This is a genomic window from Vibrio halioticoli NBRC 102217 (assembly GCF_000496695.1).
GTDB lineage: Bacteria > Pseudomonadota > Gammaproteobacteria > Enterobacterales > Vibrionaceae > Vibrio > Vibrio halioticoli.
This window is the reverse complement of record NZ_BAUJ01000021.1, coordinates 1-57671: the sequence shown is the minus strand read 5'-3', so window position 1 is coordinate 57671 and position 57671 is coordinate 1. Positions and strand designations below refer to the sequence as shown.

The following is a 57671-nucleotide window of genomic DNA, read 5'->3' as shown; positions in this document are numbered from 1 at the left end:
AGCTACCGCGCCAATGCCCATACGTTCGAAATTAGATAAGTCGCCTGCTGTTTTTGGAGAGAAACCTGCATCATTACGGTCTCGGAAGTCACCATGCCCTGAGGTTTGTGAGATAAATGCGCCTGACGGATAAAGGCGCGGCCCTTCCACATTCCCTGCTTCAATTTCGCGAGCCAAACCAAACGCTGGGCCACCCATATCACGCACTGTGGTAAAGCCATCTTGCAGATAACGCTCAGCTACCGTAACCGAGTTAATTGAGATATCTGTAAGGTCTTTGTTCTTCTCAATTTGGTCAAAGTGGTAGTTAATCATGATGTGCGCGTGGCCATCAATCAAACCTGGCATTAGCGTTTTACCCTCACCATCAATCACCGTCGCATCTTCTGCTGTGATTTCTTTAGCTGAAATCTGTTCAATTTTATTATCAACAACCATTACATAATGGTCTTCATACAGCTTGTCTTCTGTACCGTTGAAAACATCGACGTTCTTAAAAATAGTCGTTGCTGCCGAAGCTGAAAATGCGAAAGAACATGAAATTGCAACTGCTGAAAGTTTTAAAACGTTTTTCATTTGTGGTTTCCTAGAAAGCGTCTAACTTAATATCCATCGTGATTCGTCAGGTCTAATGACGGTATATCCATCTATCAATGAAGCTATTGTGCAGGTCTGTGTTTATTCCCTACTGTTACATCACCTTAATGATTAGAATTTGTTAATTAACTTCTGTAACACTCAACAACTTAAAATGGATATTAAGGACTTTGCGCTTTCAATAATTGCCATTTGATGACACAGGAAAATGAGCACTTTATTCTCGCCCTTTAGTAAGAGACTTTCTAAACGCGCTAGGCGTTAGGTTATAGCGACGCTTAAAGGCGCGCGTAAAGTGAGCGGCATCGGAGTAACCAAACTTATTGGCAATAGTGGTTAAGGATTCTTGGGGCTCTGTTATTGCATCGACAATGAGTTCAAAAGTCATATCTTCAATCAGTTCTTTGTATACCAAGCCTTCTTTTGCTAATCGGCGCTGCAAGGTTCTAACGTTCATCCTTAATATCTCTGCCGCCACCTTGACGGGTAGTTTTCCCATAGACAAGTAAGGTGAAATTGCTAAGCGAAAGGTATCCATAAAAGTTGGCTTATTGAACAAGATAGGCTTAATAGGATTTGGGTTAGATGACTCCCCATAAAAGTGCGGCCGGCGCTCCATTATAGATTCAGGGATCTTAATAGCGGTGGCTGTGCGCTGATAGATAAAGGTAACATTATGCAAAGTGGGCAAACTATTATAGAGATCACTATGCTCACTCACCAAAGCAATCTGCTCCGGGTTCCACGTTGTCTGAGTGATTGAACGAATGAACTCCACCATAAATAAAACGGAAAACACTTCAGCATCTTGATACCAAGACTCTTTGTGCCCCAGCTTTTCTCTAACTAACCACCAGGAACCAGCAACAAACGTTGGATATACCTTTGCATTTGGAGAAGATAGTTGAACAAGTTCAGTCAATTCGTGGCAGGCGTCTAAAACAGATTCATGTTCAGAAAGTTGCGACACAAAGGTAGGCATATAACTATTGCGGATCCCTTCCCAAAAGATGATTCCCAACTCATCCTTTGTGTAGTGTGAACCTAAGACTTCAAGCGCATTGAGCACTGCACTTTCTGGTAAGCAATCGTAGTTGTTGGCGCTATTAATGTCATTGGGGATGGTTGCTTGACGAAGAAGCTGATAAGCATCTGCATCGATTTGCATTAAAAGATCGACGAAAAACTTAACGTCATCTAGTCGAACAAGGTTGATATGCTGCTCTGCCGAAGTCATTCCCTTTCCTAAGTAAATCCAATCACTAGTATGAGGATGGCAAATTCAACTAAGAATTCAAATACCTAAGTGGCGATTCTTTGAATGATCCCATTAATTAAGCTTGTCGAGATCTCGACAATATTGATCGCTTTTTATTCAAAAAATGCTCTAGCCGATTACAAAAACGGCAAACAGTTCACAAAGCGAGGATTTGTGCTTGAACCCAACCGCGCTTATCGCTAACATCAGTCTGGTTCAAGAAGATGGGTCCGTAGCTCAGTTGGTTAGAGTACTACCTTGACATGGTAGGGGTCGGCGATTCGAATTCGCCCGGACCCACCATCCTCTTGCGTTGACATGCAAATTGAACAACAAAATTTGGGTCCGTAGCTCAGTTGGTTAGAGTACCGCCTTGACATGGCGGGGGTCGGCGATTCGAGTTCGCCCGGACCCACCATCTACTGTTGCATATTAATGCACTATTGAACAATTTGGATCCGTAGCTCAGTTGGTTAGAGTACTGCCTTGACATGGCAGGGGTCGGCGATTCGAGTTCGCCCGGATCCACCAAATTCAACAATAAAGCCAAGCACTTAGCTTGGCTTTATTGTTTTCATAAAAAATAACCTGACTGAAAGTATTGATTTAATCATTCAGTTGATGATTTTTAATCTATGTATATTTATGCGTATCTACTTTTTTTTCGAAAAACGATAATTTGTTAAATATATGATTGTGTCCATCTTGTGTCCAAAATTGTGACCATTTTCCTTTATTTTTATCACTCGTTTATCACTCGCCTACCTACTACTCAAGTCTTTACAATGTAACTATAGATTCCTTGCTTACTGAAAAATCCCCCAGAACTATTTTCATTTTTTTTAACTTGTGATTAAACAAATCTCAGCCATCAAAATTTGAACTATCATCCTCACTCCAATCACTTTGATTAACAAACTCAATACAACGAGATGAATATCAAAGTACAAAAAACACATAGATACTCAAAAAAATACCGCACTCAAACCAGTCAAAGTGCGGTACGCCATTATTTGATAATGTCTATATACAGTTCACATTCATAACTCTCTTTGATTAAGATAACAGAGCCGTTTATATGTTGAACTTATCCTAGATTGCATCGCCCACAATAGCCAAGTAGGACTCCCTGATTTATGGTTATCTTTGCAAATATGTAGGGCTTTTAGAATCCCGAGAGCAACTGATTTAATAAACTCATGCTCCTTCGGATAAGTGTCAGGCCAAAGCTCCATTCGTTCTTGAATTAATTCATAAACCTCATCATAAAGCCAATTTATCTCATCATGCGTCAGAAAAACAAAGTCTTCCGTTTGCAATATGTCACAACAAAGGCTAGTACAATGTACGGCTAGCGAAGAGTACTTCATAGCTCACCTCCCTCGTCGCTATTGGTTTTTAATAGTTTCTCAAAAGCACTACCATCTTGACGGGTAAGGTTAGGTACGAACCGACTGTATATTTCAAATAACATTTTTGTCGTAGAGTGCCCCATCTGACGAGCAATCCACTCAGGAGCTTCACCCGCAGCTAGCCATAAAGTCGCCGTTGTATGACGAGTTTCATATGGACGACGATAGTCAATGTCCATAGCTTTCAGTGCCGGTTTCCAAATTCGCTCGCGTACATTCTTTTTATCCAGAGGGTTTCCCACTGTATTACAAAAAACAAACTGACACTCACCAGTAACATTTTGCTGAGAACATAAAGCTTCAAATACGATTGAAGACATTTGAATATCTCTATTAGAGCCAATCGTTTTGGTCGTATCCATCCTCCCATGAACAAATGTTTCACGGATTGAGATTATGCGTCTATCAAAATCGACATACTTCCATTTCAAGCCATCTATCTCTGAAGTTCTCATCCCAGTAAAAAATCTGACTTTGTAGTAATCAACAAACTCTGGTCTTACTACACTAAGAAACCTACCTACTTCATCTAAGCTAAATGGATGAACATCGCGCTTTTCAACCCGTAACTGTTTAATATTCTGAAATTGAGCTTTAAATTCATAACGGTCGGCTGCTTCATTCAATATCATTCTTAATGGCGTCATAACATGGTTAATAAAGTCTGCAGATAGTCTTTTGCCATTAGCTCGTGGTTTTACTAATGAGGCTCGATATTTCAAAATATCGGGTCTGGTTATTTTATCTACCGATACATCACCAAAATATGGGATTAAATAAGATCCGAGGTATAAGCGTATACTTTCTTTGTAACTCTCTTTCCAGCGTACCTCGTTTTCTTCGTACCATTCTTTTGCAAAGTCATCAAAGCGGATTGTAGCAATACCCTGCAATTCATTCGAAGCAAGTTCATACTTACCAAGAATTTCAGCTTTATGCTGTTTTGCAATAGCATCTATTTTCACAAACTTATTCACTTTTTGTGAGCAAGGGAAGCATTCACTATAAACAAAACAACCTAAACGAATATCTGCGTCAATTTGATTAAGTAATTTTTGAAGTTTGCGACGATTTGCTTGAGTGTCAGATAGCATTGTTTGCTCTCTACACCTAATCCCTTGATAACGAAAATCGATGAATAGCTTACCACTTCGTACATTAACACTACCCATTACACACTCTCCCACCCGCCATTGGGATGTAAGAAGCATTTCTACAAGCTGATTGATATAAATCGAGCTCGATCTCTTCCCAAATGTATAAAATTTTCCTACCATTAAAAGGTCGGATGTAATGCTTACCTTCGATAAAAATGGAATCTCGTAGAGAAGAGTTAATGTAGTTGGCGCTAAATTTTATTCTCTCTGCGAGTTCTTTGCTTGTTAATAAAGTTTGATCCATATGACCTCCTTTTTTGTCTTCACAAGACAAATAATAGGAGTCAAAATAGTTCTTATCAAGACGGTTTTTATATCAGTAAAGAATAATAATTTGATTAGATATAAGATAAAGGAATTAATAGAGGCAAAACCTCTATACAACGGAAGAAAAGTCACTTTGAGCTTTCTTGCTGAGCATGTCGGAGTTCAAAGTTCTGCTATGTCTAAAATTGCCAATAATAAAGGGTACAATACAAGCATGACTACAATTGAAGCCATTTGTAAATTCTTCGATTGTAAAATTGAGGATGTGGTTGAGTATATTCCTAATTGATAACCTTCTGACGTCAAGTCATAAAAAAATGACTTCTTTTGGTTGTTCTATCATTAATAATGCTGTTGCATTTCTTACTCTTTTGCCCAACAGATGTAGCTTGTCTAATGCATCTCCCCTAAGGAAACTATGAAATGAGTATGTACTTGTATCAAACGGATAGAACTAAAATATTAAGACAAGGTAATACCATCACAATAAAAATGGACGTCACTCGAAATGCTATAAGTAGCTCCACTTTTTGCACCATCAGAGTGAATACAGATTTTGTCATAAAGCTCAGTAACTAAAGCGCCCTTTATCTTGCTATGAAAGTTACTCCGAGAAGTTTGGATTACATCTTTACCAACCCCTTTATTTACAAGTTGTCCCTGCTTCCAACATCCTTCATCCTCTAAGCCTAAGCTCTGGTAAGTACGAACATCAGCTTTAAGCACCTGCAGTATGTCTAGATATTGCGCTGCATATTCAAGGTTTTCTTCAAAGTACCTATCTGTTGTCAATTTGCGCCCACTTTGAGCAAGTATGAACAGATAAACTGCAAGCTGTTTAGCCGTCAACTTAATGGTTACACCAGCAACTTCAATCGAGCGCTCCTTGGTAAATATGGATACCTTGGTTTCTGTGCTGGCTGCGCTGTTCAGCGCTGATACAGTTTTAGAAAAAGAGTAGTTTTCAAACTGATTGAAGATGCACGGATCTACTTGTTTTCGCATCCTTACAAAAGGGATCTCAGCCAAAGTTACTTTCGCATCTCTCGTGTTAATGACCTTTTTCTTGTCCCGGCCAACAATATGTTTGTCATAAGGTGTTGGATAGAAAAAATCTTCAACAAATTCAAAATCATCATCAACAAACACATGGCTAAGTACATCCTGCTCGCGACCATACAACGACATGGCATAGCCCATATAGAAAGCCATTGTTTTTCGTCCACCAGCGATAGAAGCATGGATAGATACAGAATCATCAGACGTTAAGTCTGCCATTTTCTGGGTGATGAAATCCGCCATAATAGATTGTTCATCCTCCCCTTTTGCGTCCGATAACGCATTACCTTGCTCATCTGTGATTAACCAAATATTTTGTTCATCAAACTTTATGTTCGGTAAGGAGTAATCTTTTAGCAGTGATTGCCAATACCCTTGCTCAAACAAACCTTCAACTAATACTTGCTTTGAGTTTTCTGTTGTTATTACGAATACCTCCTCAGGCATCGTTTTTCCCTGATAGTATAAAGCGTATATGGTTTCAGTCAGTACTTGTGGGCTTGCACCAGTAACAGCAACTAGAATATTTTTCACTATTTTCTCTTATAAATTAGTTAATTGCGTAGCTATGATCTCACATATCTGGTTGGCTAAAAGTAACGATCAGCTCTTGAGTAAGGGATACTGCCAGACTGGGATCTGGTCATTATCTATCTCACCCAGTAGTTGATGACCTCCCAGTATGACGTGGTTCAATCCTAGGTAGTTCCATCCCGCATAGTAAAGCTTAGGGTATTTATGTGATTGGTAGCAAACTCCTAAGCGTTCGTTACAGAGCAATAGCTCCATGACATGCGACTCCTGTACAAACGGGCTTTTTCCGGTAATTAGCAGCAGAGTTGCGGACTCATACTTGTACAGTTTACCTTGTTGACATTCAGGACTAGGGTCACTCAACACAACTACTATCTGTGTGTACTCAACTAAAAAAACTTGGTTTACTCATCACTTACTCCCGTAATACTTATAGTATTCGCTCCAAAATCACCTGTTAGGTACATCCGCAATGCATATAACAGATCAGGTGTGTTGAGGAACATTTCCGGCTTTTCAATTTGAAGGCTGATTCGGGACTTTAGCTCAATGTCACTATCAAATACTATTCTAGAAATATCATCTACCAAGGTCACATATTTTTTGGTCAAATCATTATCTGGAGCGAAAACCATTTTGAACTCTTCATCCTCAATCCCTCGGCTTCTAAGGAGAGCAAGAAGAAGCTCCAAATGCTTACAGAGAGTCGCTACCTGATATCCTTTTCCATCATTAACAACCTTCTGAAAGTCGAACTCAAGGCAACCATATAAGTTATCGGATAAAGCTTCGAGATCCTCTTTAGTCAATTTGTTGATCAATGTTTTGGAACGCCAAAGGGCTATCGACAAAACCTCCATGGTAATGGATCTGGTTAGGCCCTCATTATCAATGGGGTTGATAGCATTCTCCAATAGCTCTTGTTGGTATGGCAGTTCGGCATTACCGATGGCGAAAGCAATGTTCTTGTGGTACCTCCGCAAAAGATTTTTATCATTCACAGCTTCAAGAAGTCGGGAACCAACAACCTCTGGGGCATCCTTATGTTGGCAACACAGAAAGAAGAACAGCTCCTCTTTTAAAGAGTCCGGCATATTTTCTGACTCAATTATTGATATAATTTTTTGAGTACCTTCGAATATCGTGTCTCTAAAACTATCAGGCACATCTGACTCTGAAAGGGAGTGGTCATGATTCCAGATGGTTAATGCTGGAAATCGGAGACTTTTAGATAAGAAGCAGCTCTTTGGACTATCTGTACCGATTGTCACATCTTCTGCTGATGATTTTCCTTTCGTATCTTTTACTTTATAAAATGAGAGTAATTCACCACGTTGTGGCAAATCTTGATCCTTTCTCAGATGCAACGAGGTCTTGTGAACAAACACATCATCAATAAAGCAGAAAACATTACCTTTTCCTTTGTCTATCCACTTAGGTATCAATCCGGAAACACGGCCATTGTGTGAGATATCAGAGATTTTTTCGATGTCTCTTTTGACCCAGTCCAAAAGGTCAGAGAAGTTTTTGCCATCCTCTTTAGGAAACTCCTGAAAATCTAACCAGCTTTTACGGGCTGGAAAATCTGGAACCGGCAAGTTATCAAGATCGGCTGCCCCACACTCTGATACTGAGCGCCATTCAACCCGAATGGATTTAAAACCGGGTTCCGCTGAATCTAACGGAATGAATTTTAATTCGTATGGATCATCTGCTCCATAGGTGTAGGTCATCTTCAGCTTGCAGGCCGTGGCCGCTTTCAAAGGGAATGCTGGCGACTTCAGGTATGCAATAAACTGCATTTCTTTATTACCTTCTCCCTGTTGCAGAGGAAAACTGTAATGCGTTTGTCCGGCTGGAAGAGTAAATGACTCTTCTACTGGTATATTCACAGTTCTGCCACGTTGCGGTGTTACTGTCGCATCTTTTACCAAATAGAAATTTTCAAAATGGCCATCACGTACAACTCTGATCGACAGCTTTGGAAGATGATCACGCCAAAGGGCAATGTCATCAACTTCCTCTTGCCATCTGTTTAAATTCTGGCAGCCTTTAATTGTCGACCATGCAGACCCCAGCCACTTGTAATCCATTCGCACATCAGGTTTCCTGATTGTATCCTCAAGAGGCAGGATAAAAACACCAACTCCCCGACAATCCCTGTTTGTAGAATTCAAGTAGTCACTGATAGCGTCGTTTGAAAATAGATTGAGATCTAAATCCTGAGTCAAAACATCCCGAATAGAACCCGATAAGTGATACCAGTGCTCATTGGTCACAAAGGATACATTCCCGGAGTCATTGGTTAAACCATCAAAGCCGAACAAATGGAGGAGCTCTTCAGATGTCTGGCAGGTATTACGATCAAGATTGCGAGCCATAGCAATATGAATGCTTCTGTTTGGCACATTAATCGTAGGATGTCTTTCCCAGCTGATGCCTTGTGTCTCAGGCAATTTTTCGTCCAGCTCTTTTTGGTATATTGCCTGAACTGGGGTTATTGAAATGCCGCCGTCAAATGAATCAACTACCAGCACAAAATCATTCTCTCGGACTTTGTCCTGTAGAAATTGCTTCGATGATTGCCATGCAAAGATAGCAGCTATGCTGTGGGGAATAGGTGTAGACTCATTAAAGTAAAAATTGACGCTTTTTCTTATTCCCTCCAGAGCGAAGTCATTGCCCCAATCAGGGACAAGATAGGTCAACTTGTCTACCTTAATATAATCACTCAACTTTTTTGTAAAAAACATCGATGCACTAATTTTGAAGGCATCGGACAGTGTTGAGCTATATGAAAATAGACTCAGCATGCTTATAGTTTGAATGTCGGATCGCAGAACTATTGCCGTTGCACTGCCACAATCAATAATTTGTTTCGTGCCGTCCTCATGTATCCAAACTTGCTGAAGCAACCTGAACGGTAGATGTACCTGAGAACCAGTATTATTCGTGAATGCGGGACGGATAGAACACAGATCCACCACAGAGCTATCCATCCGTATTGAGCCACTTTGATTATTAGTCGGTGCAGAGTATTCAAACGGGGCATCTTCGATTAATGACAGTATCGCCTTCGGTATCCCTTTGAGAGATGCTACCTCTATTTTTATTTTCTTTTGTGCGCCCTGAGTTTGCTCAATAACAAGATTCCCAGAAACGATCTGTAATAAGTACTTATCCTCACAGACTTGTATCTTCCATTTATCACCCGTCAAATTGAAATCGACAGGGATGATTTCTGCTGGAAGAGTTATGTCGTCAGCACATTCGCCCTGTCGGTTACTGCCGATAGTAAAAGAAAGTTCATCTCCAATAGATAATGAATCGAACGCTAATTTTTTTGAAAAATTGCTTTTATGAAAAAATAAATCGCCGCCACTTTCTCGTGTTACAAAGCCAAATTTTTTTTCCAGGTTTATGGTTTTTATCTTGCCTTTAAGCTTGGAGTCGCACGCAGAAAACAAAAATCCTCGGACAGGTAATTCTGGAGCTATAGAAAAACTGTCATAATCAAGACTGACCGGTTGCTGAACTATCCGGAAGCGACCACTATGGCTAAGCATGGAAAGGGTACTCCAATAAAGAACGCTGAGGACATCCCTATTGACTCTTTTGCTATCCTCTATGATCTGCTCATCGATAGCTTGAAGCCAGAGCCATCCATCCCAGACCTTCCGATAACGCTTATTCTGTAGAAGCGTGTTGTTGGGCGGAAGATTGCCCCAATTGCCAATTTCAGTGGCATCTTCAGTTCTAAGCCAGCGTTGAAGGGAAACAAGCAGTTCCTCGCAGGTCTCTTCTGTCGTTGCAGACAAAGCAATCTGTCTTTCAATCAGAATACGCTCCAGCCGAGATAGAAAAGCTCTTAATAGTCGGTTTTCTGCTGTATCAACACTCGATCTCCTTCTGACAGCCTTCATATAAGGTTTACCGGAAAGCTTCTCTCGGAGTGTTCTTCCCGGCCGACGGCTGAGCCATTGAACACTGTTGCTGTCAACCTCTCTTGCTGCATATATAGGCAGCATTGCATGCTCTCGTAATATTTTATCCTGAGTATGCTCCATGATTGCCAGTACAGCTTCTTTTGTGTGCGACACAATACGATATAAGCGCTCCTTAACCTCTCTATCTGGCTGTGTATCCTGCATCAACGTCGCCTCTGCCCCTAAAAATTCCATGATGCTCGTATGCTGAGCATAGCCAGAGATAGGATCAAAGTTCGTCATATCAGTAAGCCAGTTGCGTGCTAGTAGCATCAAAGCGGCCTTGGATTTAGTTTCATCATGACTCTTCAATGCTTTGTAAAAAGACTCGATAGAGTCAATCTTTAAGGACCCCCCCATAACCTATGATTCCTTCGTGTTGTTGCACAACTCTTTCAGGGATTTGGCTTCTTTTCCTGAACACCCAATGACCTTTTTAATCTCTGCTATTGTCAGTTGACACAGGTCCTTTGATTGATTTCTAGCATGGTTAATAAGCTCATCAGGTATCTGGTTTGATGTATTTACATTGGTGCTAGGTTCCACTTGCATAGAAACGACTGTATCAAGACTTTCAGAGTATTGTGTCTTGAGTTCTTCTACAGGAACATCATCCTTTAAATAATTAGCACTACTCCAGATGAACTGGCCATAATTAATATCACTACACGCCCAATCAAAATCCGCTACAATTGAGTAGTCTCCACTAACTAGCTGAGCTCGGATTTTTTCAAGGCACTCCGTTTTGGATTTTCCTCGTGTTTCAATACCACGTAATTTGGGCATAACCTTCTGGACAAGCTGATCTTCAAAAGCGATTTTCATCGCTTTAGCTAAGTTTACATCATCATTATTCCTCTGAGCTTCCTGCACGTCTGGATAATTTGCCATGTAGTATTCGATAGATTGCCATACTCGATGTCCTAGTGCTCTACCAACCATGGATAGTGATATATTCATCTCTTCAATAAAGCTTTTGAATGGCAAAATTTGATCATCTGTGAACTTACTTTCTCTACACCACCAACTTTCCCACAATTTACGAGATAGTAGAGCTTCTCGTTCACCCAATGGTTTTAGTTTACTCCGTCTTTCAAGAGTTGTTGGGCGAGGAAAGTTAATAACTGTTCCGCGATCTAATACTTTATCTGAGAGGGATTTGGTTGTTTCATCCTGGTTCATAGTACCAGCCCAAAGTACATTCCTTCCCAGTGGTAAGTCATAATGTTGAATACCCGCACCGAGTTTAACTTCAAGATTGGGAACCTCGTTACCTTTACAGCCACGTCTTTGTTCAAGCTTACTTAAGAATTCGGCAAAATAGAGCTCAACATGAGCAAGGTTCATCTCATCCATCAACACAAGGTTCATAGCATCTTTGAGACCAAGAGGGTATTCTTCTGATTTTCTTTTTTGGGTTTGAGTCAACAAATTGAGAACAGGTTGAGAATCAAATTTATTGTCAATTGAGTTAAAGAAGCCAAGCATGGATTCTTGGCTATCCCAGTTTGGCTGAACAGAAAGGCTTAGAAAGTTCACACCTCCAAAATGAGAATATAACCGAGGGAGTTCAGATTTGCCTGTACCACTAACACCAGCTAGAACCGTCACAGGAGACCACTCGGAGGTTTTTAATGCAGTATGGAACGCATGGAGTATCCGGCGCGGGAACCTTAAACCGTAGTCAATGCAAGACTCTCTGATATGATCGAGCCATTCTAGCTCACCTTTCGTTATATCTTTCTCAAGTTTTACCAATAATTCAGATTGTTCGGAAGTTAGTTGTTTGCCATTTTCTTTAGCAGCCGTTAATGGGCGATACTGTTCAACTTCTTTTATCAATTTAGTTGATCTTGGTAACACTTTCTGAACATAAGGCTCTTCAATATCCCGAATCCTTGCCTCACGGTCCTGTTCACGTTCGTACGAGGATTGTAAACGTTTAAGTTCCTCCATTAATCGATTATTTTCGGCATCCATTGATTCAAACCGCCTCAGCAAAGATTTATTTTTATCGGTCAGCTCTGATACCTGCATTTCAAGATCCGATTGTGCGCGCGCTGAACTTCTGAGAACCTGATTTTCTTCAGCGAGTCGCTCGTAGGTCTGCTGCAGTTCTCTCTGTTCTGATTTCAAGCGATCAAAAGTTTCTTGCATTTCCTGTGTGGGTCGTGTGGCAAGGTCATCGCGCAGCTTTTTAATTTCCTCTTCATACGTTTTTAGTTTGAGTAAAACAGCGGCTGGGTCTTCATCATCCAGTTTATGCCTCAGTTCTTCGAAATTTGAAATGAGAGCACAGCTTGTTTTGAGGGAGTCTCTCAAACGGGCAATTTCATCATTAAGTACAGACTTCTCATTCTCGAAAGATTGTTTCCGTTCAACAATCTTGGTATCAACCTCAAGATTCAAAGTCACTTCTCTTTCTTCAAGAGTTTCTTTACGAGATTGAAGGCGCTGCTTTTGGTACTCAAGCTCATCCTTGAGCTCATCAAGCTCAGCTTGATCCTTCAGGAGAGTTTTCCTTTTTTGTTCGAGCTCATCCTTTTCCTGTTGAATCGCCACCTCATGAGCTTTAAATCTATCAGCGACCTCTTTCTCCAAGGCTGCTATTCTCGATGCCCTCTCCTGCGAAAGTTCCTTTTCAATCGCAGTCAGAGTGTATGCTCGTTTTGACTCCAACTCTTTTTTTTGTTCTTTCCGAAGATTGAATAGCTCGTCATCAAGCTTTGCCCGAGCATCTGCATACCCATTGTCCCTTTGAAGTTCAGCTTTTTGTACCGCCACCTCTCTCTGCCGCAATTTTTCTTTTTCTCCTTCAAGAGATTCCAACTCTTTTTCCTGTTCTTTCCGGAGATTGAAGAGCTCGTCATCAAGCTTTGCCCGAGCATCTGCATACCCATTGTCCCTTTGGACTTCAGCTTTTTGTACCGCCACCTCTCTCTGCCGCAATTTTTCTTTTTCTCCTTCAAGAGATTCCAACTCGTCCATACACTTGGCTTCCCGCTGCTCCAATTGTTTTCTTAAACCAGCAAACTTTTCCTCAAAGAGCTTCGGGAAACCATTTTTTGCCTGAAGCTCCATCTCTTCTAGATGAACACGTTTGTCATTCATCTCAGCTTCTTTTTTGGCTATCACGTCTTTAGCAGCCTTTAGCGCCTGTTCCTTTTGAGCGATAGAGGTCTTTTTTTGGCTCAGAGAATATTCTAATTCCTTCAGTTCCTGCTGTTTTTTCAGGAGGTCTTCCTCTTTGCAGTATATAGTTCTGTCAGCCTGACCTCCCTTTCCATTATTTACAGTTACCTGGGTGCTATTATTTCTTTTAGAGTTCATTAAAATACTTCCATAATTATTTTGACTAGTGTGAATACATTTATTTTTAATGACTCCAAGTTTTCCCTTGTAAAGTCAAGTTGATGATGATTACCGTGACCACGAAGTTTTATCAACTTGGAGATAAGCTCAAAGCAATTCGGAAAACACCTTTTTAGATCTAACAATTCACTTTTTGATGCGACTAAACAGAGTGCAAGAAGTTGAGCCCCAAGAGTTGTGCTTGAGCCTTGAGTAGCACGATATAGTCGATCCACATTTACTGTGCTAATTTGTGCAGGTATTGCATCAGGCGCTGGAAAAAAACCAGATTGAACGATTTTTTCAATCGCTTCATCCCTCAACTTATTTCGATTTTTGACTAATGTTCTCCGGCCCTTCGCAGCTTCTAACAACGACAATTGCATAATGGACGCCAACAAATTTATATAGCGCTGAAGCTGTTCGTCATCCAGAGTCTCCTTCTGGCTTAATATCGTTGCTTTGACCAACTCTTCCCGCAATAATGGTAAAATATTTTGAACAAATCCAATTCCTAATGACTTATCCAAATCGATCCTGGCTTTCAATCTGACCTGATCAATATCTCTTCCTTTCCTTATTTTTGCTGTATAATCATCTTCAGTTATATCAGGTATTAGGGACTGGATGAGCCGAGTGGTTCTATCGCAATAGCCCCTGAGGGTTTCCGGCGAGAGTTCAACATCTGGTGAATTTCCATGAGATACAGGATCCCTGACTTTTTTCAGCGCATTTATAAAGCAGAGACATCCAGAGTCCTGAATAGCCAGATGATTCAGCGGGTGCTGGGGATCATTTATCGCACCAGCTATTGCCAAAGCTAGTAGCGGCTGCATCTCTGAAACCCCGCGCTCAAAAGCTCTGATTTTTCCAGGTTTCACTTGAAGAAGGCCCCTTAAACTGTCAGGAACATCAAGCCCAATCTTGGTAGCTAACGAGCGCAATATCTTGTCATTCTCCCGGTAGGACTGTGACGAGAACAAGCGTTCCCAGTGAATCACAGGGTTGCCAGAGACAACAAATCTCAGCGCCCATTCTATTGCTTCATACAAGGAGACTACTGCCAAGCTGGTCAAGCGGCCAAATTCCTGCTCATCATTAGATGAATCAACATCGATCTTTTCAGCGTCTGAAATATACTCTTGTGCGCGTCGAAGCCTCCGTGCTATCTGTGGGTATTTTTTCAACCAGTCCGCCTCTAAAGACTCGTTCTCTACTTCCTTATTGCTTTGATCGGAGCTCAGACGGTCGATAACCCCTTTATTTTTCAAATCTATGACCCACTGCCAGTCCTGAGAAGTAAGGTAATTAGCAAAGCTTTCAGAAAAGCCAAATCCGCATCCATCCGTCACTAAAAGGTCAGAATTTCCTATCTGGATAAGGACATTACAATGCAAGTAAACAAGTTCAGGAATCTCATTTAAAGATATGGCTTCAGCCATCGGCACCGGAGGCGGATATTGACCGACATCTTGGATTAACAGGGCATGCCGTTTATATTTCTTCTTGAACTCCCTGATGGCTCTGATGATATCGTTAGAATCAGGAACTGCTTTCCAGAAAGAGCCTTTTGTAGGGCGTATCTGTCTTGCGCTGACCGTCGACTTATCATTTGTTGGATTGATTAGAAAATCAATAAATCCGTTGTCACCAATCCTTGAGATTTTTTTATAACTCTGTTGCCCCATACTAACATATGGAAGAAGCTTCCCGGACAGCAGATCTACAAACACTGTAGCCACGGTGTATTCCAGATTTCCGTCTGCTTTATTCTTCCACTCATTCAGAAGTTCCAGTCCATACTGAGACAACTCATAACGATCATTCAATAGGCCGAGCTGGTTTAGGCGATTCTGAATGAAGGCCACCAGCTCCTTTTCCAAACAAGTGACCAATGCAATATTTTCTGTGTCGCCAGATTCAATCTCTGTTATCTTCAATACAGCTTCTTCAAACACATTGAGGCCGCTCTTTTTCTTCTGCGGAATAGAGATTTTGAAGGCGTGACATGGCCATAGAACACTTTGTCTGGCGGCGATGTTCAATCCATCCAATGCTGTGCGAAAACTAATTACTTTAGGACGATGATCTTTTGCTGATTTTTTTATAGAGGGCGCACTCATAGGATTACCCCCTTTTCATGGCACAAATCATAGAAGTTTTTCAGAGCCGGAACTGCATCCACAGCGATCTGGGTGTTTGTAAAGACGCTGTCTCCCACAATGGCTAAGACCCTCTTCTGACGACTCATGCTCACACATAATCGGTTTTCCGACATGAGATGGCCGAATAATTTTTGCTGTTTCTTTTTGTAATCCTGCTCGTTGTGTATATGAGACGGCAAGGCATTCATGTCCTGAGACCTCACCATGGAAAGAAACACAATATCAAATTCCATGCCCTGAAAGGCATCAACAGTGCCGATACGGAGCCGCTCTTCACCATTTTCAAGAAAGCGGTATTCCTGACATATCTGCCATGTACCATCCTGTGCCCTCTCCGTGACACCGTATTTTTCTAATTCTCTGTAGACTTCAAATACTTGAGGTTTATAAAAACTAATAATTCCAAAACTCAGACCTGAATGCTTCGTATCACCAGTCAGTTCCTGCATAAATTCTGCACAGGATTCTTTCGATTTGATCCACATATTAATTTTTTCAGCTATAGCTTCTGCCTCTACACTTCTCCATCTCTTCCCACCCTCTTTGTTGTAACCTTCTGGCCCTCTACTATTAGGTACATCAAACCATACTGCTGCTTTATCTTCGATGCCTTTTAACTTCTGAGAAAAATACTTAGCAGCTAAAGGAGAACGATAACCTTCATTGTACTGGTTATAAAAGTTGCGGCTTGCAAAATCTCCCAACAGTGGGTGTGTTCGGTACTGAGCATCAAGCGTCACTGTTCGCTTGATGTCATCCTTCTCCTCCAGTTTTTTCAAACGGTTGAACAGGTACTCAAACATACTTTTCTTGACAAAATCGACATCAATCGACTGACTGGATGAATCGTCACCTTCCAAAGCTCTTGCGACCTCCTCATCAATCAAATGAGGCAACTGCCTGTGGTCCCCGACAAGGATTATTCTTTTTTCCGCCTGAGACATCGGGATAAGCAGGTCTCTCGGACTGGTTCTCGCGGCCTCATCTATGATCACCGTATCGTACTTAACCATTTCCGTTCGCTGATCATATCGGACGTTTTTATTCTTTGAGCGGATGATGTCTTTCCCAACCGCCTGTTGAGTGGTTGCAGCATACACAAAGTTGTAGTCCTCTATGGCCTCACGAACCCCATCAGGGTTATCTTCAAGCTCATGTAAAAACTCTGCCAGTATCGCATCTCGTTTATTGCTTGAATTGAGTTTTTTCTCCAGAAGCTGAGATACTGTTGCCACCAATCTCAAAACATCCTCTCTTGGTTTTTCTGTCCTGAAATCAGGCGAAGGCAGATATTTATAGAGCAGAGCTTCTTTCAGTTCTCTGAGCTCAGAAAGAAAACTCAACGGCTTGTCGTTGCGCCAACGCGCCGCTTTTTCAAGAACACTTAAATCCGGATTAACAGATCCGTCCTCTATCTTATCCAGCAAATCGACTGCTCTTGCGGCGCCGTCGTCAACAAAGGCTGCTTCACTGACACGCAGAGCTCTAACGAGCCGCAAGGTGGAAGGATCATTCGACTTCAATTCGGTTTGCAGGAAGTTGATGATTTCTTCAGCCTCATTGGTGATATCCTCAGAAATCACGTCTCTGGGCAAATCCAGAATACGTTTCATTAAACTGACTGTGTTGTTCTTCGAGGGACACATTGAATATGCGACAAACAGCTCCATCAGTCTTACCTGATCCTCAGTCTGAGCGATTTGGGGGTTTTTGTTTCGAATATTCTCGGCGACATTGGAGCACCATTTGTTAATTTTTTCAGTGACAGCATCTTCCGTAAATTCCGAGTCACCGGACCTTCTGCCGAACTTAACTGCCGGAAGTGCATTAACACTCAACCTTGCAACTATATTCTCAACGGCATCATGCTGAAAACCGGATACAAGTATCTGACCTCTTATCGACTTGGTTTTGTCATATTCCTCATTGAGCCTTTCAAGAATTGCTGTAACTACAGTTGTTTTGCCTGTTCCTGGAGGCCCCTGAATAAGAGCAATATCCGGGGTGTTCAATGCGACGTCGATAGCATCCACCTGCCTGTCTGTGGGAGGATGCTTAAAAATCTTCTCTTTCACGAAGGACGTCAAAGGCTTCAATTTGGTGACACGTTGAATGTCTGGGAGTGTTCCTCCTTCTTCAATTAACAGGCCGAGAAGCGGATTAGCACAGCGTCCTTCCAGAATGGCTGAGCGTGCCCGCATTCGTCTTTCAATCTGAATCTTGTCTCCATTGATGGACAGAATCAAAAACATTGGATCAGACGGAATTGACGGCAAGTCCAATTCGATGCTGGTTTTTGAAAGTTTAAGGATCGGGGCATAAACAGAAGCTGGCATTTCAGCATCGTTCTTTTTCTGCTCCTTTTTGGTAGCTAATTTTTCTTCCAGAGCCTTGCTGTAGGCTTCCCATGTAAGATCCGGATTCTTGATGTATAAAGGCTCCTCGGAGGTGATCTCTATCTCATCGCCTTCGGTAAGTTGATCCGAAATTGACGACACAAAGAACTTAACACCTTTTGTTGTCTTTTCAATGCCATGATAGTCTATTCTGCTAACTGCTTTGGCCCGGGCTAGCAGCATTTCACCTTCAATTGCACCGTACTCGTCCCACTGTTTCAAGTAACTCCCGGTCTCCTTAGTAAGTTGACTCATCGCTCCAGCAGCTAAAGCTCGAATGCGACCTGTCTTGGTGTAGTCAGAAAACAGGACGGCTCCCCTTGCCAGCCGCAATGATCCTTCACTTTTCTGGTTATCCTTGAAGACCGCTTTAGTCGCAAAATAGATGTCCTTTGACTTATCGACATTGCGCCTTTCAACAGGGATACGAACTCTCTCCCCAGAGATAGAGAATACCCGGTACTTCTCCTGCACAACAGCTTGAAAGTCGGGCGCGTCTTGATCCTCAGAAGTATCCGCTTCAAAGTCAGCCTTGGTGGATGGGCCGCTCATGAGCAGAAAGAAATCTTCTCCGCTAACGCTGATTTTGCATTTTTCATTTAATACGTTCCCCAGCTCTTCAACTCCATTAAAGCGAATGCCATTTCTTTTAGCCGTTGATTCTATGCGTTCATCAATGCCAATCTCCACGTCACCAACTTCAACGATTTCACCATTGAAAAAAATGATTTTAACAAGCGCACTGTCGTCCTTGGCAACCTGCATTACCTCAGCAAGGTGCGCACAACCTCTTTTCAGATGAAAATTCAGATCCTTTTCGGCCGAGGGATCACGAAGCAGTACATTCCACTGCTGGCCATCGATTCTTAATCTGTATGCCTGTCCAGTATTGTTGGGTGCGATATATCCAATACCAATGTTTGGAGTTTCTCCAGACAACTCCGGTTTCAACCATAATTCAAAGGTAATTTCAGCATTTATGTCTTTCAGTTTCATTTGCCACCTCCGTAGATCATACATTTAACCAACCGAGGACTATTCAAATTTGCGAACATCCAGAACTGAACATCCGGCGTTAACTGGTCTATTTTCATTTGTGAATACAATTTCTTAAAACCACTCTGCGGATAACTGTCAGCAGCAACAGACAAATCTGCTTTGCCATGGTCTGACTTTTTAATCAAAATACCATTATTGCTCGAAGATATAAGCACCTCTGTTGTATCCGAATCAAGCATTGCAAACTCAGCAAAGACTCGTCTAGGTACAGCCAGCTCTGACCCCTGCGAGATCTCACGTACATACCGCCAGCATGGTGAGTTTATGGGTTTATCCGGTCCATTCCATCGATAAGACTCAAGAATGAGCACCTGCGGCCTCTGCGCTTTACAGTAAGGGCAATTGTGAGCCCCTGTTTCCGGGTGAATGAAATCATAGTAATAGTTCATAGAGCAGTCTGGGCACGTGACAGTCATATCAGCTGCCTGAGCGAGAGCTTCAGGCCAGTGATAGATGGTCGGCCGCAACAATGGGAATTTCCTGCCTAAGCCGAATGTTCCCTCAAATAAAGTGACCAGTTTTTCTGTAAAGAGAAGGGCCCTAGGCAGACCGCTGTCGGAAGAATTTGAATCATCATTTTGGTCGTCAATCCAAGGGAACAACCCTGCATATGCTTTATCTTCAACATCCTCGCTATCATTTTCCTCATCAGCCCAGTCACCTTCATCCGTTCCATCTACCTTTTTTCCGACAAAAGGATGAATCAGCGAAAGAAGGTAGAAAGCCACGACCGCGAACGCATGACAATCACTTGAAGGTCTTCCACCGTCTTTGGCCTGTACCAGCTCGGGGGCTCCGTATTTTGGTGTGTAAACAACACTTCCACCTGCGGTGATTTCAAATCGAATATTGTCAGCATCAATCAGCCAGACAGCTGAATCACCAAGCCTTTCTGAAATAAAGATATTGTTGGGAGAAATGTCACCATAGACCATACCATTACCATGAAGGCGTGCCAGCAATGATGCGCATTTGTATAGCGCATGAAGCCTGCGTCTAAGCCCACCGGTTCTGTAATAATGCACAATCTTTTTAGCTTCGTTCTCAGGCATTGCCGAAAGCCATGCCGGTATATCGTCTGTACCAATATTTTCTGCGGACTTGCCATCGAGCCAGAAATGACTGAACGGAACCATTTCACTCAAAAGCTGCATCACATAACCGGCATTGTTTTGAAGCAGAACTGCCGGTACGGATATATTCAGGTTTTCTGGCAAAGGCAGGAGTCGGACTCGCTTAAAGCGCTTTGAATACCGTTCCACCGATTCCTCATCAGTGACCGGAGTTCCGCTTTCATCTGTAACAAGCTTGATCGCCAGATCAGGGTCCTTGGTACGAAAAACGACCCCTTGGCCTCCTTGACCGAGCACCTTGTCTTGAATGTGTACATTCTGATATTCATCCACATACTCGTTGAATCTTTGACTCATTGGAAGCCTCCTTTCTTAAACAGACATGCGATCGTCTTGTCATCAGAATGTCCCGGAACCGGCCATTCATTGAGCCAACGTTTAAGATCCCTCTTTCTTTCCTCCGTTTCCAGGTCTGCATAAGTGGAATGGAGTTCCTGCGCAAAAATCATCTGCTTTTCAGGTAATAAGTCATCGGATATACCATCGGTGCATAGCACAACTGCGCAGCATGCCGTGCTTTCAATCGTTGCGATTTCCCACTGATCTGGCTTAAACTCCTGTTGAAGACTGTTTGTGTAGTTTGAGAAGGAATCCTGTTTGTTATCACAGAGAATAAGATCGTTTTCGCCAGTTTCTCCAAGGGCGACAATCATTCCGTCACCAAGGCGTCCAAGAGTGATTATTCCTTCGTTCTGGATGGCGAAAAGGCATGTAGCCGAACAATCTCTTGAAGAGTACGGAGCTATTTTCACAAGCCAGTTGGCATGAATGAGCCTTAAAATATCAACGATATTGGCATCGGGGGTATTATGGTAGCTCTTGGCTGCCTCAAACATAGCAAGACAAGCGGCTTTTGAACCGTGATCTGAATGTGCCTTGCTGCCTAGGCCATCGGATACAACAACGACATTCCCCCATTTATACCGGCGTACCATCCAAGAATCTTGATTTGGAATTCCAGCTTTAACATGTAGGGGCCCGACTACTGTAGCACCCCAGCTATTCCAGAGTTGCTCAAGCATCCCAATCTTCCTCTAGTTCTTCTGTTTCAGGTGGTGCGGATTGCAGAATCTGAGCTGTGGATGATGGCGTGATTAACGGCTCATCCGAACCAAAGATTATACCGTCTATCGCTGACGCTATATTCTCCGAAAGGTAAACAGTCCTGTTTGTGGAAATTTTCTTCAACTTCAACAAGTCAGCATCAGCACCGACTGCAACAGTTCGAATGATCAGGTCGGTGAATGTGCCTAGTTGCTTCTGAAAGCTTACGATGTCTGAATTTGGGAAATTGCCGTCAGACAAAATGAGAACCATTAATCTCCCAGTATCATTCAGGTACTGGGACAGAAAATCGGAGATAGCACATAGATTCGATGAGCCTTCAGCGTTTAAAGCAGGGATATCCCCGTCGCTTTGCAAAGCGGCCTCAGAAACATTCTGTGCCCATTGATAAAAACGGATGTCAGAGTCTGAGTATTTTTCCTGATCTATCAGCCTTAACTGAGTCGCATAACGACACAGATTCTGCAGCAGATGAATTTTCCCCATCTCGTTCATACGACCTGAGGACTGAACAATTATATAGATGCTATTATTCATTTATAGACACTTATTATTTTTGAGAACAATTGACTTAATTTGGTGTTGCAAAGAGCTACCTGCAACTTCATGAATATTGCTAGAATCTTCAATTTTTTTACGAACAACTTTGTTTTTGGGCGAAAAACAGCAAGCTAATATTCCATGTCCAGACATTCCACCAAAATATCTAACGATGTTCTGTAATTTCATTATTTGATCACTTTTAACACCTCCTGCTTTACATTCGACAACATAAAGCGAACGACCATCGGTAAATGTGATATCTAACTCTTGGTACAGTTCAGATTCAGATAAAAATGAATAACCTTTCCCATCATCAACAGACACTTCCAAACCTATCTTAAGATCTTTTATTAGTCCTGAATTTAACAAGGGCTCTAATTGACGATACGTATACTCTTCAAACCAACCTCCAGATAAATAACGAGCAAAATTCGGCCACTTTTCAAATTTGAAAAGCTTATTGTTTATCTTAATTTCAGCTTGACGGTCACTCAATAACTGAGCCGAAATTCCCTCATCAGAAACATTAAAAGGTTCATCAGAGTCATTAAACTTAACAAGATGTTTATACAGCTTCGAAATTTTTGAGCGAGCTAACCAAAGCTCCGAAGTTAACTTATCCCTTTCAGAGCTGTTTACACCAGGGATATCTTCCCAATCACCATGCTTTGATACCCACAAATCATTTCCATTTAATTGAATAAATGTGGATACTGAGTTTATGGTTTTTGTTGGTATTGAATAAAAGGTGTCCAGAAAAATAGTTTTATTGCTTCGATTGTCAAAATAAAAAGGTATCCCATTCACTTTTCTACATGCAGCCAATGCACCTGCATACATAAGCTTAGTACCTCCAGTTAAATTAAATCCTATACGATAATTTGATGGCAGAGCTTCAACAATATTGAGTATTTCAGTTTTCACTTTTTCAGGATCATAAGGATCGACGGAGAGTTCATAAAACCCACTTTCGGCAATGAACTGCTTCATCACGTTGGCAGGAAAGTCTGTCGAATTTACAAATACATGATCCTGACTTTGGAATTGATTGATTCCAAGCAGACTAGGCATCCTTTGCTCTCCGAACAAATGAAATATCGCATCAAAGTGCTCAATTTCTCCAGTTTTTTCAGGAATGGCTTTTGCGTGCCATTCCATCCACTCTTTTGGGAGCAAAACACTCTCAGGAGGTCTCCCGGGCTGAGAAGATGCGATAAGACGTTTCTTTAGCGTCGGGTGCCTCAGAGCCGCAAAAGCCCAAACGAAAGCCATAACCGGAGTCCCCGGACTCAGGTAGAGCGTAGCGAGCTTTTCACCTTCAGATGCGGCAACAGTATTCAGGGATTGAGTCGCGGCCTCATAGATGCCCTCCGTGTCATTGAGATGCGTCAGTTCCACAGGGTGGAAATGCACATCAACCGTTTTACCTGCATCCCGAAGTTGCTTTTGAAGCCACTGATTAAAATGATTATGCGCTTCCGCTGTATTAGAAAACAAATCGAGAAACTTTCTCACGGTTGCAGAATCAAAACCCTCGATCTCTGCTGTTTTTTGCTGAAATTCATAGGCTTTGTTTTCTCTTTTATCTGGATGTGTGAAACCAAGGATTACTGCGTTGGTGTAATCTTCCGCCAGCAAAGCTCCAAGAACCGGGCCGGTTGTCCGTTCCAGCCCGAGTGAGGCCCTAAAATCAGTCATTCCGTACCATGTCATTAAATATTTCTTCATAAACTTTCCCCATTTATGTATGGACGTACCCAACTAACCTGATTTTTCAAGCGATCGGCAAAGACAGCGCGATTGTCTGTTTCAAGCCCTTTAAGTTTTCCTATTGCTCCACTGACGAATGAGCCAGCATCATCTTCATTCATGCAGAATCCGACACGCATCTCAAAGAACCCAAGAAGGTCCTTGCACGATGAGTTACAGCGCTTCCAGTTATCCACAAATGCAATAACAAATGTCCCTTGTAGCGGACCGTCTTCCAGAATTTTCTTCAGGCTCTCTTGTGGGGAAGGTAGCTCATCTTTCTTAACCGGTCTAAAATTCGCTGGACCGGAGTGAAATTCCTTGGCCGAATCCAGTCCGTCAATAATCACAATTCTTTTTGATTGTTGTAATTCCTTGGAGATCTCGGCCAGATTCAATGCGGGAACACTCTCGTGCTTTGAAATAGGTCTACTTCCGGCACCATCGAGATATTTTGATGCCCCCACCGGCACTATGGAGCGTCCGTTCAAGTAGATAATTTCATCGATGCCATTCTGAGCACCCAAACTTTGAAGGATGGAGGCGAGCAGACCGTCGTGGATTGCATCGCTATAGCCGGATATAAGTAAATTCGATGACGGTCGGTTAACCAATGTCAGTGAAAACAGCTCAGCTTCAAAACTCAAACGTTCACCAAGGTGAAGTTGCACCGCCTCATGGCTTTTTGACTTGAACCAAGCAGCTGTAGGCATTTCCGGCAGACGCGAGCCGTTGAATATTCTTGTTGAGCTGCAGTAACCACGTTGGTCTGCGAACTGAGTAATCTTGGTAATGTGATCCTTGCACAGCCGACTATCGGCAAATGGAATCAGAAACCGTTGATTTTCCGATTTTGCCCCGTTGGAATTGTTAATGATGCCCTCCGGTGGGCAACTCAATTTGGAAGCCTCCCAGTTGCTGTTACCAAGAATCATCGCGGAATCTTCCTCGCTGCAGGCAAGGGCAATCCGGCAGCCGATTTGGCTTATCAACTGGCCCATTGAAAGAGACTGGATTCCTTTCAGTGTCTGGGTGGCCAGCAGTACATGTATGCCGTAGGCCCGTCCTTGCCTCAGCAGCTTGTTCAACATTTTCTCTGCGGGAGCTGCCACTTGCCGCCCCTCAGAAAACAGGATCTGAAACTCATCAATAATCAGCAAGACACGCGGGAGATCGGTTACTGAAGATTCCCTGTATTCATAAAAGTCGCGGACAGACCGGCTTTTGAACTCCTGAGCCCGTTTTTCAATCTCCTCCGTCAAATGCGCCAGAACAGTTACCCCGTATTCAGGATCACTCTCTGTAGCCACCAGTTTTGCCTGAGGAAGCGGAGGGGAAGCATAAACACTGAATTCTGTACCCTGCTTGTAATCCAGCAGGTAGATATTCAACTCCGAAGGTGAATACGTGTGGCAGAGGCTATGAATCAGAACATGAAGCAGGTTCGATTTTCCAGAGCCTGAACGCCCCGCCAGAAGAACATGGTGCTCTGTATTCACCCCGCCGATAGAGAAATGAACGATCTCGCCATCCGAAGTCCAGCCGATCGGAACCTGTACACCCTGAACAGCGTCGTGACTCCAGTAGTCCGAATTGCACCAGAGGTCAGTGAGGCTTTTGCTGAATTTCGCGCTCTGTTCATATCGGTCAGATATAGATGCCAGAAAATCGGTCAGCTCAGAACGTCCAAGCCAGAACTCCTGTTCCTCCACAACATTGATTTCAGAGACATGCTTGGTCAGTATCTCTGCTGGAACAATGGAATCCATTCTCTTAGCATATTTGTCTATCGCGGTGCGCAGCCCCGTAAACTTGCGGTCCTCCAGCCGACTTTCATCAATGGTCAAAACAGGAAGAACGCCACAGATAGGGCCGTGTTCCAGAAGGCGTCCAAGGTACCAGAGGCTTTTGTCCGTCAACTGTTCCGGCACTCCAAAAATGAGCAACAGTTTATATGGTATGGGATTGCTGCTGTTTACCTCATTGTAGACGGACCAGCTCTTGAGCTCTCCCTTAAATTTATTCTGAAGCAGATCCTCGACATAATCCGTTAACCGGGCCAGAGCATTTTCCAGTTCGTCCGACCGGGTCAGCAATCGCTGCTCGGGAAAGAGCCGTTTTACATTCAACAGGGAAAGAAACGGGTCCAGAGAAGTGCCCAATCTCAGCGGATCTGCAGCGGTAATTTCAACATTGCAGACCGGCAAGCAGTGCATCAGCCGAAGCATCAGCTGGTGAATCAACCGATGCCCTGTAGTCTGGTCGGGTAACCAGAACGATGTCTTAAAAGGAAAAGGAATCAGCCGTGGGATATAACCTTTCCAGTTCTGATAGGTAAGGTACATGCGCCCAAATGCCAGAGCGTCAGGGAAAATGGTGCCCGTATTGATATTTTCGGCTACTAACTCATTCAGATGCGGCTGACGCAGGCGGACCCTTTTGCATAGGTCATCAAGATTCTTCAGGGCCGAAACCCATTTCTTCTCAAACTCCTCGTGCGCCCGATGTTTTCTCTCGCGAATCTGCTCTTTTTTTGACTTGAGAGAATTCAGCGCGTCGTTTCGTCTTCTGACTACAGCGAGTTTGGAATCACTCAATCGCTTAATTTTGGTCTGGATACCTGCAAGCTCAACTTTCAGGTCATTCTGCCGATTCTCCAAACTAGCCTTTCGAGAGCTGAGTTTGGAGCTGGTTTTGATTAAATCATCTTTGCCATGCTCATTCTTTTTAATCTCTCTCAGGATTTTTTCAGATTCCTCTCGTTCAGCATCACCAAATACATATTTTATGATTGAAATTAAGGTGGAGCGCTGGCTGATCTCACGGTCAAGCCTGTCCTTATCATTCGCAAGGTCGGAAATGGATTTTTCAACCTGCTTTATATGATCCTCTACGATGCGGATCTCATTGTTTAGCGATTGCAGATCCTTTTGCAACTTTGTCTCTTTATCATGCAACGCAGCCAGTTCGCCTCTTTCTACACATTCGCTGACAGCCCGGAGATTTCCTATAGCTCTGTTGCAGTCCTGCTCCGATTGCTTCAGTTCAGTTTGAAGCTGGTGGTAAGTATCTTCCTTCCTTAGAATCGCCTTATTCATTGCGCCAACGGCATCGAACAGACGTTTAGGCATGGAGTCCCTGTTTTTACGGCTGTTACTCATGACACATTCTTCCTATCGATAGCACCTCTCCAGTTAACTGATCAATCTCGGCGGCTCGGGTCTGAAACAATTCTCCCACTTGCTGAAGGTCGGAGATGTCCTGCAAAAGGGGCTCGAATACGTCTGAGACAATAGACTGACCAAACTCGTCTCTGACGGTGTCGGAAAATTTGACCATCTGTTGTGAAGTCACATTAAATAGATCATCAAACATAGGTATTCTCTTCTTCAAATGGAAGCTGAAGGACGATACCATCAGCCTTTAATGCCTGTTCAATAACCCCTAAAACATCCGCAAATGATTCAGCTACACCAGCTACAATAATCGTCTCGAGTTGCAGCTTGGACATAATGTAGTCGGACTTGAAATCGTCATCAGAGCATCTAACCTTTTCAATTAGCTGGTGCCAGTATTCTTCCGGTAAGGACAGGGAATACTCACTATCCGTTAACGAGAACAGTTCTTCCGTGAGCTTATCAACAGCACTCATCTCACCTGACTCCATAGCATTCTGAAGCTTGGAAGAAAGATCCTGAGCTTTGCTGGTGCGTTCACTTGGGATCAGAGCGATCTTAATTTTCAAGAGTTCCTCCGTTATTTGCATTAGAACCGTTCACTATGTCCCAAGAGGCTTTGTCGATCTCGTCTTTTGTCGGGAGCATGCCTAGTAATGGCGATCCGGCACTCCGAAGGGCCTCACGCAGTTCTTTTTCCTGTTCTGGAGTTAAATCCTTGATGTCGCGTGAACATACCGTCATCGATGCATTAGCTTCCTGATGCCCGCCGGATTGGAAAACCATGTGATCTTTCTGAGAATAAAGGTACGAAGCCCGGCCGCATTTAACTTCAATAGCGATAGAGCCTCCAGTCGGAGCACTCATACCTTCACCACGACCGAGAATAACCGGTACTTTGAGATCTTCGATGATCAGGTCAGTTTTGGTAAATCTACCATCCTCAAATGTGGTCCGGGCCTGCGTGTCCGTTTTATGTCCAAGCGGACTCAGCGCCTGTTCCACAATTTTTTCGCCACAGTAGCCACTCAGGTTTCGGCGGATTTTAAGCTGAACCGCATGCCTTTCAGCCGGACCGTTGGCGGCTTCGAGCTGGCTTCTGTAGTCCGCAATCTTGGCTCTGAATACCGGATCACGATCAGTGAGATATTCAAAATAATAGCGCTGCTGTTGAACGGATAGATTCAGCCTCGAATGCAGCTCCTTTGGCGTAACCGGCTTACTTGAGTCCGGAGTCCACTTCAGCCATGCATAAAAGTCCGCAGCTGGCGGGTGCGTATCGAGATAAGCGTTGAGAGCTACCTTGGCGCTTTCCAATCGGGCTTTTCCTCTTTCAAGGTGAGCCGCAGCACTGGCAATTCGAGCTGCACACTCCGTTTGCACTGTTTCCGCCAGCTGAGTTGCCATATCAAGACACTGCCGGGCCATTTCATTTCGCTGCTCCATCTGCATGCGGTGGTCTTTCGCAGCTTCCAAAGCTTCCTCAGCAGCCTTAACAGCGGATGCTGCTTCTGTGACGGCTGATTCTGCGGCAGCTATGTTAGCCTCTTCAGATGAACAGTTGGGCGGTTCATAGTTGTTGTCATCGTCATTATAGCTCCCACGCGCTTCGCAGGCGGATAGAGATAAATAAGCGGAACTCAACTGCTCATTAGCTGAAGAAAGCTGCTCATTAGCCTGTTCCAGTTGCTGCCCAGCCCCCATTTCGGCTTCCATCGAAGCATCCATAAGTTGAGCGCTGTTATCGGCCTCCTGCTGTACTTCGGTCAACTTGGCTTCAGTAGCAGCAATCTGAACCTGACAGGCACTTTCCATGGAGTCGTAGGTCGACTGAAGTCCGGCAATTGCCTCCTCAAGACTCTCAACTTGTTCAATGGATACGTACGCCATTCCCCACCTTAACTCTGTAAATAATCTCTTAAACGTGAAGCCAGAGCGTGAAGATAAGGAACCTGTTCCGATGCATTCGCCTCAAAATGAGAAAGCTGCTGAACCAGCGCGTTATAGTCCTCTTCAAAACTCGCTCGCTTTTCATCCTGCCAAGTATCCCCAAGGACACCAAAGCTATGATTCAAACCGTTAACCGCGTCATTCAACGTGTCGATGAACTGCGTCAAAGATTGCGCGAAACGGTCAAGTTCATCAGGGTCGCCAATTGCCTGTGGCATGATTCACCTCCAAATTTTTATTTACCAGTAACCTTCATCGTCGGACGAAGCGGTTGGCTCAGTTGTAGCCGACTTGACACTGCCACCGTCCAGTTTGATCTCTGACGGAGCCGGTACCACGTTCGGGGTCTTTGACTGGGTACGCATGGTCACCGACATGGTCACTCGCTGGAAAAACTCATGCAATTGCCCGGCATTTTCTGCATAGAAAAGGTCGTGTGGCGTGCCCTCGATAAAACGTTTCAGAACCGTCTCATCCGCATCACGTCCGATAGCCATTGCCATGCGGTCACATTTGGAAGATCGTCCTTCGGAAATGAAATCCTTCAGCGGCCTTTCCCAACTGTCATTAGGCTGCCCGTCTGAAACAAGAACGATCGTCGGGCGGTAGGCTCGGGACGGAGTGGTCTCCTTGTCCTCGATCATGGCCTTAGCCATCTTGAGGGAGGTTCCCATCGGGGTCATACCGTTAGCCCGCAGACCTTGCCACTGCACCTGAGAAGCCTTGGTGTAGGGAACATGCAGTTCCACTTGGTTACCGAAAGTGATGACAGAAACAAGAATCTCTGTCTCCATCTTCTCCTCCTGCGCAAAGGTGTCCAGCATATCCTCGACAGCCTTGTTAAGGTTCTCGATTTTGTCTCCAGACATACTGTAGCTGACATCCAGAAGCAGAACGACAGGGAGAGGTTTTGCGGCTGGCACTGTAAATTTCTTGGGATCAAACATGTTTTATTTTCCTCTTCACCAATAGCAATATTAATTGGTTGATCAAAATAACTATTTCATAAATGCATAGCGAAATGTGAAGTGATAAAAGGCATTACCTTCTCGCTATTCATGAGAATGATTTACATAGGTTCTATTAACCTAAATAGTGGATGACTCTTCAGGTTTAGCTTTTAGCCAATCAGCCTGGAAGGTTATACGTTGCTCTTGTAACAACATAAACACATAAATTTATTCATTCCAACAATGTCCTTATATAGAGTAACGTAACAGGTGTACCAAAATGATTTAGATATTAGGGAGGTCTGCTTTTGCTTTCTCGGCCCAATTACGAAAATTTTGATGGCTTGACAGCCCAAGTAGTTGAACTACTATTTTCTTATTATCACCATCTAACTCAAATTCCGAAACAAGGTATTTATTATACCACATCAATAAGTTAAGTTATATTGCAGGCAACTCAACATTGTCTACAACAACTCTTTCGTTGTTTGACTTGGCTTGCGTTAATAGAGAAGGCTCTATTTCTTTTGCAGTAATAACATTCGATTTTGACCAAAATACAGCCAGGTGTAATATGTTTCAAATCTCTCGAATATTGCCTAGCCAACGATACTGACATTCAAATAAAATTGTAATTTCACTAATTGTTTTACCATTCATTTCAGGATATGTTCGCAGGTACAACGATACCGTTCCCAGTTTGTCTATATTACTGAATATGCTTCAGATATAATAAATACTGGTAAATCAGTTAATCTTGGGTTACTGCATTTACCGTTGAAACTACGCAACAAAGCCATGGTTATACGTAGCAAATAATTCTGATGAGGTGGATTGTATTGAGTACATGCGGAAATGGTATTTCGTAAGGTTACGAAATTAATAGAGCAACTCCCATTGGTCTATTAATTAGCATCCTCAGCATCGACGCGACAAAAATCAGAGCATAATCTAGCAGATAATTAGAAAAAGGCACCAATTTCAAATAGACATAAAGTTAAATGACCTCTGGCAAAGCTGGAGGCTTGTTGGGTGACGCTCTCTAAGGGCTTAAGCTTAGGTAAGCACCACAAGGCGCTAAATTTCTAATTTCAATTGTTCTCGGTGCTCATCTTCTTGTTCTTGACTCCGTATATATTCAAGAACTGTCTCTTCGTCTAAGCCTACCATTGAAACAAAGTATCCCCTCGCCACAAAATGTTCACCATTGAAATTTCTCTGCCTACCTCACAACTTCTTAGCTATTGATATCGCACTTTTCCTTTGAGGTAGCCAACGATATTAGATACTGAATATTTTGGAGGGACACTGATACACAGATGAACATGCCCCTTCAGCAAATGTCCTTTTTCAATTTTTATGCCTTAACTCCTAGCCAACTCATGAAATGTAGAACCTAGGTGCTTCCTATTCGCTTTTTTCTTCCTTAACGGTCCAATACGTCTTCACTAACCTCAGAAAGCTCACAAAAGCTTTTGTTCGTCGTGGCATGCTTGGTAAGGTCTCTGGGGACTTTCTTTGATCACTATGAAATTTAGTTTGTTTAAAGTGTATCGAAATTGTCCCTGGTGAGTTGTACCTTATAAACCTGCCATCATCACTGCATACAGTAGTTGCCCTATCCTCAAATTGTTGCTTGAACCTTTCCAACTGCTTTGGCACCACCAGTTGAATCGAGTCTTTAGGTAACTCTACATTTTTGACTATCGCTTTTATCCAGTAATCTACATGTGCAAGGTAAGGCGTTAATTCTTTAGCGTCGGTCACTGATATATTAGCCATGTACCACTTAACCTTAATCTCAAAAAAACCGACCTCCATCAATTTCAAGAAGCGTAACAACGTTAAAGCCATGTCTTTGTTATCCGTTCTTATCAATGAGTCCTTCGCACCAATGAAGCTTTCGATACATGAATACAACATTGGCAACTGGACTGCTTTTTTAAGCTTTACTTCTGATTCTGTATAGCGCCGGATTAACACACCCAAGACACTGATGTTCGGCTGATTCAGATTTTCATAATTTAGAGAAGATCTCGCCTGATATTTTGAGTTGGAAAGCAGGCGTTCAGTCAAGTGAGCTTCTGTCTCAATTATTAGCTGTACTGTATTCAAAGAGAGCTCTAAAGCCTTTGAAATGGAGTTTGAAGAATGACCTTCAGCACTGCGCCTAATCACCCGCCAGCAAAGCTCTAAACTCAGATCATCTTCAGGTTTTCTAGACTTAGGTTTCTCTAGAGTTTGTATATCAAACACTTCTGTATGCAACGCAACCGCTGATTGTGTAGGCATAGTCCGAAGCAATCGCTGGCTAAAATTTGCTTTAGGGGTAACTCGACCAAAAGGATCTGTAGAGATTCGCTGCCCCCAAACACGTCGTAGTGACGCTTCCGAAGCTACATGATTGGCAAAGAGATTACGCCTTAGAAAGTCGGAGAGATGGAAATAAGAAGCAGCGGTAGTTGCGGGTGAAGCATGACCAAGCAATGTTGCAATAGCCCAAAATTTCTTACGAGAATATCTCGTAATTCCGAGTCGTTGATTCAGTTCGTGACTTCTTTGTTCACTAAAGTAATGGTGATTTAGGAATGCAATATCTTCCTTATTGGTCAACTCATTGTAATAGAGTTGGACTACCATCCAGTTACAAAATGAATGTCTGCAATGATGAAAGCGAATAGACTCATCACCAGTCACCCCTTTTAGAACGTTTGTTAAGAAGCTAAATGCCTCTTCTATATCTGACTGTTCAAAGTGAGGAAATATCGATGTATCTTCAGCCATAAATTTAGTCTTTGCCGTAAAGAGGTACTCCATAAAGACTTCTAGCAAGTCCTTTGGAATTAATACATCTATAGGGATATTTCGGGAGCTTTCTTTTGACTTCAACAATCGGTATCGATTTGGCCTGACATGCAAAGTATGATTTCTGTCGTTATAGTGGTAGACATCTTTAAATTGTAACCCTGCAATTTCATTTCTTCTTAATCCAGTATAAAACGCCAATAAAAATATGATTTTACCTAAACTTGCTTTCGAGTGTTGCGATGCATTGAGAGCTTCTATGATTCTATCGGCTTCATGTTGAGTGATGACATTCGCATCAACATTATGTTGAGCAGCAGGAACATCAATATCTGAAAGACAGAGATTAGGTACTAGAGCACTTTCTACCAGATATTCTGCAAAATAGGCGACATAGGCTTTCTTCGTTACCGATGAAATACGCTCTATGACATCATTTAACTTCTCTGCCCAATCGAGACTATCCATCAGATTTGGGTTGCAACCAGAAAACTCCACAATAAATGGCATCGCCACATAGTCTACGTAGGCTTTGATCGTATCCAGTCTTAACGTTGATTTGTTCTTTCCACCATTTTTCAATAAGTGGTACAGCCAAGATAGCAACAACCAAGCCCATGGCATCTTCTTAGTTGCACTCGGATTATGCAGTTTAGGATGGAGTTCTGTCAGGAGTTTTTGGCGAATACGAATGCTGTTTTTACGATTGGTGCGGATTAGCACATTGGTAATTCGAGAAATTACGGTAATTTGTTCTTCTGTCGTTTGTTGCATGATACAGACATCATCAGTGTCTGGTCGCAATTGCCGATAACTCGATGAAAAGGCACTGTCCCAACTTCGAGTTTGCCGCACCGTTGTAGCCAATGTGGGCTCTTTTTGTCGTTGCACATTCACCCTTACGTCACTTAAGAGCCGAGTCATCACATGCTCTGCTAAGAAGGTAGAATCAATTTTTCTTGCTGCTAAGCCATATTCCATAGCGTTTCGAGTCATGACATATTCAAGCTTGAGCATTTGACGAAGTTCTATAAAACTCAGCTTTGTGTGACGAGGTAACAAACCACAGTTAACCAGATAAGTATTGACTACTGTTGACAGTAGCAGGCGACGACGGTCATTAGATTCATACCAGCGATGCAACAAAAGCTCTGCTTGAGTCGATAGCCAATAACGTTTTTTACCCGCTGAGAAGAACCAGTGTCCACTAATTAACGTCCTACTCTCTGGGCGACATAGTAAATCAGTAATGGTTTTTTGTTGGTCAATCCCTTCTTTTAAACACAGCCAAAGCACTAAAAATCCAGCATGATGATGAGGAGAATCAAGGTAGCTATGTAGTGAGGACGCTGACTCAATAGTCTCGTAAATATTATTCGCTAACTGAGAATTTAAAAATATATCGGGGGTTAACTGAGGGACTTCCTGTTCAATGTATACATTCTCTCCAATATTGGGCGCACGTATGCCCGTTTCTTTTTCAATCTCAACAAGTAGCAAACGCAGCAGATCACGGTATATTGGCTCAACTTCTGGATTTTTTGGAAACTTGGATTGAATGGAGTTAAGAGAAGAAGCAGTGATATTGGCATCAATATGCCGAGCAATTTTAACGGTAAATTCATAAACTTTACTGATACACTTTGAGCGAAATGAGCCAGAATCATCTCTAACTGGATTCAGTTGTAGGTAGTTCGCAATTTCTTCATTCGCAACCGAAATAAACTTGGCTTTGAGACCATCACAGGGAATTGATTCTAGTTTGCTTTTCATAGGTACTTCATTCATAGACGCTTTCTCGTCAACGCTGAGGGGATCGCTTGCCAACCCAACTCCCCCATCATTTGTTCAAGTATCGGACATAGAGTGTTCACCGCTTCTTTAAAGTCAAAAGTGGAAAACAACTCTAGTGGATTTTCGCCTGCTACCCAGTGCCCTAACTGAAATTTGACTAGCTCTTGATTGACCCGCTTTTCCTGCAAGTAAAGCCTTACATAGTGACGTCCAAAGTTCATAGGGAAACTTGGCAGTTCTTCAGAATGTTGTTTCAATGACTTAGGGTAAGCATTAGTTGCTTTAATTTTGCCCTGCTCCGTATGGTCAAAAAAGACAAACAGCCCATCATTCCCTTTGGAGTTCTTAGTAGTAATAAACCAATTCAGCTTTTCATTTTTCGATTTCAAATCAATAAATTGAGTCGGTGATGCTTGATCTTTGTATTGTTCTGAACTGTTGGGGAGTGCTACCGACAGCAATCGAGACATGGTTCGCACGTGATCAAGATAGTGATTGAGTTGCTCAGTAAGTACAGGAGCACACGCTATGACTCGCATGTGCGCAAACGTGACTACACTGTCTTTATCCGAAATACACAATGCACTGTAACGATTCAATAAAAGATTAAAACTGGGTAAAGGATTACCGACAGCCCTATAACCCGTCGCGTTTAACATCATATACAGCGTGTAGAGCGTATAAGCATTGTGATAATCAATAGCAGAAGATAATCGCTTAGCCATGTCAAACGTATGGCTACCCCCAAGTTGTAATTGAAGGTGTTTCACTAACGTTCGTAGTGAGTCCTGCTTCGGTGTGAATTGAGAGCCTACCCCAACCTCATTCCTTACTGGCCAAGAGTAGAGCCCATCCTGTAAAGCGCTGTCAGCTTCAACCAAAAATGCATCTTCATATAACGTTTGAATATGACGGTTGATCATATCATTGGAATACCAGGCGTAATGACGAGGAGAACGAGTGTAGTAACTGGGTTTGCCTGTTAAGCACTCGAGTATGACTGGATCAAATTGCTCGTATGCAACGACATAATTTACTAGATGATAATTAATTTTTTTTAAACTGATCTGACAGTGCTGTTTTCGGTTCAAGCTAGTTATTAATTGTTGGATCGCTTTATTAAGCGTGTCGACCTTGTGACCTTTGCCAGTTTCTTCGTCTGCGTTCAGTGCTAACAAATCCAACACATTACTTATCCAAGTAGGAAACTGTATATACACTTCCGTGTTCGTTCGTAATAAATTGGAATTAGTTCGCTGCGGACCGTTTTCGGCGGTCGCTGCATGGTAGCTTTTTAAATACCAATGTCCGTGATTTTTGTATAGCCCTTCAACTTCAATACTATCAACATCAATACACTTCAGCTTAGCCACTTGCTCAATAGGTCGGCCAGTCACCAAAGACAGTAATGCAATGCCCCTGATGAACTGCTTGTCTAGACCATTAACTTTTCCCTTTCTTCGAGAGAGCAATTCATCCAATAAAAACCCCATCTCATAGCATTGGAGTAAGGTTCTACTCGTTAGAATTAAATTATGCGACTTTTTTGACTCTCGCTGAATTGCTGAATTTTGCACTCGGTCTTTCTTAACGTCTTTGATAGCAGCTTTATCTGGTAATTCAAAAATGGGCTTTGGCACTTCAGACGCCTTAGTCTTAATAAATGCAAGTGGCGGGTAATCCTCAGACTCAGCAATTCCTTCTGTTTTACTTTCTATCGAAGACGGTAATGATTTTAACTTGTAGGTATACAGATCCTCAGAGCCATAGATTCTTTCGACTCGAGTTCTATTATAAGAAGACCGCATAGTAGTCTTCGTTTTTCTTTTCCTTCTCACTGGTTGAGACCAATCAAGTCGGCAAAAGTGAATCAAATCTCGAACATACTTGATCAGTATGCGTTGATCACTATCACCATCAAAGACTGCCAACTGTTGTTTATAATCTTCTAGTTTCTGGGCTATAACATTTACGTCATCTCCAAATAAACAGTCACATTTAAATAGCGGATCTTGATACAACAATCTCAATGCTCTAAAGACATCTTCACTTTTGTCACGTCGATTGATGAGGGACTCATTTTTGTAATAATGGTTGAGCAACAACAACAATGGCTTAACGAAATGAGGAGTAAGCAGTGATGAGAAAGTAAAAAGAATGGCAAAAATTGGCCTATCACTTTTTGAACCAACCGGTAAAGATTCTCTGTAATAGTTAGGGAAATCTGTAAAATTAATATTAGAAAAATAATCAAAGAATGAACTATCAAATTCCTTTGGCACAGCAAACGTTTCACAAAAAAGCGGAGGGTTTATGCTGTATGAAATTTCTAAAGTATGTAAAACAAATTGTAGGGATTGAAAGTTCGAGGGGCATTCTATCGCGTTAAGCAAATCAACCCATATAGGTAACGATACGTCATTACTTTTAGGTGTCAATTTTTTAAGGTTTTCGACATTAACCAGTTCCATAGAAGCTCCAGCTAAACATTTTTTTTCGATAATGAAAGGTAACCACTAAGCCCCTCAATTGAGGTAATATTCGGATACAGAGCTTGCCATTCTTTTGATTGAAATATACTTCGTTTACCTGCGTCTTTCGTAAACCAATTTTCAAGTAAAAAACGGATCTTTTTAGTATTTGAAACGAAGCACTTATCGAGTAGATTTTCCATCAGTTCGAACTGTATGACTCTCAACCTGGTACGCTCAGACGGTTTCTTTTTTAAAACGAAGACAGGGATTTTATGATCTGGCGCTAGGTGTTTTTGTGCTACTGCGGTTTTCAGTTTTTCAAGAGTAAATGCCCCAACTAAATATCGATAATGGTGCCTAAATCGATAAGCAATAATAGGCGATTGCATGGCCAGTAAATTGCATAAATAGTCGCTAGAGAATGTCCTGTCTGGCTGAGTTCTCAGCAACGAGAATGGATTTGCCGAACGATGAAGTTGCTCTAGTAAGTCATCACCAATCAACTGATCGATGGCAATAAATTTAAGTTCAGAGTCTTCGAACAACCCTGCATTGAATCTTTGAATTTCATCCATTACACTACATTCTCAGCTCATATAACAACCACTTTAGATACTTTAACATTGTGACCAATTTGTGTCCAAAATACACATTAAAGTTGTAATAAGAGCTTACAGATAAAACTTAACTTATTGTTTTTATTGTACAATGACGCAATTCAATAACTTATTTTTAACATGACATGTCTTGACATGGCGGGGGTCGGCGATTCGAGTTCGCCCGGACCCACCAAATTTACAAAAACGCCAAGCATTTTGCTTGGCGTTTTTGTTTTTAGCTTACCGTGAAAGATGAGTGACTCAGTCGGTATTCAATCAAGCGTCGAAGCACTCTATTCCCTCCAATTAACCACTTCCCCCTCAAAGAGAAAAGGTGAACAGCCACCTATGCACCCTTCATGTTTATACCTAATTTAATTGATTAAAATCGTTTGCATAATTAAAAGAAATCTTTGTTTTTATTTTTAATATGCACCCTTCTAATTGAATTGAGTTCAGCGAATTGTCACTAACCAAATCAATTATCAATATATAATCGAGTTAAACATGAAAAAAATCATCTTAGCGGTCGCTCTCTCCTCGATATCTTCACTCGCCTTAGCTTCTGACCCCAGTACTACTAACACTGAACATAGCCAGTTTGCCAATACCAGTTTTAACATCGGCTATGCTCAATTAACAGCTCCAGAGCTTCGAGATGCAGGCTTTAAAGGTAAGTTTGGTGGCTTATCACTGAATGTGAAAAGTCAAATTAATGACTACGTTGCTTTTCGTAGTACCTTTGAATATATGCGTCTATCTGAAGAGGCCGTGAGTATCTACAATTACTCGACTAGTACACTTAAATCAACGACTGTTCGTGGTGGCGGTGCTTTTCTTATTGGCACTACATTTTATGATGATTCTTTGACTCTGCGTCCTTATATTGTTGCAGGTATCGGCTATCAAAGTATTTCCAGTTCCGCTTTTGGCTATAGCAATTCTGATGGCACTCCATACGGCCAACTTGGTCTCGGCGTTGAAGTTCAAATCAGCCATGCAGTTTTAAACCTCGCTTATACCAAAGATGGCTACAGCGACGAGGACTTTGATAATACCAGTACTATCGAAGCCACCATTGGCTATAAGTTCTAAGTCTTTAACAGTTACATCCTGATAGGCTCACTACCCTTATAAAGATGTTCTCATAAAAAAATTCCCGCATTCTGATGCGGGAATTTTTTAAGTTAAATCTAAGAATCGTTGAGCAACCCAACCGGACTTATCTTTATATTTGATTTTTACCCAGTTATTACGGCTAGAGTCGATCGTGACCTTGTCACCTTTATTTAGCTGAAACAGCACTGCGCCAGTTGGTGGTGCATTGCGCACATTTAACTTAATTGCGGTAACATGAGCGTAAATCGGATTCTCTGCCACTGTTAAATAACGAGATGCTACCCATCCTCGCGTTTCGTTATAACTAATTTCAGACCACGAGCCTTGAGTCTTATTAACCAAAACAATGCTATCTTGCCCCACTTGAGCAACAACGCCGGCTTTTGCGTTAGGGTTAGAGCGAATATTTAATAATTGCGTATTCACTGTTTGAGGCTTTGTGGCAACTTGCTTTGTTTGAGCTTGAGTTGGTTCTGCTTGAGATTGTCGCGCAATGGCGCTGCGTACTAAGTCATTTCTAGCAATATACGCGTGTTCATTTGAATCATTCATAACCAATACACAACTAAACAATATTAGCGGTATTGTGATCAAGGCACGTAAACCAGTATGATGAAACCAAAGATCCTCTCTTTCAGAGCGGCTGATGAACAAGGCAATCACTAACACACAGAAATCGAAAATTTTGTATATCGCAACCAAAAGCCACCCAAGGGCTTTGAAGCACAATACAACTATTTTATACAGTGCATAAAACATGAAGCCAAATAAGGCCATGCCTAGCAAGTCTCCAATAAAACTGCTCTCTGAATCACAATCCATCAATTTACCCTAGCACTAAGCCAAAACACCAAACGAAGCAACAAACAAAAAATCGACAATAACGGTAGTCTATCTAAACCAAGATAATACCTTATTCGTCAATATACCTTAATCGCAGGCAGTGCTCTTATCATTTTATGCCGCTTTTGTGTTCGCAACTCCCAAAGCTAACAGGTTCTACTAATCGATGCGTGTGATATTCATTTCCGCGACTTTATACACTTTGCTGGGCCGTTTCCGCTTCTCTGTCGCCACATAAAGGTGGCCATGGGCGGTGCTGTTCTGAATCAACCCACTCTTTTACCCACATTGGAAGCTCGGTAAATGGATTGGGTTGCCCCATAGCTTCCAGAGCTGTCACTGGGCTCACGATACCTTGTTTAGAGGTAATACCCGCTCGAATCAACACAGAAGAACTTGGCTCTCCTTTCACCCACATTGATTGCTCTACATACAACCATTTATCATCAAAGCCTACGCATTGCGTGTGCATGGTGATTTTGTTTAAAAGGTGTACACGCTTGCGATAACGTACAGAACTGCCTGCGACAACTAACGCCCATTTGTTGCGCGCGAGCACTTTCATTAATCCACAGCGAATACCTAAGTTGGTCCTGCCTAGATCGTATAGAGTCAGCACACGACCATTATTTAACTCATTAAAAATGTCTAGATCCCAAGGGTGGCAATAAAACTCGGTTGTGCTTTTATCTGCAATGCTCAATGACGACTGCTTCTTGGCCTGCCAAGTGACTTTAGCAAGGCGAAATAGTGGGTACATGTATGTCTCTCCCTAAACAATTACATGGAAAATCAAGTGGTAGAACCAATTGACACAAAAAAGTGGTCAGATGAGTGTAGTAGCAAAGACTGAAAACTACGAATTTAGAACGCTTAACGCTGCAGATGTAAGCGTTATTAGAGATTTATTTGTCGCTTATACGTAAAAAGCCAAATTAGCTTATTAACATAATTTGGCTTTTCCAGTTATGAATTTGTTGGTAAATAGCGAGCTATACCGTTGTGCAAATTAAATGGTCTTTAAGTAAACCCTTAACACAACTGGTATGTGTCCCATCTTTATTCTTATGAAAGCCGATACGCTGATGGTGAGCTTGGGCAGAACCAGCCGCAAACATAGCGATTAACAATATAGGGATAACTTTTTTCATTGTGGACCTTCTTTCAAATTTCTGGTGCGCTTTTTAACGTAACGCACTGTGCGCATTTTAAACCAATGGCTAGTTTTGTAAACAAAAGCGAATCACAAAATCATTTTCAAACCAGCGATAAATGCGATCCTTTGCGCTTCAAGGTTATCCAACGCTCATACAGCGCACTCAATTGCAGCGAGGAATCTTGCTCACTCATTACGCTTAACACATTATCTATGTTCAATTGCTTACCCACTTCATAGATTTTTTGAAAATCAGCAGGGCTAATTTGTGACTCTCCACTGTTAAGCATGGCTAAGCCCAACGGTTTACCACTAAACTCAGGGAAGATGCTATCCAGTCTTAGACACGCATAAGTCACATGCGGGTAATCTTTAAATTCGCGATAGCGTTTTTGACTGGTATCCAACAAACGACTAATGTGCACGTACTCGTCACCAACATCAAAATCCAGCTCTAGTTTGTCAATAAACGATAGCGCGCCATCAGTGGCATCCAGTCCTAACGCTTCAAGTGCGCCTAACTGCCCTCTACGGCAGAGTATTTGCGCCACCTTACTATCCACATTGCAATGACGACAAATCAGCGCCAATAAAATTGGACGTTGATATAAAAATTCTAGTGCGCTGGATTCATTGGCGGCAAGCCACAACATTTGGTATTGGTATTCGGGAAAAGGTTGGGTGATCTCTAGCAGTTTAGCGGGAATTTGTTCGCGCCAACCTGTGGTATCAAACTCTCGAAGGATGTCAAAGCCCATACCTAACCCGCCCTCAAGCGGCGTAAGCGTGTCATCGACCACGCGAAAACCGTCTAGCTTATCCGCCCAAGATTTAATCAATAAATCGAAGTCAAAGCCAAACTTGGTCATTGGGATGCGTAGTGCACTCATAACTGTCTTCCCTGAATTTATAAATGAGACAGTTTGATGGTATACGTTGTGCTAAGAAAAGTAAGGTTTTGCAGAGATTTTCTGACAATTTAACGCGGTTATATACATTTCACAATTAAGTTTGCATTCGCTGATACAAATCAAAAATAGCCCTATCACAGACTCTAATAAAGCGATGACAGGGCTACATTCATAGTGCTAGTAATAAAAAAACCAATTAAGACTCAGACCAGTTAAACTTACTATCGTCTATGCCTTCACTGGCTTCTTTCGCGCGCTCTCTGCGTTCAAGCTCTGCGGCGCGCGCGGCGTCAATTTCTTGCATGATAATGTCAATATCCGCCGCCGTTTCCACTTCCTGATATGTGCCGCTTAGCTCACTGTCAGGCTTTAACTCGCCCTTTTCAAACAGTGACCAAATTTCTTTGGCGTATTCTGTCTGGGCAAGTTGCGGGGCAAATTGCGCATAATAATCACGAATGTTATTAATATCTCGCGTAAGCATCCATTCAGCGTTGTTATTGGCGGATGCGTCCACCGCTTGCGGTAAATCGATAATCACTGGCCCGTATTCATCAACTAACACATTAAATTCTGATAAATCGCCATGAATCAAACCTACGCATAGCATTTTCACCACGTAGCTCATCATTACTAGATGATCTTCAATGGCTTGCTCTTCTGACATCAACACATCATTTAAGCGAGGCGCAACATAGCCTTCGTCGTCTGTGACAAGCTCCATTAACAGCACGCCATCAAAACAGCCAAAGGGCTGCGGCACTCTTACGCCTGCGGCCGCCAGTTTATACAGGGCATCCACTTCGGCGTTTTGCCACACTTTTTCTTGTTGATCGCGACCAAAACCCGAGCCTTTCTCCATCGCTCTGGCGCGGCGACTGTTGCGCACCTTACGACCTTCACGATAGGCAGCGGCTTTTTTAAAGCTACGTTGGCTGATTTCCTTATACACCTTGGCACAACGAATTGTCTCGCCACAGCGCACAATGTACACTGACGCTTCTTTGCCACTCATTAACTGGCTTTTCACCTCGTCAACTAAACCATCGTCAACTAAAGGCTGTATTCTCTTAGGTATCTTCATGGCGCCTTTATACAGCAGTTATGTTACATATGACATATTAACCTTGATATAAAAGCTAGAACTGCTGTATTTGTCTTTCCTTGTGCGCTTGCTTATACACTTACTTTACGCTGCAAACTCACGCTCAAGGGCACTGACTCCAAGCCCGCTACGTTTAGAGACTTTGATTTGCAATGGAATGCGCTCTTTCATCGCTTCAACGTGGCTGATCACACCGATCATTTTTCCAGATGCGTTCAAATTGTCTAGTGCATCAAGCGCCATGTCTAAGGTTTCAGCGTCCAATGTGCCAAAGCCTTCATCCAAGAATAAAGAATCAATACTGGTTTTGTGGCTGACTAAATCGGATAACGCCAGTGCCAACGCCAGACTGACTAAGAAGCTTTCACCACCAGATAAAGTTTTGGTATCTCGCTCAGTATCGCCTTGCCAGGTATCAATCACTTGTAGGGACAGGCCATCATCGGATTTGCGTTGTAACTCATAGCGGCCGTGAAAACGAGTTAAGTGTTTATTGGCTAAATACACCAGATTCTCAAGGGTTAAACCTTGTGCAAACTTTCTAAATTTATCGCCTTTGGCTGAGCCCACCAGCGAATTAAGGTGCGAAATATCGCTAAACTCTTGTTCAAAGGCGTCAATTTCAGCGATAAGATCTTTTAATCGCTCTCGATTGCTCTGATCGCTAATCAGCTGTTGCGATAGCTCACCTTGCCTTTTTAACGTCTGTTCCACTTGCGTACTAAGCTCGGCAATGACGGACTCAATTTCGGCTTGTGAAAGAGTAGTCCATTGTTCATTTTCTAATGCGGCTTGCTCAAATTGACCTTGATGTGAGGCTAAAGATGACTGCGCGCTGTTCAGTAACGTTTTTGCATTTTCAAGGGCGTGATTACTGCGCTCAATTTCATCTGCCAGCGTGTCTCTTTCTTGTTCTGACAAGAGCGCATTTTTAAATTCGCTTACATCAACAAATGGGCTTTGCCCAAGTTGACTCTGCCAAATCTCACTTTTGTTTTTAACGTCTGCCGTTAGCTGAGTATGTTGCGCTTTCATGGTATCTAGTTGCCCAGAAAGTTTCGTTACCCTCTCTAAAGCGCTATCACGTTCTGTGCGAGCCTGACTGCAAGCCAACTCACACGCTTCAAGCTGTAGGCGCATTTTCTCCGACTCTTCACTGCTAGACTTATCGCCAAATAAAGCGCGTCTTTGCGTTTCATCCTCGCTCAGCTGTGATTGCATTTGCTGTAAGCGCGCTTGTTCATTAGTTGCCGAAACCGTGTTGGTTTGTATTGATTCAAGTACGGCATTGATTTGCGTTTGCAGTTGAGCTTGCAACTGCTCAGCTGAGCGGGTTTGCTCAAGCGTTTGATTCCACAAGCTTAGGTCGCGATGCTTTTGCTCAAACCAGTCGTTTGCATGCGTATTTGCTTGTTCATTTGCTTGTTCATTTATGTCGTCATTTACGTACAGATTGGCAAAATCAAAACCGGCTTCTTGAATTTCATTGGTTAGCTGCTTAGTGCATAACACGCTCGCCTCATGCCACTGTGTGAACTCTTTGCTTGCCGCGTCTGATTTACTATCAATTAACGTTAATGCACTTTGCTCACTATCAAGAGCGCGCCTAACATCGGCCAGTGCACTTTGCTGCGTATGCAGTGTTTGCTTAGCTTGGTCGGCATTTTTTTGCAGTGCGACTAGCGCATTAAGCTGTTGATTAATCGCGTTTTGTTGCGCTTTATTTCGCTCCATTAACTGCGTGACCGCTTGCTCATCACCCAAATCAATTGCTAAACCTAATGACGTGGTGAAGCTCTGCCAACGCTGCTCTAGCTCAGCGCATTTGTTGGTTAGCCGCTGCTCTTGTTCAGCGCTGTGTTGCAAGTGACTGCTTACAGTATTTAGCTGAGTCTCTTGCTGCTTATAGGCATTGTTGAGATCTGTAAAACGAGATTGAGCCTGCGTTAAGCGTTGACCGAGCGCCAGCACATCATTATCGGCATTGTCTTTACTTACTAATGCAGGATGATCCATAGAGCCACACAGCGGACACGCCTGATGCTCATTAAGCTGGGCGCGATATTTAGCCAATTCACTTTCTTGGGCTAACAGCTTATTAATGTCGGCAATGCTTTGCTCACACAAAGTAAGGTCGCGACGAAGTTGTGATACTTTTTGTGTTTGTGCATCTAGGCTCAAACGCTGCTCAGCAATCGAACTAACAAGCTGTGCACGCTCTTTTAGCGTGTCTAAATACAGGCTATTGCCTTGCTCTAATTTCAGATAGTTCGGGTGATTATTTTGCAATGACTGCAACTGAGTTAAAAGAGACGACTCATCACCTTGTTTTAGTAATTCATCAAGTTGCTGCTGCGCGGTATTAAACGCCTGCTCAAAAGTGCCTAATTCTTTAGTTAACTGTTGTTCTTGAGCCTTTTTCTGACTTAACGCGGCACGTTTATCATTACTTTGTATCGTCAGTTGCTTGGCAAGCCGTTCTGCTTGATCTGCCTTTTGACTCGCCTCCATACGCTGCTGATGTTTTTGTTGCCACAAAGCCAGTTTACTTTGCAACATAGCGTCGCTAGCATTGGCTTTTAAATACGCCTGACCTTTTTCAAGTGACTGCTGAGTCAGTTGTTTTTCAGTCTCTAGTTTGCCTTTTCTATCGTTTAGCTGTTTAACTGCGCTGTCTACTTGCTTTGTTTTTTGTTGTTGCTGAACAAGAGATTTTCGCAGCTCATGCAGTCGGGTATCAATCGGCACCACTTGTTGCTGGATCAACTCGCGCAATGATGTTTGCGCTTGCCTTGCCTGTTGTAACCTGTGCTCTGAGCTCTGCGCTGCGGCCTGCAAGGGTTGCAGGGCGTCTTGCTGTAAACCAAGCTGTGCTGTTTGCGTTTGCAGCTGCTCAGCAATACGGGTTTGCTCAAGTTGCGCACTGTTCCATAGTTCATAGTCCGCTCGCATTCGTTCGGCAGGTAGGCTGCGTTGCAGTTTCTCTCGCTGTGGTTGCAGTGCGTTGTGCGCGACAGTTGCTACCTCTAACGCGCTTTGTTGCACTGTCACGTTTTGTTGTAACTTATTTTTCTCGAGCCACCACTGCTGCTGCTGTTGGTGCAAAGTTAATAGCTTCTGCTGCTTGTCACTGCTCTCGGTCAGTTGCTTTGATTGATCGTGCAATTCTTCAAGCTGTTCTGGAGATAATAGTGCAACACCATCGGCTCTGGCGTGTAATTGATCGAGCGTTATTTTCGCCTGACTATAGCTATCGTGAATACGTGCTGAGATCAATCCATACACTTCAGTGCCAGTTAGCTCTTCAAGCAATTCAGCACGTTTATTGGCATCTGTATTTAAAAAGGCGGCAAACTGCCCTTGCGATAACATCATAGATTTAGTGAAGCGCGCAAAATCTAAACCGGTAATGCTATTCACCTGATCTAATTTGGTTTTCACCTTGTCGGCAATAATTGTCCCCGACTCCACCTCAGCCAATTCGACCGTAGCGGGTTGTAAGTTGCCATCAGCCTTATTGCGAGAGCGGCGCATGCTCCAATGAGCGCGGTACGCCTTACCTTTAACTTCAAACTCCACTTCCGCGCTACAACTGGCGCAGCCTCGGGTCATGATTTCATTATTGCTGGTGGAGATCCCACCAAGACGTGGAGTTTCATGATAAATGGCTAAACAAATGGCATCTAAAATGGTGGTTTTTCCGGCCCCAGTTGGGCCAGTAATGGCAAATAAACCGCTTTCAACAAAGGCATCGGAGGTGAAATCTATGTGCCATTTGCCTTTTAAAGAGTTTAAATTTTCAAAGGTGAGACTCAGTATTTTCATTTGCTTTCCTGCTGCACTTCAAGCGCGATTTGTTGAAATTTACTGGTCATGCGCTTTGCGCGTGCTTGGTCTTTTTCATCAGCAAAATCTTCAATATCTAAACGCTTTTTAAATACTTCCATCGGGGTTAATTCCGATAAGGTTTCTGATTTTTGTTGCGACAAGGTGCGCTGTTTTTGCTTGCGAGAGCGGCGCAATTGCAATACTTCAATATTGCGCTCACCAATCAGCTTTTGCACCGCTTGCTGTAAATCACTCAGATAATCTTGCACTTCAACTTCAATAGAAAGCCATACGCTTTGCTCGTCAGGGATAACTAACTGATTGATTTGCTGTTCTAGGCTAACAAGATCGCCTTTTAAGCTGTACATGGCTTGAAAACTGGGTACGGCTTTACTTTCAATGTGGCTTAATTTGTCTAAGGTAAATTCTACTAGCAGCACTTGTTTGTCTGATTTAAGTTCGTCAAAGCTGAGGAAAATAGGTGAACCGCTATATCGAATGTGTTCAGTTTTTGCCACTTTTTGTGGTCGATGAATATGCCCTAGCGCAATATAGTCTGCAGGGGGAAAACCATCTGCGGCAAAACCGTCTAACGAGCCAATGTAAATATCTCGCTCCGACTCTGACTGGCTGACACCTAGTGCAGTCAAATGCCCGGTGGCAATGATCGGCACTTGCAAGCCTTGTGCTTGGCGAAGTTGAAGCGCTTGTTGGTACAAGTTAGCGTAATGTCCTTTGATTGCCTCACCTAGCGCTTTTTGTTTGTCTGCGCCTGACTCGCCGGCAATACTTTTCAGCACATCTCTTGGGCGAATAAAAGGCACCGCACACAAAATTGCGCCAGTTGTTCCTTGCGCGTTTTTTAGCTCTAAAATAGTGTCATCTTCACTGGCACTGGCGACTACTTGGGTGTGCAATTGCTTTAACAGTTGTTTGGATTCATTGAGCATGGCAACAGAATCATGGTTGCCACCAAGCACCACCAATTGACAGTTCAAGCTATGCATCTGCACCACAAAGTGGTTGTACAATTCACGGGCGTAACTGGGCGGCGTGCCCGTATCGAATACGTCACCGGCGATAATTACGCAATCGACTTGCTCCGACTGAACGGTTTCAAGTAGCCATTTAATAAACTGTTGATGTTCAAAAAGACGAGTTTTGGTGAAGAAGTTTTGGCCAAGATGCCAATCAGAGGTGTGCAATATTTTCATTAAGACCAACGAGTAAGAGTGGTTTAAGTGCCAGATATCCATATCAGGGCCTAAAGCAACAAACGTAACTGATACTTAAATACGAAATCTAGATACGATTGCAGCATTGGCTAGTTTTAGATAATAAATGACCCGCTAACGCTTCTCAATCGTTAATCGATTACCTACAGGTTACATGGCACAAAAACGCACAATATAGAAAAGCCCCCAAATACCTCAGTATTTGGGGGCTGTAAATTTTGTTATTTCAGGCTTAAAACGAGAGGTTATTTGAACTTGTAACCGACATCAAGCATGAATTGATTGGCTTTCAAATCACCAGAGAATTGCTCTGAATAGCCAAGATCTGTAACCACATGTTGACCGAATTGAGTTTCAAGACCCAATGCGCCAACCATACCGTTGTCATGACCTTTTTGAGAAGCAATTTTCAGTGTATCCCACGCCCAACCGGCTGTTAGGTAAGGTTTAATGGTAATGCTTTGCGTTGCTTGGAACGGATAATCAACACCGATACTTGCTTGATAGCGTTCTAAGTCATATTTATTAGTTATCAAAGCACCTGCTTGTGTCGCACTTACAGGTACATCATCTGTTGTATGAGACCAACGGAAATCAGTAAACAAGTAGTCTTTTAACGACGGCACCAGATAACCACGAGAGTAAATAGTGTATCCATCTAAAGTTTGACCTTGAATGTTACTATCATTTGCGTAACCCGCACCAAGAGTGATACCGGAGAAAAAGCCTGCATCAGAACTTGTTGTAGAATTCGCTTCGCTTGCGCTCGCATAGCCCGCTACTAACGCAACACCTAAAATAGCCCACTTGAAATTTTTCATTGTGATTTCTCCTATAACTTCAATGCAAAAAAGTATACGACGTGAATCACACTTAAAAAGCGAACAGTGATATTACCCAAGTTCCACTTTTATTTATTTCACTCAATATAAACCCAGTTGATTAACCGAAGCCATTGGCATAGCGAGTCTTCTTTATCCAAAGCCAAACAACGCCTCGATATATGCTCAAACAATGGTTTCAATATTGACGCGATGCTCAGCCATTCAAGCGCTACCAAGGTATATACCGCATGACGTGCTTGCTCTTCTGCGTCATGGCTAGAGTTGAAAAGGTAATCCACATTCGCCTCTATATAAGGGATTACACTCACCCTATTCTACTATTGCTAATATTTCTTGCTGTAATTCTGGGAGCTTACTATCAAATAAAAGGGTAACTGCTCACTTTAAAACCAGAACTCCATTGCTGGTACTCTTCCTCTTTTAATTTATAAGCCTTTCATATAGTGAGGTCATCAATGGAATAATTTAGGAACACTATGAAAAAGTTAACGTTAGGTCTACTTGTAGCAAGCAGCCTGTTTGGTTGTGCCTCTACTGCGATTATGGTTAAGTCAGACGCAGTCAATGCACAGCCTGTTCTTCCTGTCACTGTTGACGGTAAATTTGGCGGTTTCGGCGACGAAGGCTCATTTAAAGTCGCTGAACAATATAGTGGTCGCTTTACTCGTGATTCATCAAAATCTAGCTGGTTTGGCGTTGTGGGTTCAAGCAAAGGCGGCATGATGGCTGAGCTTGATAGCAAAACGGGTAAACATTGGAAACTACAATGTACTGGCGAACAGTCTAACCTAAGCTTAGGCGGTATTGATTTCTCCGGTAGTAAGCCATTCAAATGTGATATTACCCAAGATGGAAAAACTGTAGGTTCTTACGAAATCACTGAAGAGCACAGCTTGATGGGCGCAAGCAAAGAAGAAGGCTTTGTAAGTGTAAACGGCGTTAAAATCCAACTTGCTGCAGTTAAAAAAGCGCAAGGTTCTGCATTTGAAGCCGGCGAACCTCTAGGTTACAGCTTCAAAATTGACGGAAAAGAAGTGGCAGCAACCCAAGCTAACGGTTCAATCAGCATCCAAATGCTTCCTGAACTCACTCAAGATCAACGTGACACTATCGTAGTAGGTAGTATTGCAAGTGCATTAAGCTGGAGACCAAAGAACGATTAATCGCTAGTAAATAGCGCGATCAATTGGTTCAGGTAATACATCTTGTATTGATCCTAATAATAGATGAACTATTGTATTAATAGTTCATCTTTTTTGTTCACCTTAAGTTAGTAATAATGACCGAAAAAACCAGCAGCACTATTCATCTAAACCGTCTTAAACAACTGGATCGATTTTTCGGCACAGAATCCACTATCGTAGACAGCCAAACATTGGCGCAAGTTATGTCATGTTCGACGCGAAATGTCGCGAAAACCATGAAAAACCTACGTGAGTTAGGTTGGATAGATTGGATACCCGGTCGTGGACGTGGCATTAAAACTCAACTGCAAGTAAAGCGATCTTTTCATGAAGTACTGTGTGATGTGATTAAAGATTATGTCGCTAAGGGAGAGCTTAACGAAGCCTCTCGTTACGCCGATATTTTTCAGTACCAAACGGTATTTAAACAGCATCTTCCAGATTGGATAGCGGAACTATCCAGTGGCAGTGATCGCTCTGATGAACTGGTTTCACTGGTACCCTATACCCTGCCCCTTTGTCATCCTATGTATATGCAAGATCGTCACGCAGGCATGTATGTGACGGTGTTATTCGATACCTTGATTAAATTTGATGATGCCACACAAACCTTTCAACCTCATCTTGCACATCAGTTTTATCAAGAAGGTCTTACCTACTATTTTCGCATTCGCCCGGATGTGTATTTTCACAATGGCGTATTGCTATCACCAGAACATGTTAAATCGTCATTACTTGCGCATACCGAAGAATCTGTTTTAGCCAACGAGCTGTATCAATGCATCAAAGAGATTGAGATTGACATGCAGTGGGTCTCGATCACCTTAAATTATGATGATCCTATCTTTTTGCATACCTTAGCCGATATTCATGCAGCTATATTTTTAGACAACCCAAGTGAGCCTGAGTATCCATACGGCAGTGGGCCTTATTACTGGGGAAATCGCAAAACCGATCACTGGAGTTTGCAAAAGAACACCCAGTATTTTGCTCAGCACGGCATTCTACGCAAAGCCGATTTTTGGCATGTGATCAGAACCAATAAAACCTCTATCGGCCATCTGTTTGAATACGAAGAGCTGGATACTAAGTCCCAAGCACAAGAAGGGATTCACACCTCTCAACTTGGCACCAAGAGCTTATGTTTGAGCCACAGACTGGACAACAACAGCCGTAACGCCATTGCGCGTGTCTGCCGTCAGGTATTACTTAGTCACTACCAAGAAACGCATCACCTGTGTTGTTACCTATTCCAACCCAGTAAAACACCGCTTTGCATTATCGACAATGACTCAGAGTTAAAAGTTGCCCTGCCACATTCCATCAAGATCTTAGCGCACAATCATCAAGATTTTCATCATATGTGGCATCGTTTCACAGAACTTGGGGTGCAAATTGAGTATGTTGAAGAACTCAGTAAAGCTGAATTGTGGATCAATGATTTTCTCGTCGGCCAAGATTCGATATTAGATCATTACTACTGGATGCTATTGAGTGAACCTGCGGTGAATCTACTGACACCTTTTAAACGTCAGCAATGGCAGTCTGAAGTGCAAAAAAGTGACAATATTCAAGATATATTGGCGCAACTAGAACGCCGCTATATCGAACAAAACAGAATTGTCCCTCTTTGGACAAAATCCATTTCATTCAAAAGCCATCAAAGCCTAAGAGGCACAGATGTCAACGGCTTAGGCTTCATGAACCTCTCTACAATTTGGTTCGATCACCGAACATAATTATTGCGGGGTCAGGTCTTGAAATTTGCATCGCCTTTGGCGGTGCAAATTTCAAGACCTGACCCCATCCCATCACAAGCAAAGGATTGTTCCCATGACACAAAATCTACGTAATCAATGCGACACCATTCTTTATGGTCACCGCGATCCAACGCCGGCCGAAATGTACGCACAAATGGCAACATGGTGTAAAGAAAACAACGTTGAGCACGATGTTTACGGTACGGGAGAGCTGATTCAAAGCTTTGAACAGAAAATCGCCAAGCTGTTAGGTTATGAGGCTGGGTTGTTTGTAATGACCGGCACCCTTGCGCAAGTCACCGCATTAGATCTTGTTTGCCGAAGCAAACGTAACCCTTTAGTTGGCATGCATGAGAGCAGTCATATCGTGCGCCACGAAAATCAAAACTATCAACTGCAACAACGCTTTACTGTTGCTCCGCTAGGTAATCGATACCAACCTTGGACCGTTGACGACCTTGAAAACTACCCAGATGAATTAGCCGCGGTATTGTACGAGTTGCCAATGCGCGAAATTGGTGGACAACTGCTTGCGTGGCAAGAGCTTGAAAAAATCAAGAATCATTGCCAAACCAATAACATTCATCTGCATATGGATGGCGCGAGGCTTTGGGAATCAGCGGCTTACTACCAAAAACCTTATCACGAAATCAGCGCAGGTTTTAATACTGCTTACGTTTCTTTATACAAAGGGCTAGGCGGATTAGGCGGCGCAATCTTACTTGGCGATCAAGCGTTTATTAAACGAGCAAGTCGCTGGATGCAACGACAAGGGGGCAATGTAATTCACCGTAGCCCTTATATTGTCTCGGCAGCCATGCAATTTGATCAAAGACTGGCACAAATGCCCGCGCTATTTGAACGCACTAAACAGCTGTACTCTTTGATTGCCCGCTACCCAAAATTCACTTTAAATCCAAGCGAGCCACAAGCAAATATGCTGCATCTGATCTTGCCGTTTGATCAAAAAACAGCGCTACAAATACGCGACCAGTTGGCAATGGAAGAAAAAGTTTGGCTAGGCTTCCCGCAAGTCACCGGACACCCAAACCAATCACTAGTCGAAATCTACGTAGGCGACACCCTACTAAACCTAGATGACCAACGCATACTCTCCATTTTAGATTGGTTAAACGCGAAAGCGTAGCCATTGCGGGGTCAGGTCTTGAAATTTGCATGCCGCAAGCGGCATGCAAATTTCAAGACCTGACCCCGCACCACCTAAAACGGGATATCGTCGTAATCGTCAGTGTTTGGCGTAAACTGGTTTTGATTATTCGGTGTGTTTTGTTGTGGTTGGTTTGGTGAGTGTTGACTTGATTCGCCTTGTTGGCGAGAGCCTAACATTTGCATTGTGCCGTTGAAGCCTTGTACCACAATTTCAGTTGTGTAACGTTCTTGGCCTGATTTGTCTTGCCATTTACGAGTTTGCAGCTGACCTTCAATGTACACTTGTGAACCTTTTCGCAGGTGATTTCCAGCAATTTCGGCTAGTTTTCCCATCACCGAGATACGGTGCCATTCTGTTTTTTCTCGCTGTTGACCCGTCGCTTTATCCTGCCATGTTTCAGAGGTCGCTACTGTAAAATTGGCTACTGCATTACCATTTGGAAAATGCCTTAACTCAGGATCAGTCCCAAGATTACCTAAAATGATGACTTTATTTACGCCGCGTGATGCCATTTTGATTCCTTAATTGTTTCATTTACCCAATATGAGTGACTGCTACCGCTTCATAGACAATAGCTTTTAGTATAGTGGTTGTTATTTTTTGCCGTTACAGCGCTTATTACAAAACCTAGCCTTGATTGTGCTCAATCACTGTAAAATCAGGGCTTGGCGTGTGATACTCAAGCTCTAAATTGGCTTTTTCTACCAACTCGCTCGGCAATTCACGGGTCACTGCAACGCCTAATTCTTTAAACTCGGACGCTTGTTTGATTAAGTTGCCTTTACCGGTATGTAACTGCCCCAACGCTCGATCGTAAGTCTCTTTGGCTTTATCAAGTTGCTTACCGACACCCTCCATTGAGTTCAAAAAGGTATTCAGCTTGGTATAAAACTTCTCGGCGCGGTTAGCCAATTCAGCGGTGTGTTTGTTTTGCTCTTCAAAGCGCCACAACTGACGAACTATGTTTAAACTGGTCAGTAGTGTGGTAGGTGTTGCCACTAAAATGTTTTTTTCCAATGCCGATTGGAACAAGTTAGGATCGGCTTTCAGCGCTTCAACATAAGCCGATTCAATTGGAATAAACATCACCACCACTTCCGGTGAGTTAATGCCGGGCAATTTGCTGTATTCCTTGGCCGACAACTCATTAATGCGATCGCGTACTGCGCTAGCATGTTCACGCAACGCAATTTCTCGCTCTGCAACATCTTCTGAATTCACATACCTTGTATAAGCGTTCAGTGATGTTTTGGCATCAATAACCAAGTGTTTCTTCTGCGGAAGGTAAACAATGGCATCGGGTCTAAAACGCCCTTCTTCGCTGTCTATACTCACTTCACGCTTGTAATCTGTGCCTAATCTAAGCCCTGAGTTGTCCAATACATTTTCCAGCATCAACTCACCCCAATTGCCCTGCACTTTCTTCTCGCCTTTTAGAGCAGTAGTCAGTTTATCGGCTTGGTCGGTGATCTCACGGTTTAGCTTTTGCAAGTTTTGCAATTCGGTGCGAAGCTGAACACGCTGTTCACTTTCTTTGCTGTGAATATCTTCAACTTTGTTTTTAAAGCCTCTAAGCTCTTGATGAATCGGATTTAAAATTGAGCTCATGCTTTCAGTATTTAGCTCTTTAAACGCCTTGCCTTTACGCTCTAAAATTTCATTGGCTAACCGTTCAAACTCTTTACTTAACTCTTGTTTATTCTCTTTTAACAGCTCAATTTGCGCTTTGAAATGCACCTCTTTAGTGTCCATTTCGGTATGCAGCTCAGCAATTTTTCCACTTGCGATGGAGTACTTCTCATTCAGCTCTTTCAGTTCACTATTGAGGGCTAACGCACGCTCACTTTGCGCCAGTAACTGTTCGTGCTTCGCTTTTAAACTTGCGCTTGCCGAGCTTTCCGCGACTTGGGATTGCCCGAGAGCTTGCGTAGCTTGACGCAGCAGATGCTCTTTTTCAGTCAACTGCTTGCGATACGAATGCTCTGACACGCGCAGCGCCTGCATCTCTGAGCCCAGTTGTGCACAGCGCACTTCCAAATCACCGTTTTCTTCTTGTGCTTGTTCTAGTTTTTGCTGATAACCTTTGGCAAATTCGGTTTGGTTTGCCAGTTCAGCATTGGCAAGCTCAAGCTCCAATTTCAGCTGTGCTTGTGTGCGATTGGCCAACCAATATGATATTGCGCAGGCTATCACTAACACTAAGCCAAATATCACGTACGTTAAGTTCATGGTGTTTCCTTGAATCAAAGAGCTATGCTGAGCATATACTGAATACTTTGCTCTATTATGCCTGATATAGAGACAAAAAGTGTCTCTTAATGTACAATTATTCTCTTTCGTGGATGATCAGGTAATCACAGTGTCGAAAACATTTGAACGTTATCAGTTGGTATTGCAAAACATTCCTTGCCACCCGGCACATGTCACCAGTTTAGAGCTTAAGCAAATGTTGCTCTCACACGAATTACTCGATTCGGCCCTTGATGACAAAAGCCAAATGAAAACCGTGCAAAGGGTCATTGCAAAAGTTGCTAGCGATTACTATTCCGTAGACATCAACACCGACACTCGCCCTCATCAAATTAAGATCGCCCAAGGTCATCCTCATCCGATAAACCCTTCGGCAATGAGCAGCGTGTTATCACTGAAAATTATTGAGCATGAAGTGTTGCAGATGTTGCCACCGACCATGCGCAAAGAAGTCGCCAACCTCATCAGCACCAGCAACACGGCACTGGATAAAAGAACGGAGCTATGGAAGGAGCGCTTTACCTACTCTCCGATTGAATTTCAGCTAACTTCGCCTCAATTTGATGAGTCGTTTATTGATGACATTGAACAAGCGATTATTGATAAACGCGGCTTACATTTAACCTATCAAAAACGTGGGCATAGCCACACTCAAGAGTACAGCGTCGAGCCTTTAGGGATCGTACTGCATGGGCGCAGTTTCTATCTTATTGCGACCAAAGAAGGTACGAACGAATACAGAACCTTTGCCATTCATCGAATCAAGCAGCTAAAACTGGGCTTTAGCCTGCAAGATGCGCACAAAACCTTTAATGCGAAACAATACATTCAACGTAATGTACCGCACTTTTCTGGTGGTGAGTTTATCGAAGTCAAACTGAATATTGATAACTACGCCGGACTGCACTTAATAGAAGAAACTAAGCTCTCCACGTGTCAACAAATCGTCTATAAAGATAATAAAATCACCACTATCAGGGCTAAAGTTCGCGATAGTCTGGGTTTTGAATGGTGGTTAATGAAAAATGCGAACGTAATTGAAGTCGTTTCACCGCAAAAAATCCGCGACAAAGTGATCGACAACTTAAATAGCGCACTGGCTAAGTATCAAAAGAAAGAGGATCAATAAACGAAGGATCTAGCTACCACGTAAATTTACTTTAAGTACACCCTAATTAAAGCGAGCACGAAACTCTCTGGGCGTAAGTCCCATGGTTTTAATAAACACTTTGCGACACGCATTGCTATCTTCATATCCCACTTGATTGGCAATCCAGTCAAAAGAATAATATGTACTTTCCAAGAGATCACAGGCCTTTTGTACTCTAAGCCGCTGTAAATATTGATTAGGGTTATAGCCAGTTGCTTTTAAAAACCGTCTTTGCAGTGTTCGCTCCGTAAGGTTGGCTTGCTCAGCAAGCCATTTGATCGGCAGTGGCTCAGCAAAACGCACATTCATTGTTTGCTGAACAGCAATAATCCCCTTATCTGCGTGTGAAAACGAGGGATTAAATTGTTGATAAAAACGCTGCTCTCTTGGCGCAGTATCTACCACTAACCTCTTACCCAATTGACGCATGACACCGACCGAGGTGTATTTGGTGACCAATTCAAAACCAAGATCAAGCCACGACATCATGCCACCAGCGCTAATAACATCACCATGGTCGATAAGGATCTCATTGATATTCAAACAAGCATCAGGAAATTGCTGCTTAAACAAATCTGACAAGCCCCAATGGGTAGTCACACTTCTATTTAATAGTGTATTTGTGCTCGCCAGAATAAATGCCCCCGCGCAAGCTGACGCCAAAATACTGCCTTGAGAATGTTGCGTTTTAAGCCAATCAATCAGTTCGATCTTTGGATTCATATAGTAATGGTTATGCAAACTAGGAGGCAGCAAGATCACGCTAAAATCTTGCGTCGGCAATTGCGTACTATCAAAAATAACCGATTCAAATTCAATCCCAAGCGCTTGCTCAACACAAATACTGTTTGCCATTTGCAACATCTCTTGCAAGCCATAAATAGCCGATTGCAGAGCATCTGGGTAATGGCAGATACCGATTAAAATCCGTTTCATGAGCAAAAATCTCAAACTGTCGTTTTTAGCATGGTTTATGTCATTTTAGACTGTTATGCGTTCACTGCAACACTTCTATAATGAGCCTCCTTATAGCAAGCAAGAAAGCATCCCGTAACGCATAACGAATTAATTGGAGAAACCGCATGAGCCAGAAAGCACTTTTAGTTATCGACTTACAAAATGATTACTTTGCAGAGGGTAAATTCCCTCTTTGGAACACCGAGCAAACCCTTGCCAATATCAAACAGGCGATCAACAAAGCAAATGCGAGCAATATCCCTGTTATTCATATTCAACACATAGCCGACCCTGCTATGGGCATTGCACCGTTTTTTAATCAAGGCAGTCATGGCGCTGAAATTCATCATGAGATCATGGCGTTAGCGCCAAATTCAGACATAGTGGTTAAATCTTTTGCCGATGGTTTCGAAAAGACCACTCTTGAAGAAACACTGCAAAAACACCAAGTTGATGAGCTATTGATCTGTGGCATGATGACGCAAAACTGCGTCACACACACCGCTATTTCCAAAGGTGCTGAGAAATACAAAGTTTCGATCTTAATGGACTGTACAACCACTGTGAATGAAATGATTCACAATATCGCATTGCATGCTGTGTCTACGCGCGTCTCTTTGATCACGAACGAACAAGCATTATGATTTGACTCAAGTACAGACAAAAATGCCCTGTCAG

Annotated in this window: 40 protein-coding genes, 3 tRNA genes and 1 pseudogene (1 of these 44 running past the window's edge); 10 read left to right on the top strand and 34 right to left on the bottom strand. The window is 42.7% G+C overall.

What is annotated here, in order from left to right; all coding sequences use genetic code 11:
- Nucleotides 1-576, bottom strand: the beginning of a protein-coding gene (locus VHA01S_RS08305) for a metal-dependent hydrolase family protein (protein WP_023403912.1). 798 nt of this gene lie to the left of the window's left edge; the window shows 576 of its 1374 coding nt (coding positions 1-576); the start codon lies at nucleotides 574-576; its stop codon lies beyond the left edge, outside the window.
- Between the two features lie 238 nt (nucleotides 577-814).
- On the bottom strand, nucleotides 815-1834 hold the full coding sequence (locus VHA01S_RS08300; protein WP_023403911.1) for a helix-turn-helix domain-containing protein: 1020 nt from the start codon (nucleotides 1832-1834) through the stop codon (nucleotides 815-817).
- Between the two features lie 247 nt (nucleotides 1835-2081).
- Between VHA01S_RS08300 and VHA01S_RS08295 the strand changes: the two genes are divergently transcribed.
- The 3 genes from VHA01S_RS08295 to VHA01S_RS08285 all read left to right on the top strand — a co-directional run bounded on the left by VHA01S_RS08295 (nucleotide 2082) and on the right by VHA01S_RS08285 (nucleotide 2386).
- Nucleotides 2082-2158, top strand: a tRNA-Val gene (locus VHA01S_RS08295).
- 38 nt (nucleotides 2159-2196) lie between these two features.
- Nucleotides 2197-2273: transfer RNA gene (locus VHA01S_RS08290), tRNA-Val, on the top strand.
- Between the two features lie 36 nt (nucleotides 2274-2309).
- A tRNA-Val gene (locus VHA01S_RS08285) sits at nucleotides 2310-2386 on the top strand.
- 835 nt (nucleotides 2387-3221) lie between these two features.
- Here VHA01S_RS08285 and VHA01S_RS08275 read toward each other — a convergent pair.
- Nucleotides 3222-4439 carry a site-specific integrase gene (locus VHA01S_RS08275; RefSeq protein WP_023403909.1) on the bottom strand — a complete coding sequence of 406 codons (1218 nt, stop codon included), beginning with the start codon at nucleotides 4437-4439 and terminating at the stop codon, nucleotides 3222-3224.
- A 229-nt stretch (nucleotides 4440-4668) separates the two neighbouring features.
- Between VHA01S_RS08275 and VHA01S_RS08265 the strand changes: the two genes are divergently transcribed.
- The gene (locus tag VHA01S_RS08265; protein WP_255209307.1) at nucleotides 4669-4980 is read left to right on the top strand and encodes a helix-turn-helix domain-containing protein; all 312 of its coding nucleotides are present in this window, start codon (nucleotides 4669-4671) and stop codon (nucleotides 4978-4980) included.
- 173 nt (nucleotides 4981-5153) lie between these two features.
- Here VHA01S_RS08265 and csm6 read toward each other — a convergent pair whose 3' ends face one another.
- From csm6 to VHA01S_RS08170, 19 genes and pseudogenes are all read right to left on the bottom strand, one after another.
- Nucleotides 5154-6284: a CRISPR-associated ring nuclease Csm6 gene (gene csm6 / locus VHA01S_RS08260; RefSeq protein WP_023403906.1), complete on the bottom strand. Its 1131-nt coding sequence runs from the start codon at nucleotides 6282-6284 to the stop codon at nucleotides 5154-5156.
- 404 nt (nucleotides 6285-6688) lie between these two features.
- Nucleotides 6689-10630, bottom strand: a complete 3942-nt coding sequence (locus VHA01S_RS08250; RefSeq protein WP_023403904.1) for a DUF2357 domain-containing protein — start codon at nucleotides 10628-10630, stop codon at nucleotides 6689-6691.
- 3 nt (nucleotides 10631-10633) lie between these two features.
- On the bottom strand, nucleotides 10634-13600 hold the full coding sequence (locus VHA01S_RS08245; RefSeq protein WP_023403903.1) for a DUF8727 domain-containing protein: 2967 nt from the start codon (nucleotides 13598-13600) through the stop codon (nucleotides 10634-10636).
- Entirely contained in the window at nucleotides 13600-15744 is a 2145-nt protein-coding gene (locus VHA01S_RS08240; protein WP_023403902.1) for a hypothetical protein, read from the bottom strand. The genes VHA01S_RS08245 and VHA01S_RS08240 overlap by 1 nt, the downstream gene beginning before the upstream one ends.
- Nucleotides 15741-19178, bottom strand: a complete 3438-nt coding sequence (locus tag VHA01S_RS08235) for an AAA domain-containing protein (protein ID WP_023403901.1) — start codon at nucleotides 19176-19178, stop codon at nucleotides 15741-15743. Before VHA01S_RS08235 ends, VHA01S_RS08240 begins: the two co-directional genes overlap by 4 nt.
- Complete coding sequence (locus VHA01S_RS08230) at nucleotides 19175-20671, bottom strand: protein kinase domain-containing protein (protein ID WP_023403900.1); 1497 nt, start codon at nucleotides 20669-20671, stop codon at nucleotides 19175-19177. Before VHA01S_RS08230 ends, VHA01S_RS08235 begins: the two co-directional genes overlap by 4 nt.
- Nucleotides 20668-21396 (bottom strand): PP2C family serine/threonine-protein phosphatase, encoded by a 729-nt coding sequence (locus tag VHA01S_RS08225; RefSeq protein WP_023403899.1) that lies wholly within the window; start codon nucleotides 21394-21396, stop codon nucleotides 20668-20670. Before VHA01S_RS08225 ends, VHA01S_RS08230 begins: the two co-directional genes overlap by 4 nt.
- Nucleotides 21389-21976 (bottom strand): hypothetical protein, encoded by a 588-nt coding sequence (locus tag VHA01S_RS08220; RefSeq protein WP_023403898.1) that lies wholly within the window; start codon nucleotides 21974-21976, stop codon nucleotides 21389-21391. Before VHA01S_RS08220 ends, VHA01S_RS08225 begins: the two co-directional genes overlap by 8 nt.
- Complete coding sequence (locus tag VHA01S_RS08215) at nucleotides 21977-23710, bottom strand: Card1-like endonuclease domain-containing protein (protein ID WP_023403897.1); 1734 nt, start codon at nucleotides 23708-23710, stop codon at nucleotides 21977-21979. It lies immediately after the preceding gene.
- A complete protein-coding gene (locus tag VHA01S_RS08210) occupies nucleotides 23707-26892 on the bottom strand; it encodes an FtsK/SpoIIIE domain-containing protein (protein WP_023403896.1) in 3186 nt (1061 codons plus the stop codon). Before VHA01S_RS08210 ends, VHA01S_RS08215 begins: the two co-directional genes overlap by 4 nt.
- On the bottom strand, nucleotides 26885-27106 hold the full coding sequence (locus VHA01S_RS08205) for a hypothetical protein (RefSeq protein WP_023403895.1): 222 nt from the start codon (nucleotides 27104-27106) through the stop codon (nucleotides 26885-26887). The genes VHA01S_RS08210 and VHA01S_RS08205 overlap by 8 nt, the downstream gene beginning before the upstream one ends.
- Nucleotides 27099-27476, bottom strand: a complete 378-nt coding sequence (locus VHA01S_RS08200) for a hypothetical protein (protein WP_023403894.1) — start codon at nucleotides 27474-27476, stop codon at nucleotides 27099-27101. The genes VHA01S_RS08205 and VHA01S_RS08200 overlap by 8 nt, the downstream gene beginning before the upstream one ends.
- Nucleotides 27466-28797, bottom strand: a complete 1332-nt coding sequence (locus VHA01S_RS08195; RefSeq protein WP_023403893.1) for an HlyD family secretion protein — start codon at nucleotides 28795-28797, stop codon at nucleotides 27466-27468. Before VHA01S_RS08195 ends, VHA01S_RS08200 begins: the two co-directional genes overlap by 11 nt.
- A gap of 8 nt (nucleotides 28798-28805) precedes the next feature.
- Nucleotides 28806-29075, bottom strand: coding sequence for a WXG100 family type VII secretion target (locus tag VHA01S_RS08190; protein ID WP_023403892.1), 270 nt, complete (start codon nucleotides 29073-29075; stop codon nucleotides 28806-28808).
- A gap of 21 nt (nucleotides 29076-29096) precedes the next feature.
- Nucleotides 29097-29804 (bottom strand): vWA domain-containing protein, encoded by a 708-nt coding sequence (locus tag VHA01S_RS08185; RefSeq protein WP_023403891.1) that lies wholly within the window; start codon nucleotides 29802-29804, stop codon nucleotides 29097-29099.
- Nucleotides 29805-30884: 1080 nt separating this feature from the next.
- Nucleotides 30885-31240, bottom strand: a pseudogene (gene tnpA / locus VHA01S_RS18075) (IS200/IS605 family transposase); the annotation flags it as partial.
- A complete protein-coding gene (locus tag VHA01S_RS18635) occupies nucleotides 31215-33080 on the bottom strand; it encodes a tyrosine-type recombinase/integrase (protein WP_240432754.1) in 1866 nt (621 codons plus the stop codon). The gene VHA01S_RS18635 and the pseudogene tnpA, both read right to left, overlap by 26 nt.
- A gap of 1316 nt (nucleotides 33081-34396) precedes the next feature.
- Nucleotides 34397-36877, bottom strand: a complete 2481-nt coding sequence (locus tag VHA01S_RS08175; protein ID WP_023403889.1) for a hypothetical protein — start codon at nucleotides 36875-36877, stop codon at nucleotides 34397-34399.
- 11 nt (nucleotides 36878-36888) lie between these two features.
- The gene (locus VHA01S_RS08170; RefSeq protein WP_023403888.1) at nucleotides 36889-37455 is read right to left on the bottom strand and encodes a hypothetical protein; all 567 of its coding nucleotides are present in this window, start codon (nucleotides 37453-37455) and stop codon (nucleotides 36889-36891) included.
- A 531-nt stretch (nucleotides 37456-37986) separates the two neighbouring features.
- Between VHA01S_RS08170 and VHA01S_RS08165 the strand changes: the two genes are divergently transcribed.
- Nucleotides 37987-38574, top strand: coding sequence for an outer membrane beta-barrel protein (locus tag VHA01S_RS08165; RefSeq protein ID WP_023403887.1), 588 nt, complete (start codon nucleotides 37987-37989; stop codon nucleotides 38572-38574).
- Nucleotides 38575-38661: 87 nt separating this feature from the next.
- On the opposite strand, the gene VHA01S_RS08160 is transcribed toward VHA01S_RS08165, so the two are convergent.
- The 9 genes from VHA01S_RS08160 to VHA01S_RS08125 form a co-directional block, all read right to left on the bottom strand.
- The gene (locus tag VHA01S_RS08160) at nucleotides 38662-39420 is read right to left on the bottom strand and encodes an SH3 domain-containing protein (protein ID WP_039970459.1); all 759 of its coding nucleotides are present in this window, start codon (nucleotides 39418-39420) and stop codon (nucleotides 38662-38664) included.
- Between the two features lie 214 nt (nucleotides 39421-39634).
- Nucleotides 39635-40201, bottom strand: coding sequence for an acyl-CoA thioesterase (locus VHA01S_RS08155; protein ID WP_023403885.1), 567 nt, complete (start codon nucleotides 40199-40201; stop codon nucleotides 39635-39637).
- 232 nt (nucleotides 40202-40433) lie between these two features.
- Complete coding sequence (locus VHA01S_RS18355; protein WP_023403884.1) at nucleotides 40434-40592, bottom strand: hypothetical protein; 159 nt, start codon at nucleotides 40590-40592, stop codon at nucleotides 40434-40436.
- 106 nt (nucleotides 40593-40698) lie between these two features.
- A complete protein-coding gene (locus tag VHA01S_RS08150) occupies nucleotides 40699-41487 on the bottom strand; it encodes a hypothetical protein (protein WP_023403883.1) in 789 nt (262 codons plus the stop codon).
- Between the two features lie 217 nt (nucleotides 41488-41704).
- The gene (locus tag VHA01S_RS08145; protein WP_023403882.1) at nucleotides 41705-42592 is read right to left on the bottom strand and encodes a PA4780 family RIO1-like protein kinase; all 888 of its coding nucleotides are present in this window, start codon (nucleotides 42590-42592) and stop codon (nucleotides 41705-41707) included.
- Nucleotides 42593-42697: 105 nt separating this feature from the next.
- On the bottom strand, nucleotides 42698-46438 hold the full coding sequence (locus VHA01S_RS08140; RefSeq protein WP_023403881.1) for an SbcC/MukB-like Walker B domain-containing protein: 3741 nt from the start codon (nucleotides 46436-46438) through the stop codon (nucleotides 42698-42700).
- Nucleotides 46435-47655, bottom strand: coding sequence for an exonuclease subunit SbcD (sbcD, locus tag VHA01S_RS08135; protein ID WP_039970480.1), 1221 nt, complete (start codon nucleotides 47653-47655; stop codon nucleotides 46435-46437). Before sbcD ends, VHA01S_RS08140 begins: the two co-directional genes overlap by 4 nt.
- 266 nt (nucleotides 47656-47921) lie before the next feature.
- On the bottom strand, nucleotides 47922-48497 hold the full coding sequence (locus tag VHA01S_RS08130; RefSeq protein WP_023403879.1) for an outer membrane beta-barrel protein: 576 nt from the start codon (nucleotides 48495-48497) through the stop codon (nucleotides 47922-47924).
- A gap of 98 nt (nucleotides 48498-48595) precedes the next feature.
- Entirely contained in the window at nucleotides 48596-48799 is a 204-nt protein-coding gene (locus tag VHA01S_RS08125; RefSeq protein ID WP_039970456.1) for a hypothetical protein, read from the bottom strand.
- Nucleotides 48800-48997: 198 nt separating this feature from the next.
- Between VHA01S_RS08125 and VHA01S_RS08120 the strand changes: the two genes are divergently transcribed.
- From VHA01S_RS08120 to VHA01S_RS08110, 3 genes are all read left to right on the top strand, one after another.
- The gene (locus tag VHA01S_RS08120; RefSeq protein ID WP_023403878.1) at nucleotides 48998-49684 is read left to right on the top strand and encodes a VV20781 family protein; all 687 of its coding nucleotides are present in this window, start codon (nucleotides 48998-49000) and stop codon (nucleotides 49682-49684) included.
- A 116-nt stretch (nucleotides 49685-49800) separates the two neighbouring features.
- The gene (locus VHA01S_RS18070) at nucleotides 49801-51444 is read left to right on the top strand and encodes an SgrR family transcriptional regulator (RefSeq protein WP_023403877.1); all 1644 of its coding nucleotides are present in this window, start codon (nucleotides 49801-49803) and stop codon (nucleotides 51442-51444) included.
- Nucleotides 51445-51538: 94 nt separating this feature from the next.
- Nucleotides 51539-52612 carry a threonine aldolase family protein gene (locus VHA01S_RS08110; protein WP_023403876.1) on the top strand — a complete coding sequence of 358 codons (1074 nt, stop codon included), beginning with the start codon at nucleotides 51539-51541 and terminating at the stop codon, nucleotides 52610-52612.
- Nucleotides 52613-52686: 74 nt separating this feature from the next.
- Here VHA01S_RS08110 and ssb read toward each other — a convergent pair whose 3' ends face one another.
- Both ssb and VHA01S_RS08100 read right to left on the bottom strand, forming a co-directional pair.
- Nucleotides 52687-53148 carry a single-stranded DNA-binding protein gene (gene ssb, locus VHA01S_RS08105; RefSeq protein ID WP_023403875.1) on the bottom strand — a complete coding sequence of 154 codons (462 nt, stop codon included), beginning with the start codon at nucleotides 53146-53148 and terminating at the stop codon, nucleotides 52687-52689.
- A gap of 115 nt (nucleotides 53149-53263) precedes the next feature.
- Complete coding sequence (locus tag VHA01S_RS08100; RefSeq protein ID WP_023403874.1) at nucleotides 53264-54865, bottom strand: DNA recombination protein RmuC; 1602 nt, start codon at nucleotides 54863-54865, stop codon at nucleotides 53264-53266.
- 130 nt (nucleotides 54866-54995) lie between these two features.
- Here VHA01S_RS08100 and VHA01S_RS08095 point away from each other — a divergent pair, with 130 nt between their 5' ends.
- Nucleotides 54996-56015: a helix-turn-helix transcriptional regulator gene (locus VHA01S_RS08095; RefSeq protein WP_039970477.1), complete on the top strand. Its 1020-nt coding sequence runs from the start codon at nucleotides 54996-54998 to the stop codon at nucleotides 56013-56015.
- A gap of 42 nt (nucleotides 56016-56057) precedes the next feature.
- Here the strand turns inward: VHA01S_RS08095 and VHA01S_RS08090 are convergent, their stop codons facing one another.
- Nucleotides 56058-56972: a GlxA family transcriptional regulator gene (locus VHA01S_RS08090; RefSeq protein WP_023403872.1), complete on the bottom strand. Its 915-nt coding sequence runs from the start codon at nucleotides 56970-56972 to the stop codon at nucleotides 56058-56060.
- A gap of 146 nt (nucleotides 56973-57118) precedes the next feature.
- Here VHA01S_RS08090 and VHA01S_RS08085 point away from each other — a divergent pair, with 146 nt between their 5' ends.
- Nucleotides 57119-57637 carry a cysteine hydrolase family protein gene (locus tag VHA01S_RS08085; protein WP_023403871.1) on the top strand — a complete coding sequence of 173 codons (519 nt, stop codon included), beginning with the start codon at nucleotides 57119-57121 and terminating at the stop codon, nucleotides 57635-57637.
- Nucleotides 57638-57671 lie beyond the last annotated feature (34 nt).

Bases quoted from the DNA above. Each gene is read 5' to 3' on its own strand.
- VHA01S_RS08300 (WP_023403911.1), bottom strand. From the start codon at position 1,834: ATGACTTCGGCAGAGCAGCATATCAACCTTGTTCGACTAGATGACGTT.
- VHA01S_RS08275 (WP_023403909.1), bottom strand. From the start codon at position 4,439: ATGGGTAGTGTTAATGTACGAAGTGGTAAGCTATTCATCGATTTTCGT.
- VHA01S_RS08265 (WP_255209307.1), top strand. From the start codon at position 4,669: ATGACCTCCTTTTTTGTCTTCACAAGACAAATAATAGGAGTCAAAATA.
- VHA01S_RS08250 (WP_023403904.1), bottom strand. From the start codon at position 10,630: ATGGGGGGGTCCTTAAAGATTGACTCTATCGAGTCTTTTTACAAAGCA.
- VHA01S_RS08245 (WP_023403903.1), bottom strand. From the start codon at position 13,600: ATGAACTCTAAAAGAAATAATAGCACCCAGGTAACTGTAAATAATGGA.
- VHA01S_RS08240 (WP_023403902.1), bottom strand. From the start codon at position 15,744: ATGAGTGCGCCCTCTATAAAAAAATCAGCAAAAGATCATCGTCCTAAA.
- VHA01S_RS08235 (WP_023403901.1), bottom strand. From the start codon at position 19,178: ATGAAACTGAAAGACATAAATGCTGAAATTACCTTTGAATTATGGTTG.
- VHA01S_RS08230 (WP_023403900.1), bottom strand. From the start codon at position 20,671: ATGAGTCAAAGATTCAACGAGTATGTGGATGAATATCAGAATGTACAC.
- VHA01S_RS08225 (WP_023403899.1), bottom strand. From the start codon at position 21,396: ATGCTTGAGCAACTCTGGAATAGCTGGGGTGCTACAGTAGTCGGGCCC.
- VHA01S_RS08220 (WP_023403898.1), bottom strand. From the start codon at position 21,976: ATGAATAATAGCATCTATATAATTGTTCAGTCCTCAGGTCGTATGAAC.
- VHA01S_RS08215 (WP_023403897.1), bottom strand. From the start codon at position 23,710: ATGAAGAAATATTTAATGACATGGTACGGAATGACTGATTTTAGGGCC.
- VHA01S_RS08210 (WP_023403896.1), bottom strand. From the start codon at position 26,892: ATGAGTAACAGCCGTAAAAACAGGGACTCCATGCCTAAACGTCTGTTC.
- VHA01S_RS08205 (WP_023403895.1), bottom strand. From the start codon at position 27,106: ATGTTTGATGATCTATTTAATGTGACTTCACAACAGATGGTCAAATTT.
- VHA01S_RS08195 (WP_023403893.1), bottom strand. From the start codon at position 28,797: ATGGCGTACGTATCCATTGAACAAGTTGAGAGTCTTGAGGAGGCAATT.
- VHA01S_RS08190 (WP_023403892.1), bottom strand. From the start codon at position 29,075: ATGCCACAGGCAATTGGCGACCCTGATGAACTTGACCGTTTCGCGCAA.
- VHA01S_RS08185 (WP_023403891.1), bottom strand. From the start codon at position 29,804: ATGTTTGATCCCAAGAAATTTACAGTGCCAGCCGCAAAACCTCTCCCT.
- VHA01S_RS18635 (WP_240432754.1), bottom strand. From the start codon at position 33,080: ATGGATAGTCTCGATTGGGCAGAGAAGTTAAATGATGTCATAGAGCGT.
- VHA01S_RS08175 (WP_023403889.1), bottom strand. From the start codon at position 36,877: ATGGAACTGGTTAATGTCGAAAACCTTAAAAAATTGACACCTAAAAGT.
- VHA01S_RS08170 (WP_023403888.1), bottom strand. From the start codon at position 37,455: ATGGATGAAATTCAAAGATTCAATGCAGGGTTGTTCGAAGACTCTGAA.
- VHA01S_RS08165 (WP_023403887.1), top strand. From the start codon at position 37,987: ATGAAAAAAATCATCTTAGCGGTCGCTCTCTCCTCGATATCTTCACTC.
- VHA01S_RS08160 (WP_039970459.1), bottom strand. From the start codon at position 39,420: ATGGATTGTGATTCAGAGAGCAGTTTTATTGGAGACTTGCTAGGCATG.
- VHA01S_RS08155 (WP_023403885.1), bottom strand. From the start codon at position 40,201: ATGTACCCACTATTTCGCCTTGCTAAAGTCACTTGGCAGGCCAAGAAG.
- VHA01S_RS18355 (WP_023403884.1), bottom strand. From the start codon at position 40,592: ATGAAAAAAGTTATCCCTATATTGTTAATCGCTATGTTTGCGGCTGGT.
- VHA01S_RS08150 (WP_023403883.1), bottom strand. From the start codon at position 41,487: ATGAGTGCACTACGCATCCCAATGACCAAGTTTGGCTTTGACTTCGAT.
- VHA01S_RS08145 (WP_023403882.1), bottom strand. From the start codon at position 42,592: ATGAAGATACCTAAGAGAATACAGCCTTTAGTTGACGATGGTTTAGTT.
- VHA01S_RS08140 (WP_023403881.1), bottom strand. From the start codon at position 46,438: ATGAAAATACTGAGTCTCACCTTTGAAAATTTAAACTCTTTAAAAGGC.
- sbcD (WP_039970480.1), bottom strand. From the start codon at position 47,655: ATGAAAATATTGCACACCTCTGATTGGCATCTTGGCCAAAACTTCTTC.
- VHA01S_RS08130 (WP_023403879.1), bottom strand. From the start codon at position 48,497: ATGAAAAATTTCAAGTGGGCTATTTTAGGTGTTGCGTTAGTAGCGGGC.
- VHA01S_RS08120 (WP_023403878.1), top strand. From the start codon at position 48,998: ATGAAAAAGTTAACGTTAGGTCTACTTGTAGCAAGCAGCCTGTTTGGT.
- VHA01S_RS18070 (WP_023403877.1), top strand. From the start codon at position 49,801: ATGACCGAAAAAACCAGCAGCACTATTCATCTAAACCGTCTTAAACAA.
- VHA01S_RS08110 (WP_023403876.1), top strand. From the start codon at position 51,539: ATGACACAAAATCTACGTAATCAATGCGACACCATTCTTTATGGTCAC.
- ssb (WP_023403875.1), bottom strand. From the start codon at position 53,148: ATGGCATCACGCGGCGTAAATAAAGTCATCATTTTAGGTAATCTTGGG.
- VHA01S_RS08100 (WP_023403874.1), bottom strand. From the start codon at position 54,865: ATGAACTTAACGTACGTGATATTTGGCTTAGTGTTAGTGATAGCCTGC.
- VHA01S_RS08090 (WP_023403872.1), bottom strand. From the start codon at position 56,972: ATGAAACGGATTTTAATCGGTATCTGCCATTACCCAGATGCTCTGCAA.
- VHA01S_RS08085 (WP_023403871.1), top strand. From the start codon at position 57,119: ATGAGCCAGAAAGCACTTTTAGTTATCGACTTACAAAATGATTACTTT.